Annotated in this window: 45 protein-coding genes and 1 riboswitch (2 of these 46 only partly in view); of the genes, 24 read left to right on the top strand and 21 right to left on the bottom strand. The window is 72.3% G+C overall.

Features of this window, described 5'->3' with window-relative positions; all coding sequences use genetic code 11:
* Both FGW37_RS22820 and FGW37_RS22815 read right to left on the bottom strand, forming a co-directional pair.
* Positions 1–483 carry the 5' portion of an enhanced serine sensitivity protein SseB C-terminal domain-containing protein gene (locus FGW37_RS22820; protein ID WP_179084861.1) on the bottom strand. Its footprint begins 285 nt before the window's first position, so only the first 483 of its 768 coding nucleotides appear in the window; the start codon lies at positions 481–483; its stop codon lies off the left edge, out of view.
* A gap of 148 nt (positions 484–631) precedes the next feature.
* Positions 632–1429: an enhanced serine sensitivity protein SseB gene (locus FGW37_RS22815; RefSeq protein ID WP_179082755.1), complete on the bottom strand. Its 798-nt coding sequence runs from the start codon at positions 1427–1429 to the stop codon at positions 632–634.
* A 289-nt stretch (positions 1430–1718) separates the two neighbouring features.
* Here FGW37_RS22815 and FGW37_RS22810 point away from each other — a divergent pair, with 289 nt between their 5' ends.
* Positions 1719–2267 (top strand): hypothetical protein, encoded by a 549-nt coding sequence (locus tag FGW37_RS22810; protein ID WP_179082754.1) that lies wholly within the window; start codon positions 1719–1721, stop codon positions 2265–2267.
* Between the two features lie 68 nt (positions 2268–2335).
* Here the strand turns inward: FGW37_RS22810 and FGW37_RS22805 are convergent, their stop codons facing one another.
* The gene (locus FGW37_RS22805) at positions 2336–3031 is read right to left on the bottom strand and encodes an AAA family ATPase (protein WP_179082753.1); all 696 of its coding nucleotides are present in this window, start codon (positions 3029–3031) and stop codon (positions 2336–2338) included.
* A 165-nt stretch (positions 3032–3196) separates the two neighbouring features.
* A riboswitch (glycine riboswitch) is annotated at positions 3197–3304 on the top strand.
* Between the two features lie 149 nt (positions 3305–3453).
* On the opposite strand from FGW37_RS22805, the gene gcvT reads away from it, so the two are divergent.
* From gcvT to FGW37_RS22785, 4 genes are all read left to right on the top strand, one after another.
* On the top strand, positions 3454–4569 hold the full coding sequence (gene gcvT, locus FGW37_RS22800) for a glycine cleavage system aminomethyltransferase GcvT (RefSeq protein ID WP_179082752.1): 1116 nt from the start codon (positions 3454–3456) through the stop codon (positions 4567–4569).
* Between the two features lie 100 nt (positions 4570–4669).
* The gene (gene gcvH, locus FGW37_RS22795) at positions 4670–5050 is read left to right on the top strand and encodes a glycine cleavage system protein GcvH (RefSeq protein WP_179082751.1); all 381 of its coding nucleotides are present in this window, start codon (positions 4670–4672) and stop codon (positions 5048–5050) included.
* 46 nt (positions 5051–5096) lie between these two features.
* On the top strand, positions 5097–6359 hold the full coding sequence (gene glyA, locus FGW37_RS22790; protein ID WP_179082750.1) for a serine hydroxymethyltransferase: 1263 nt from the start codon (positions 5097–5099) through the stop codon (positions 6357–6359).
* Between the two features lie 154 nt (positions 6360–6513).
* Entirely contained in the window at positions 6514–7896 is a 1383-nt protein-coding gene (locus tag FGW37_RS22785) for an L-serine ammonia-lyase (RefSeq protein ID WP_179082749.1), read from the top strand.
* 81 nt (positions 7897–7977) lie between these two features.
* Here the strand turns inward: FGW37_RS22785 and FGW37_RS22780 are convergent, their stop codons facing one another.
* A complete protein-coding gene (locus FGW37_RS22780; protein WP_179082748.1) occupies positions 7978–8835 on the bottom strand; it encodes an SCO4651 family lipoprotein in 858 nt (285 codons plus the stop codon).
* 173 nt (positions 8836–9008) lie between these two features.
* Here FGW37_RS22780 and FGW37_RS22775 point away from each other — a divergent pair, with 173 nt between their 5' ends.
* A complete protein-coding gene (locus FGW37_RS22775; protein ID WP_179082747.1) occupies positions 9009–9566 on the top strand; it encodes an RICIN domain-containing protein in 558 nt (185 codons plus the stop codon).
* On the opposite strand, the gene cutA is transcribed toward FGW37_RS22775, so the two are convergent.
* A complete protein-coding gene (cutA, locus tag FGW37_RS22770) occupies positions 9553–9888 on the bottom strand; it encodes a divalent-cation tolerance protein CutA (RefSeq protein WP_179082746.1) in 336 nt (111 codons plus the stop codon). The two genes, FGW37_RS22775 and cutA, sit on opposite strands and share 14 nt — an antisense overlap.
* 78 nt (positions 9889–9966) lie before the next feature.
* Here cutA and FGW37_RS22765 point away from each other — a divergent pair, with 78 nt between their 5' ends.
* A complete protein-coding gene (locus FGW37_RS22765; RefSeq protein WP_179082745.1) occupies positions 9967–10278 on the top strand; it encodes a hypothetical protein in 312 nt (103 codons plus the stop codon).
* A 61-nt stretch (positions 10279–10339) separates the two neighbouring features.
* On the opposite strand, the gene FGW37_RS22760 is transcribed toward FGW37_RS22765, so the two are convergent.
* The 4 genes from FGW37_RS22760 to FGW37_RS22745 all read right to left on the bottom strand — a co-directional run bounded on the left by FGW37_RS22760 (position 10340) and on the right by FGW37_RS22745 (position 13837).
* Positions 10340–10555, bottom strand: coding sequence for an EF-hand domain-containing protein (locus FGW37_RS22760; protein ID WP_179082744.1), 216 nt, complete (start codon positions 10553–10555; stop codon positions 10340–10342).
* Positions 10556–10961: 406 nt separating this feature from the next.
* Entirely contained in the window at positions 10962–11591 is a 630-nt protein-coding gene (locus tag FGW37_RS22755; protein ID WP_425506579.1) for an ATP-binding protein, read from the bottom strand.
* 188 nt (positions 11592–11779) lie between these two features.
* Positions 11780–12547, bottom strand: a complete 768-nt coding sequence (locus FGW37_RS22750; RefSeq protein WP_179082742.1) for an enoyl-CoA hydratase/isomerase family protein — start codon at positions 12545–12547, stop codon at positions 11780–11782.
* A 117-nt stretch (positions 12548–12664) separates the two neighbouring features.
* Positions 12665–13837, bottom strand: a complete 1173-nt coding sequence (locus FGW37_RS22745; protein WP_179084860.1) for a L,D-transpeptidase — start codon at positions 13835–13837, stop codon at positions 12665–12667.
* 474 nt (positions 13838–14311) lie between these two features.
* On the opposite strand from FGW37_RS22745, the gene glgX reads away from it, so the two are divergent.
* The 4 genes from glgX (at position 14312) to FGW37_RS22725 (ending at position 23210) form a co-directional block, all read left to right on the top strand.
* Positions 14312–16717: a glycogen debranching protein GlgX gene (gene glgX, locus FGW37_RS22740; protein WP_425506578.1), complete on the top strand. Its 2406-nt coding sequence runs from the start codon at positions 14312–14314 to the stop codon at positions 16715–16717.
* 34 nt (positions 16718–16751) lie between these two features.
* Complete coding sequence (locus tag FGW37_RS22735) at positions 16752–18629, top strand: ABC transporter ATP-binding protein (RefSeq protein ID WP_179082741.1); 1878 nt, start codon at positions 16752–16754, stop codon at positions 18627–18629.
* Entirely contained in the window at positions 18626–20491 is a 1866-nt protein-coding gene (locus FGW37_RS22730; protein ID WP_179082740.1) for an ABC transporter ATP-binding protein, read from the top strand. Before FGW37_RS22735 ends, FGW37_RS22730 begins: the two co-directional genes overlap by 4 nt.
* 424 nt (positions 20492–20915) lie before the next feature.
* Positions 20916–23210 carry a M4 family metallopeptidase gene (locus FGW37_RS22725; RefSeq protein ID WP_179082739.1) on the top strand — a complete coding sequence of 765 codons (2295 nt, stop codon included), beginning with the start codon at positions 20916–20918 and terminating at the stop codon, positions 23208–23210.
* Positions 23211–23361: 151 nt separating this feature from the next.
* Here the strand turns inward: FGW37_RS22725 and glgP are convergent, their stop codons facing one another.
* Positions 23362–25989 carry an alpha-glucan family phosphorylase gene (gene glgP, locus FGW37_RS22720; protein WP_179082738.1) on the bottom strand — a complete coding sequence of 876 codons (2628 nt, stop codon included), beginning with the start codon at positions 25987–25989 and terminating at the stop codon, positions 23362–23364.
* Between the two features lie 717 nt (positions 25990–26706).
* Here glgP and FGW37_RS22715 point away from each other — a divergent pair.
* The 4 genes from FGW37_RS22715 to glgB all read left to right on the top strand — a co-directional run bounded on the left by FGW37_RS22715 (position 26707) and on the right by glgB (position 35270).
* The gene (locus FGW37_RS22715; RefSeq protein WP_179082737.1) at positions 26707–28704 is read left to right on the top strand and encodes an alpha-1,4-glucan--maltose-1-phosphate maltosyltransferase; all 1998 of its coding nucleotides are present in this window, start codon (positions 26707–26709) and stop codon (positions 28702–28704) included.
* Positions 28701–30434 (top strand): maltose alpha-D-glucosyltransferase, encoded by a 1734-nt coding sequence (treS, locus tag FGW37_RS22710; RefSeq protein ID WP_179082736.1) that lies wholly within the window; start codon positions 28701–28703, stop codon positions 30432–30434. The genes FGW37_RS22715 and treS overlap by 4 nt, the downstream gene beginning before the upstream one ends.
* A gap of 323 nt (positions 30435–30757) precedes the next feature.
* On the top strand, positions 30758–32395 hold the full coding sequence (locus FGW37_RS22705) for a maltokinase N-terminal cap-like domain-containing protein (protein WP_179082735.1): 1638 nt from the start codon (positions 30758–30760) through the stop codon (positions 32393–32395).
* A gap of 682 nt (positions 32396–33077) precedes the next feature.
* On the top strand, positions 33078–35270 hold the full coding sequence (gene glgB, locus FGW37_RS22700; protein WP_246430841.1) for a 1,4-alpha-glucan branching enzyme: 2193 nt from the start codon (positions 33078–33080) through the stop codon (positions 35268–35270).
* Positions 35271–35440: 170 nt separating this feature from the next.
* Here glgB and FGW37_RS22695 read toward each other — a convergent pair whose 3' ends face one another.
* Positions 35441–37126, bottom strand: a complete 1686-nt coding sequence (locus FGW37_RS22695; protein ID WP_179084858.1) for an MFS transporter — start codon at positions 37124–37126, stop codon at positions 35441–35443.
* A 168-nt stretch (positions 37127–37294) separates the two neighbouring features.
* Here FGW37_RS22695 and FGW37_RS22690 point away from each other — a divergent pair, with 168 nt between their 5' ends.
* On the top strand, positions 37295–37894 hold the full coding sequence (locus FGW37_RS22690) for a TetR/AcrR family transcriptional regulator (protein WP_179082733.1): 600 nt from the start codon (positions 37295–37297) through the stop codon (positions 37892–37894).
* 62 nt (positions 37895–37956) lie between these two features.
* On the opposite strand, the gene FGW37_RS22685 is transcribed toward FGW37_RS22690, so the two are convergent.
* The 3 genes from FGW37_RS22685 to FGW37_RS22680 form a co-directional block, all read right to left on the bottom strand.
* Positions 37957–39966: a P-loop NTPase family protein gene (locus FGW37_RS22685; RefSeq protein ID WP_179082732.1), complete on the bottom strand. Its 2010-nt coding sequence runs from the start codon at positions 39964–39966 to the stop codon at positions 37957–37959.
* A 1278-nt stretch (positions 39967–41244) separates the two neighbouring features.
* Complete coding sequence (locus FGW37_RS34190; protein WP_425506660.1) at positions 41245–41430, bottom strand: DUF6255 family natural product biosynthesis protein; 186 nt, start codon at positions 41428–41430, stop codon at positions 41245–41247.
* 44 nt (positions 41431–41474) lie between these two features.
* Entirely contained in the window at positions 41475–41672 is a 198-nt protein-coding gene (locus FGW37_RS22680) for a hypothetical protein (RefSeq protein ID WP_179082731.1), read from the bottom strand.
* 132 nt (positions 41673–41804) lie between these two features.
* Between FGW37_RS22680 and FGW37_RS22675 the strand changes: the two genes are divergently transcribed.
* Positions 41805–42632, top strand: coding sequence for a helix-turn-helix domain-containing protein (locus tag FGW37_RS22675; protein WP_179082730.1), 828 nt, complete (start codon positions 41805–41807; stop codon positions 42630–42632).
* Positions 42629–42850 carry a DUF397 domain-containing protein gene (locus FGW37_RS22670; RefSeq protein WP_179082729.1) on the top strand — a complete coding sequence of 74 codons (222 nt, stop codon included), beginning with the start codon at positions 42629–42631 and terminating at the stop codon, positions 42848–42850. Before FGW37_RS22675 ends, FGW37_RS22670 begins: the two co-directional genes overlap by 4 nt.
* 19 nt (positions 42851–42869) lie before the next feature.
* Here FGW37_RS22670 and FGW37_RS22665 read toward each other — a convergent pair whose 3' ends face one another.
* Together FGW37_RS22665 and FGW37_RS22660 are read right to left on the bottom strand one after the other, a co-directional pair.
* Positions 42870–43343 (bottom strand): VOC family protein, encoded by a 474-nt coding sequence (locus tag FGW37_RS22665; protein WP_179082728.1) that lies wholly within the window; start codon positions 43341–43343, stop codon positions 42870–42872.
* Between the two features lie 30 nt (positions 43344–43373).
* Positions 43374–44765 (bottom strand): cation:dicarboxylate symporter family transporter, encoded by a 1392-nt coding sequence (locus FGW37_RS22660; RefSeq protein WP_179082727.1) that lies wholly within the window; start codon positions 44763–44765, stop codon positions 43374–43376.
* A 215-nt stretch (positions 44766–44980) separates the two neighbouring features.
* Here FGW37_RS22660 and FGW37_RS22655 point away from each other — a divergent pair, with 215 nt between their 5' ends.
* From FGW37_RS22655 to FGW37_RS22640, 4 genes are all read left to right on the top strand, one after another.
* Positions 44981–46705, top strand: a complete 1725-nt coding sequence (locus tag FGW37_RS22655) for a sensor histidine kinase (RefSeq protein WP_179082726.1) — start codon at positions 44981–44983, stop codon at positions 46703–46705.
* On the top strand, positions 46702–47400 hold the full coding sequence (locus FGW37_RS22650; RefSeq protein WP_179082725.1) for a response regulator: 699 nt from the start codon (positions 46702–46704) through the stop codon (positions 47398–47400). The genes FGW37_RS22655 and FGW37_RS22650 overlap by 4 nt, the downstream gene beginning before the upstream one ends.
* A gap of 156 nt (positions 47401–47556) precedes the next feature.
* On the top strand, positions 47557–48927 hold the full coding sequence (locus FGW37_RS22645; protein ID WP_179082724.1) for an extracellular solute-binding protein: 1371 nt from the start codon (positions 47557–47559) through the stop codon (positions 48925–48927).
* Entirely contained in the window at positions 48924–49859 is a 936-nt protein-coding gene (locus FGW37_RS22640) for a carbohydrate ABC transporter permease (protein ID WP_179082723.1), read from the top strand. Before FGW37_RS22645 ends, FGW37_RS22640 begins: the two co-directional genes overlap by 4 nt.
* Before the next feature lie 69 nt (positions 49860–49928).
* Here the strand turns inward: FGW37_RS22640 and FGW37_RS22635 are convergent, their stop codons facing one another.
* Positions 49929–50705, bottom strand: coding sequence for a hypothetical protein (locus tag FGW37_RS22635; RefSeq protein WP_179082722.1), 777 nt, complete (start codon positions 50703–50705; stop codon positions 49929–49931).
* Between the two features lie 143 nt (positions 50706–50848).
* On the opposite strand from FGW37_RS22635, the gene FGW37_RS22630 reads away from it, so the two are divergent.
* Entirely contained in the window at positions 50849–51295 is a 447-nt protein-coding gene (locus FGW37_RS22630; RefSeq protein WP_179082721.1) for an RICIN domain-containing protein, read from the top strand.
* 66 nt (positions 51296–51361) lie between these two features.
* Positions 51362–52198 (top strand): carbohydrate ABC transporter permease, encoded by an 837-nt coding sequence (locus FGW37_RS22625; RefSeq protein ID WP_179082720.1) that lies wholly within the window; start codon positions 51362–51364, stop codon positions 52196–52198.
* A 93-nt stretch (positions 52199–52291) separates the two neighbouring features.
* Here FGW37_RS22625 and FGW37_RS22620 read toward each other — a convergent pair whose 3' ends face one another.
* The 4 genes from FGW37_RS22620 to FGW37_RS22605 form a co-directional block, all read right to left on the bottom strand.
* Positions 52292–54823 (bottom strand): ABC transporter permease, encoded by a 2532-nt coding sequence (locus FGW37_RS22620; RefSeq protein WP_179082719.1) that lies wholly within the window; start codon positions 54821–54823, stop codon positions 52292–52294.
* Between the two features lie 119 nt (positions 54824–54942).
* Entirely contained in the window at positions 54943–55731 is a 789-nt protein-coding gene (locus FGW37_RS22615) for an ABC transporter ATP-binding protein (RefSeq protein ID WP_179082718.1), read from the bottom strand.
* 273 nt (positions 55732–56004) lie between these two features.
* Positions 56005–57003: an AraC family transcriptional regulator gene (locus tag FGW37_RS22610; protein ID WP_246430508.1), complete on the bottom strand. Its 999-nt coding sequence runs from the start codon at positions 57001–57003 to the stop codon at positions 56005–56007.
* 542 nt (positions 57004–57545) lie between these two features.
* Positions 57546–57671, bottom strand: partial view of a tyrosinase family protein gene (locus tag FGW37_RS22605; RefSeq protein WP_179082717.1) — the 3' portion only. The gene runs 735 nt beyond the window's last position; only the last 126 of its 861 coding nucleotides appear in the window; the start codon falls outside the window, past its right edge; it ends in the stop codon at positions 57546–57548.

Raw genomic sequence — 57671 nt, 5'->3', positions numbered from 1 at the left:
GCCGAGCGCGGGCTGCACCCAGGCGCGGCGCAGCGAGCGCACCGCGGGGGTGCGGTGGGCGTTCTGCCCGAGAAGGGCGTAGAACTGCGGGATCTCCACGCCGGGCTCGCTCACCCGCAGCGGGCCGGCCGGCAGCCGGTCCAGGCCGCCGGCGATGCGGCGCAGGTCGAGCCAGGGGATGCCCACGCCGCCGCCGGGCGCGTGCGGATTGAGCCACAGGCCCCAGCGGCCGGGGTAGAGGGCCTCGGCCACCTCCCGGCCGGAGATCACCTCGTGGGCCCGGTTCCAGCCGCTGGCGGCGAGCTCCTGCGCGGAGGTCACACACGGTGCGTAGCCGAGCCCGTCGACCTCCATGTTGCCGTACTGGGCGTCGGGCGAGCCCGCCCGGCCGTGCCAGAGCAGCATCCAGACCCGGCCCTCGGCCAGCGAACGCAGCAGCTCCTCGTACGCGTCGTACCGGCCGGGCGCCACCTGGCGCAGCATCTGCTCCACGCCGCTCTCCGCGCCCGCGCTCACCTGGGTCCGCCTCTTCTCTCGGCCTTGACTGCTGCGACTGCGACCCGGGAGCGCCGTCGCGCGCCCGTGGTCGTCCGACCAGCTTACGAGCCCGCCGGGGCGGACAGGGGAGGAGTCACAGGTCGCGGTCGTAGAACGGACGGATCCGGTCCCGCATCCAGTCGCCGACCGGGTCCCGCGCCACGTCCAGGAAGACCAGTTGGACGGGCCAGGGGACGGGCACGGAGCCGAGGGCCCGGCCGACGGCGGACAGCGCCGCGGAGCGGCTGCCGGGGTCCGGCAGGTCGAGCTCGACGCCGATGAACAGCGCGGGATCGGCCCCCTCGACGCTCGCGAGGGCGCGCCGCGCCGTCCGGACGACCCCGGCGGCGGCGAACTCCGGCCCGGCGGCCGCCAGGAAGGCCGTGGGCTCGTCCTGCCAGTCGGGCTCGAAGAGGCGGACGCGGCCGCCGGTGGCGTCGCCGTCCAGGGCGGTGCGGCCGGCCCGGCACAGCTCGGCGACGGCGGGCGGCGGCAGCGGCGCGCCCACGGAGCCCTCGGGGTTGATGACGATGCCGACCTGCGGGGGCAGGCCGCGGGCGAACTCGACGGCCGGGGCGACGGCGTACGGCATCCGCTCGCCGGCGACCCTCCGGAACTCGCCCTCGGAGCTGAAGACGGGCACGAAGGCCTGGCCGCCGAGCTCCAGCGCGGGCAGGTCGAGGCCGGCGCTGTCCGGACCGCCGCCGGACGGAAGCGGAACCCATACGTGGCTGCGGCCGAGCGCCTCCATGATGCGGGGGCCCGCGCCGGGCACGCCCACGGAGGCGGCGAGCACTTCTTCGAGTTCATTGGCGGGCGGGGCGGGCGGGGCGGCCGCGGGCGCGCCGCCGCCGGGGGCCGGACTCCAGCCGTACTGCCCGGGGATGCTCATCTCGTCCAACTCGTCCGATACCGCCCAACCACTCTCGACGTAGCCGCACATGCACCCTAACGGCTGTACCCCCGCCGGCTCCTGCCGGCTGCCGAAATCGCCGGTGACGTCCCAGGTCAGGGCGGGCCGCAGGGGCCTTCGTCCCCTCCCGTCACGGCACCGGCCGTAGCGACCGGGTTGCACAGGGACACCGCAGGTCACACGGTGATCGGGCAGCTGCCCTGCAGCGCCACCGGTTCCGCCGGCCCCGCCGGCCCGCCGGGTCCTCGCACCGAAGGGAACCTCCAGCATGCGTGTCAACAAGTTCGCCGCCTCGGCGATAGCCGTCGCCGCCTGCGGCTCCGTGGCCGTCGGCGTCGCGGGCCCCTCCCTGGCCGCCGTGAACGCACCGGACCCCGACATGTCCGTCGTGCTCCCGGCCACCGAGCCGAAGTCCGCGGCCGCCGTCCACCAGCAGCTCGACGCGGTGGGACAGCTGGGGGAGGCACTCACGCTGGTCTCCCGGATCGGCAAGGAGGCGCAGTCCAGGACGCCGGACACCGACGCGCTCAAGGAGATGCAGCAGCGGCTGCGGTCGTCGGCCGACCGGCTCACGGACTCCCTGCGGCAGTCCCCGGCCGCCTCGGGGCGCCCGGCTGCGGCCCCGCCGGACGACGTCCACGATCTACTGAAGAAGCTGCAGAAGGCGATCGGGCAGCTGATCGACGCGGCGACGAGGAAGGACTCGGCAGGCGTCCAGTCGGCGATCACGGAGGCCCTCGCCGTCGTGAAGGACCTCCTGGCGAAACTCCCGCTGGCGGGAGACGGCTCGACGCTGCCGGCACCGCTGCCGCTGTAGGCGGCGCACACACTCGCTGCCGCACATCGGCCCCGAGGAGCCGGGCGCACCTACTCGAAGGTGCTCCTCTACTCGAAAGTGATCCTCCGCAGGGCGTCCGCCGCCCCGCGGTCCAGCAGGATCACCGAGGCCACCCCCGCCGGCAGTCTCCCGGCGCCCTGCGCGGCCGGCGGGCCCGAGGCCGTAGCGAGCAGCCGGGCCATCGCCCTGCGGTGCCGGCGGAAGGCGTACGGCGAGACGCCGCGGCCCCGCGCCGCCTGCCCGGCCAGCGCAGTGCTCGGCGGCACGTCGAGGAGGAGCAGGTGGGCCGCGCCGCCCCGGCGCCGTGCGTCACGCGCGACCCAGCGGCGGACCCAGCCGCGCTGCCCGCAGTCGTGCACGACGGCGCTCGCGGTGGAGCGCAGGGCGCGCCGCAGCGCCGCGTAGTGCGCGAGCCGGGCGAAGGGCCGGTAGGCGGCGTACGGCAGCCAGCGGGGTGCGTGCCGCTCCAGGCGCTCCCGGGCGTCCTGGGAGTCGATGCACCAGACGATGCCGTCCTGCGCGTCCAGCACGGACACGGCCCGCCGGATGAGCGTGGACTTCCCGCTCCCGGGCAGCCCGGAGACGATCAGCACGTCCCCCGCGGGGAAGCGGAGCTCCCCCCGGCCCGCCCCGGAGCGCAGGTCGGACACCCCCGCCCGGGGCCGCGCCGCGCCGCTCTCCCCCGCGGGCGCGCCGTGCACCCTTGCGGGCCCGGCCTTCCCTGCCGTCGGTGCTGTTGCCATCCGTTCCGCCCCTCCCCCGGCCCCGGTCACTGCCCGTCACTGCCCCCTACCCACAGAACGTAAAGGAAAGGTAATCGAATTCGGGGGCCGCCGGGCAGTCCGTAACGCGCCCGTACGTGCAATGATGTGCGCGCCAACTGCGTATCCAACTGCATACCGGCCGCTCGAATCCGCGCGGGAGAGTCCCAGGCTGCACGCTACGCCGTGTGCGCTGGGCGCCGAAGGAGCAAGTTCCTCCCTTGAATCTCTCAGGCCCCGTACCGCGCGGACGAGGCAGATCTGAAAAGCGGGCCGCATCGTGCGCGGCTCCACCCAAGGTGCAAGCCGGGCCCCCGCGTGTCGCGGTGGCTTCCGGTGAACCTCTCAGGTTCCGATGACAGATGGGGAGGACGTCCTCACTGCCATGTCCGGGAGCCCACACCATGACCGACAGCCCTCGCCGCACAGCCCTCGACGCCCTGCACCGCGAGCTCGGCGCGACCATGACCGACTTCGCGGGCTGGGACATGCCGCTGCGCTACGGCAGCGAGCGCGACGAGCACGTCGCGGTCCGCACCCGCGCCGGTCTGTTCGACCTCTCGCACATGGGTGAGATCACCGTGACCGGCCCGCAGGCCGCCGCCCTGCTGGACTTCGCCCTCGTGGGCAACATAGGGAGCGTCGCCGTCGGCCGCGCCCGCTACACGATGATCTGCCGGGAGGACGGCGGCATCCTGGACGACCTGATCGTCTACCGCCTCGCCGGCACCGAGTACATGGTCGTCGCCAACGCCTCCAACGCGCAGACGGTGCTGGACGCGCTGACCGAGCGCGCCGCCGGCTTCGACGCGGCCGTCCGCGACGACCGCGACGCCTACGCCCTCCTCGCCGTCCAGGGACCGGCCTCGCCCGCCATCCTGAAGTCCCTGACGGACGCCGACCTGGACGGCCTGAAGTACTACGCGGGCCTGCCGGGCACCGTCGCGGGCGTCCCGGCCCTGATCGCCCGCACCGGCTACACCGGCGAGGACGGCTTCGAGCTGTTCGTCGCGCCGGGCGACGCCGTCAAGCTGTGGCAGGCCCTCACCGAGGCGGGCGCGGACGCCGGCCTCGTGCCGTGCGGGCTCTCCTGCCGCGACACGCTGCGCCTGGAGGCGGGCATGCCGCTGTACGGGCACGAGCTGACGACCGCGACCACCCCCTTCGACGCGGGCCTGGGCAGGGTCGTGAAGTTCGAGAAGGAGGGCGACTTCGTGGGCCGCGCCGCGCTGGAGGCGGCCGCGGAGCGCGCCGAGGCGCAGCCGCCGCGCAAGCTGGTCGGCCTGATCGCCGAGGGCCGCCGCGTGCCGCGCGCCGGCTTCGCGGTGGTGGCCGGCGGCGAGGTCGTCGGCGAGGTCACCTCCGGCGCCCCCTCCCCCACGCTCGGCAAGCCGATCGCCATCGCCTACGTGGACGCGGCGCACGCCGCTCCCGGCACGCAGGGCGTGGGCGTGGACATCCGCGGCAGCCACGAGCCGTACGAGGTCGTGGCCCTGCCCTTCTACAAGCGGCAGCGTTGATCTTCCCCGTGGCTCGCCCGGGGGCTCCCCTGCCCTCTCTCATCTCCCTCTGTCAAGACCCGTTGCACAAGCACTCACGCGCATCCAGGAGAATCTAGCCATGAGCAACCCCCAGCAGCTGCGCTACAGCAAGGAGCACGAGTGGCTGTCGGCCGTCGACGCGGACGGCGTGGCCACGGTCGGCATCACCGAGTTCGCCGCGAATTCGCTCGGTGACGTCGTCTTCGCCCAGCTCCCGGCCGTCGGTGACACCGTCACCGCGGGCGAGACCTGCGGCGAGCTGGAGTCGACCAAGTCGGTCAGCGACCTGTACTCCCCGGTGACCGGCGAGGTCACCGAGGCCAACCAGGACGTCGTGGACGACCCCGCGCTGGTGAACTCCGCCCCCTTCACGGGCGGCTGGCTGTTCAAGGTGAAGATCACGGACGAGCCGGCGGACCTCCTGTCCGCCGCCGAGTACGACGGCTTCACCGCAGGCTGACCCCTCCCCTCGCCCTCCCCTCGCCCAGGAAGTCCAGGAAGAACTCATGTCTCTGCTGAACAGCTCCCTCCATGAGCTCGACCCCGACGTCGCCGCCGCTGTCGACGCCGAACTCCACCGCCAGCAGTCCACCCTCGAGATGATCGCCTCGGAGAACTTCGCTCCGGTCGCGGTCATGGAGGCCCAGGGCTCGGTCCTCACCAACAAGTACGCCGAGGGCTACCCCGGCCGCCGTTACTACGGTGGCTGCGAGCACGTCGATGTCGTCGAGCAGATCGCCATCGACCGGATCAAGGCGCTCTTCGGTGCCGAGCACGCGAACGTCCAGCCGCACTCCGGTGCGCAGGCCAACGCCGCCGCGATGTTCGCGCTGCTCAAGCCGGGCGACACCATCCTGGGTCTGAACCTCGCCCACGGCGGGCACCTGACCCACGGCATGAAGATCAACTTCTCCGGCAAGCTCTACAACGTGGTCGCCTACCACGTCGACGAGCAGACCAACCTGGTCGACATGGAGGAGGTCGAGCGCCTCGCCAAGGAGCACCGCCCGAAGCTGATCGTCGCCGGCTGGTCCGCGTACCCGCGCCAGCTGGACTTCGCCGCCTTCCGCCGGATCGCGGACGAGGTCGGCGCGTACCTGATGGTCGACATGGCCCACTTCGCGGGCCTCGTCGCCGCCGGGCTGCACCCCTCGCCGGTGCCGCACGCGCACGTCGTGACGACCACCACGCACAAGACCCTCGGCGGTCCCCGCGGCGGTGTGATCCTCTGCACTGCCGAGCTGGCCAAGAAGATCAACTCTGCTGTCTTCCCCGGTCAGCAGGGTGGCCCGCTGGAGCACGTGATCGCCGCGAAGGCCGTCTCCTTCAAGGTCGCGGCCAGCGAGGAGTTCAAGGAGCGCCAGCAGCGTACGCTGGAGGGCGCGAAGATCCTGGCCGAGCGCCTGGTGCAGCCGGACGTCGCCGAGGCGGGCGTGTCCGTCCTCTCCGGCGGTACGGACGTGCACCTGGTGCTGGTGGACCTGCGCAACTCCGAGCTGGACGGCCAGCAGGCCGAGGACCGCCTCCACGAGGTCGGGATCACGGTCAACCGGAACGCCATCCCGAACGACCCGCGGCCGCCGATGGTCACCTCGGGTCTGCGGATCGGCACCCCGGCGCTGGCCACCCGCGGCTTCCAGGCGGAGGACTTCCGTGAGGTCGCCGACATCATCGCCGAGGCGCTGAAGCCGGTCTACGACGCGGAGGCCCTGCGCGGCCGCGTCACGGCCCTGGCGGACAAGCACCCGCTGTACCCCGGCCTGAAGTAACACATCGGCATCCGATTTACGCGTCGGTACGGGGCACCGGGCACACTGAAGAGTGAGCGCCCGGTGCCCCGCACCACGCGCGCCCCCGTACCACCGTGGGCACCCCCGTTCAGCACGACCCGTACCACCTCCAAGCAGACAGGGAGCAGCCACCGTGGCCATCTCCGTTTTCGATCTCTTCTCGATCGGCATAGGCCCGTCCAGCTCCCACACGGTGGGCCCCATGCGGGCCGCGCTGATGTTCACGCGACGGCTGAAGAACGAGGGCCTGCTGGCCCACACCACCTCCGTCCGGGCCGAGCTCTTCGGCTCGCTCGGCGCCACCGGCCACGGCCACGGCACCCCCAAGGCCGTCCTGCTCGGCCTGGAGGGCTACTCCCCGCGCACCGTCGACGTCGAGCTCGCGGACGCCGAGGTCGAGCGCATCCGCGAGTCGAAGCGGCTGCGGCTGCTCGGCGCGGAGATCGGCAGCACCCACGAGATCGACTTCGACGCGTCGACGCAGCTGATCCTGCACCGCCGCCGCTCCCTGCCGTACCACGCCAACGGCATGACCCTCTTCGCCTACGACGAGGCCGGCGCCCCCCTGCTGGAGAAGACCTACTACTCCGTCGGCGGCGGTTTCGTCGTGGACGAGGACGCGGTCGGCGAGGACCGCATCAAGCTGGACGACACCGTCCTGAAGTACCCCTTCCGCACCGGCGACGAGCTGCTGCGGATGTCCCGCGAGTCGGGCCTGTCGATCTCCGCGATGATGATGGAGAACGAGAAGGCCTGGCGCACCGAGCAGGAGATCCGCGAGGGCCTGCTGGAGATCTGGGGCGTGATGCAGGCGTGCGTCGCGCGCGGCATGTCCCGCGAGGGCATCCTGCCGGGCGGCCTGAAGGTCCGCCGCCGCGCCGCGAACACCGCCCGCCAGCTGCGCGCCGAGGGCGACCCGCAGGCCCGCGCCATGGAGTGGATCACGATCTACGCCATGGCCGTCAACGAGGAGAACGCCGCGGGCGGCCGCGTCGTGACCGCGCCGACCAACGGCGCCGCCGGCATCATCCCGGCCGTCCTGCACTACTACATGAACTTCGTGCCCGGCGCGGACGAGGACGGCATCGTCCGCTTCCTGCTCGCCGCGGGCGCCATCGGCCTGCTGTTCAAGGAGAACGCCTCGATCTCCGGCGCCGAGGTCGGCTGCCAGGGCGAGGTCGGCTCCGCCTGCTCCATGGCCTCCGGCGGCCTCGCCGAGGTGCTGGGCGGCTCCGCCGAGCAGGTGGAGAACGCCGCCGAGATCGGCATGGAGCACAACCTCGGCCTGACCTGCGACCCGGTCGGCGGCCTCGTCCAGATCCCGTGCATCGAGCGCAACGGCATGGCCGCCGCCAAGGCGGTCACCGCGGCCCGCATGGCCCTGCGCGGCGACGGCCGGCACCACGTCTCCCTCGACAAGGTCATCAAGACCATGAAGGAGACGGGCGCGGACATGAGCGTGAAGTACAAGGAGACGGCGCGCGGCGGCCTCGCCGTGAACATCATCGAGTGCTGACGCACCGCTGAGCGCACCGCTCCACGAAAGGCGCCCCCGCCCGGCTGATGCCGGGCGGGGGCGCACCTCGTGTGCGGGAAGCTACTTCTGCTGCTTCTTCATCTCGGTCTCCAGGACCTCCTTCTCGGTCGCCGTCTCGGCGGCCGGAGGGGGCTTGATACCGAGGTCCGCGCCCCAGTCGAAGTACTCGTCGGTCCGGCGGAACTCGCCCTTCGAGCCCTTGCCCGACTCTTCGGTCTTCGCGACCACGCCGTCGCCGTCCACCCAGACGACGAGGTCGACCTGCTGCACGCCGTCGTTCTTGTAGCCGTTCACGACGAAGCTGCGGTCCTTGTCCGTGATCGCGTCGCCCTTGTAGGCGGCGAGTTCGGACACCACGACCGTGCCCTGGAAGCGGGCCGCGCGGCGGCCGCCGACCGTCTCGACGCCCGTGTTCTTCACGTTCTTGGACGTGGCGAGGGCCGACGTCATCCGGACGAAGAGCTCCGACGACGGGTCCTTGCTCTTGTCGGCGCCCTCGACGCTGAACGTCCACCACTTCTTGCCGGGGACCTTCTCCCCGTTGAAGTACATCTTGTCGTTCACGGTGATGACGTGGTTGAGGCCGTCCGGGGTCTCGGCCGTCTTCGGGCCCACGTCCTTCATCACGGACGCGTGGGGCTTCGCCTGGAAGGCGCCCTCGGTGACGTACTCGCCGTCCGTGTCCTTGCGCTTGCCCTTGGTGCGGTAGGTGTTCTCCCGCGCCCCCTTGGCCGCTGCCGCCTTGAGCGTGCCGGCCGGCTCCGCCGCCTTGAGCGCCTTGTCGGCGCCGCTGTCGCTCTTTCCGCTGCCGGAGCCCGCGGGCTCGTCCTTGCCGCCGCTGCCGCCGCCGCACGCCGCCAGGCTCAGAGCGAGAGCGACCCCCGTGGCGGCCACGACGCTCTTACGTATCGCCTTCAAGTGCCTTACTGTCCTTTGTCCGTACTTCATGAAGTTTCGGTGAGGATATCCCGTCTGATCACGGACTACGAGTGGAAATGACCATGACCGGAAACAGCGTGTCAGCGCGCCGGGGCCGTCAGTAATGTCGGCGCCCTCGTTCCCTTCCACCCCTTGATCGAGGAGCCCTCGCCATGCGCCATTTCCTCCGCGCCACCGCAGCGATCCTCGGCGCCGTCGCCGCCCTCGGCGTGACGGCTCCCCTGGCCGGCGCCGACGCCGGGACCACGCCTGATGCGCCCGCCGGCCCCGTGCGCATCCACAACGGCGTGCACGGCGGCTGCCTGACCGCCGAAGGATCGGGCTACCGCGACCCGCGCGGCACGCTGCGCCCCTGGCTGGTGGCGCTGCAGCCGTGCCGGGAGTCCGGGCGGGCCGCCCAGACCTGGGTCTACAGCTCCGCCACGCACCAGTTCTCGTCGCAGGCGCAGCCCTATCGCTGCATCGGCAGACAGGGCTCGCTGCTCGTGACCGTGCCGTGCGATGCGGACGCGGCGGGGCAGCGCTTCCGTACCGAGCCGGCCGGCTCGGGCGGGCGGCAGAAGGTCGTCGCGGAGGCGGACGGCCGTATCTGGGAGCAGGCCACGCACCGCACCGGCTCGTCGCGCGACGCGACGGGCGAGGGGGTGCGGACGGTCCGCGACACGGGCTCGGCGGGCGCCGAGCGGAGCTGGATCCTCAGCCGCGGCTGACGCGCGTCTGCGTACCGAGCCAGGCGAGGTACGCGTCGCTGCCCGCGGTGACGGGGGTGGCGACGATCTCCGGGGTCTCGTAGGTGTGCGCGCCCTTGATGTGGGCCTCCAGCTCGCCGTAGCGGTCCGCGGCGGTCTTGTAGAGGACGCGCCACTCGGTGTCGCTGTGCACCTCGTCCTGCCACCGGTAGACGCTGGTGACGGGGCCGTCGATCTGGGCGCAGGCGGCGAGGCGCGCCTCGACGGCGGTGGCGGCGAGGTGCCTGGCGCGCTCCTCGCTGTCGGTCGTCGTCATCACGGCGATGTACTGAGCCTCCGGCATGGCGCGACCGTACCGCAGGGGCCGTGCGCGGCGGGCGGCGGGACGGGGTTGTCAGTGGCGACCGTTACGCTCACGGACATGAGTTACGCAGACCTGCGCGAACTCCAGAGCGCGCTCACCACCGCCTCGGACATCGCCTTCTCCCTCGACGCCGCCGCACCCGCGCCCCATGAGGCCGAGGCGCTGGTGGACGCCCTGCGCAGGGCGCTGACCGCGGCGGGCGCCCTGGGCGGCGGCCTTGCCGCCACGGGCTGCTCCGAGCACCCGAAGGGCCCCGTGGACCCGCTGTACGGGGACAAGACCGATCCCCTGCCGCAGGGCTGGGGCCGGTGCCTGCTGTGCAACGACCGGCGGCGCCGGGCCGGGGCGCAGCGGCGCGGCTGGCGCTGACCCGGGCCGCGACGGCGCGGCCCGGGCCGGCCTTCCGCGAGGGTCGGCCGTTCCGTGCGGGTCAGCCCTTGTCGACGGAGTTCCAGAACTCCTCGAAGGACAGCAGGCGGTCGCCGTTGCCGTCCTTGGAGTCGATGATCGACTGGGCGACGGTCTCGGTGACGAAGTGGTCGCCGAGCTGCGCCATGGCCTTCTTGTACTCGGCGGCCGTGATGAAGCCGTCCCCGTCGATGTCGAACTTGGCGAACGTCTCGCGTGCGCTCTCCATGTCAGCCATGTGAGCCTCCCCTTGGTGTGCTGGTATGACCGGCACAGATTAGCCGCCCTTTCGATCAGGTTGATCACGGCCAGAGCTCACTCTATGTAATTCCGCATAAAAATAAGTGCTTCCGCTGATCCATTCGAAGAATTCAAGGCACGTGGCCCACCTCACCTTTGATTACAGAGAGAAATGGGCAGCCTTGCCCGAATTGAACAAATAGCCGTTTTGGCTGGAACGCGCCCCGTCTGCCATAGTCGGAAGCCACGACCCTCATTGACCCGAGCCAGGTCGTCATCCGCCGCGGAACACACCCCATCTCCGCGGCGCCCGAAGAGGCCCCCGCCCCGTCGCATGCCGACGGATGGGGGCCTCTTCGTTTCGGGCGTACGGGCGGGGGCCGCCCGGATGCCGCCCGGGAGCCTCAGCGGTCGGCGACCCGCATCTCGAACCAGGTGGTCTTGCCGCGCGCCAGCAGGTCCACCCCCCAGCGGTCCGAGAGCTTGTCGACGAGGAAGAGCCCCCGGCCCGTGACATCGAGCTCGTGCACGGGCATCAGGCAGGGCAGCCCCCGGGAGGGGTCGCGGACCTCTATGCGGAGCCAGCCGCGCCGGCGCAGCATCCGCAGGCCGAAGTAGCGCGCGCCGGTGTGACGGACGGCGTTGCCGACGAGCTCGGAGACCAGCAGGACGGCGTGCTCGGTGAGTTGGCCCGAGAGGCCCCACTGGCGCAGGACCACGGACTGGGTCAGCCGGCGGGCCGCGACGGCCGACTCGGGGCGGGAGGGCAGGCGCACCTCGCCCTGTGTGGGGTTGCCGAACAGATCGAGCGCTTTGAGCGCCAGCTCATCCTCCACGGTCGGCGACCAGCGCACAGCGGCCGTGCCGGCCCGCTGCCGTGGCTGCTCCGTTTCCTCCAGGCCCGCCATGCCCCCATCATGGCCGCCGCAAGCACGCCCGGGGCTGGAACGAAGGGATTCACCTGACCGGAATGACTCCCTCCAAGCCCGTGCGACGACATATGCCAAGGGCAGGGAATCGGCCCGGAAACCCATACTGACCTGCGGCGACCACAGGGGCCGCAAAGATCGCCCGAAACGGCCGGAGCGGCGGTTCCGCGCGGTCGCGTACTGCGCGTAATTCCCCCACAAGAGGCACCCGGGGGTGGACACCGGCACGACCGCGCGTCAACGCCGGGGGGCGGCGGCGGCCCGCTCCGCAGCCGCCGCCAACCGGCCGCACATCAGACGAACTTGGCCTTGCCCGGCCCGTCCTCGACGAAGCTGCGCATACCGATCTCCCGGTCCTCGGTCGCGAACAGGCCCGCAAACCAGTTCCGTTCGATGGCGAGGCCCGTGTCGATGTCGGTCTCCAGGCCGGCGTCCACGGACTCCTTCGCGGCGCGCAGCGCGAGCGCGGGGCCGGCGGCGAGCCGGGCGGCCCACGCGTGCGCCTGCTCGTACACCTCGGCGGCGGGCACGACGCGGTCGACCAGGCCGAGCGCGAGCGCCTCGTCGGCCTTGACCTGACGGCCGGTGAAGATGAGGTCCTTGGCCTTGGACGGGCCGATCAGCCGCGCCAGGCGCTGGGTGCCGCCCGCGCCGGGGATCAGGCCGAGCAGGATCTCGGGCTGGCCGAGCTTGGCGTTGTCGGCGGCGATCCGGAAGTCGGCGCAGAGCGCCAGCTCGCAGCCGCCGCCGAGGGCGTAGCCGGTGACGGCGGCGACGACGGGCTTGGGGATACGGGCGACGGCGGTGAAGGAGTCCTGCAGGCCGCGGGAGCGCGCCACCATCGCGGCGTGGTCCATCTTCTGCATCTCCTTGATGTCCGCCCCGGCGGCGAACACCTTCTCCCCGCCCCACAGCACGACGGCCCGCACGTCCTCGCGGCGGGTCGCCTCCTCGGCGAGCTCGCGGATCCGGTCCTGGGCGGCGATGTCGAGCGCGTTCATCGGCGGACGGTCCAGGCGGATGGTTCCGACGCCCTCGGCAACCTCAAGATGCACAGTCATGGCACCAGGTTAGTGACACGGGGGTTCGACGGCTCCCCCCGATCGGGCCCGGAACGCCGAGCGGCCCGGACACTCGGTCACGAGTGTTCCGGGCCGCAGGCCGTGTGCGAAGGGCCGTCAGCCGGCCTGGGGGCTGCTCTTGCCCCACTCGGACCACGGCATGTTCCAGCCGTTGAGGCCGTTGTCCGGCTTGATCGTCTTGTCGTCGGAGTTCTTGACGACCACGACGTCACCGATGAGGGAGTTCTTGTAGAACCAGGCCGCCGGCGTGTTCGGGTCGCCGCCGCCGCGCTGGTCCTCCAGGCCCACGCAGCCGTGGCTCGCGTTCTCCGAGCCGAAGGTGGAGGAGCCGGACCAGTAGTTGCCGTGCAGGAAGGTGCCGGAGGTGGACAGGCGCATCGCGTGCGGCACGTCCGGGATGTCGTACTCGCCCTTGCCGTCGTTCTTGGTGAAGCCCACGGTGGCGCCGTTCATGCGCGTCACCTCGTGCTTCTCGCTGATGACCATCTGACCGTTGTACGTGGGGTTGGCGGGGGCGCCGGCGGATATCGGGATGGTCTTGACGACCTTGCCGTCCCGCTCGACCGTCATCTGGTGGGACTTGGCGTCGACCGTGCTGACCTGGCTGCGGCCGACGGTGAACTTCACGGTCTTCGACTGCGAGCCGTACACGCCCTTGCGGCCCTGGACGCCGTCGAGGTTCAGGTCGACCGTCACCTTGGTGCCGGCCTTCCAGTACTGCTCGGGCCGGAAGTCGATGCGGTCGTTGCCGAACCAGTGGCCCTTGACCTCGACGGCCGGCTCGGTCTTCACCTTGATGGCGCGCTCGACGGCCTTGGGGTCGGTGATGCCGCGGCTGAAAGTGACCGATACGGGCATGCCCACGCCGACCGTGCTGCCGTCCTCCGGCGTGAAGTAGCCGACGAAGGTGTTCTGCGGGGTGAGCGTCGTGAACGACGCGTGCTTGGCCGACGGGCGGCCGTCGTCGTCCTCGGCCAGGGCGTCGACCGTGTACTTGCTCGACGCACCGAGGTGGGCGGTGGGCTCCCAGGCCGCGCCGTCGCCGGTGATCCTGCCCTCGACCGTGCGGCCCTTGGCGTCGGCGACCTTGACGGAGGTCAGCTTGCCCTTCCGGGCGGTGACCTTGAGGGCGCCGGACGTCGCGACGTCCTTCGTGCCGTCCTCCGGCGCGATGGACACGACGGCCTCCGACGGGCCGTCCGGAACCTTCTTGGCGCCCTTCTTCTTCCCGTCGTCGTCACCGCCGCCACAGGCCGTGACCAGCAGCATCAGTGCGCCGAGAAACAGCGCCAACAGACCCCTGCGCCGGGCTGCGCGCCCTCTCGGTATCAGCTGCACGTTCACAATCGGTTGTCTCCCCTCGCACGGCCCGCGGCCACGCGGCGCCCCCGAAAGCGCGGCTCACGCGCTGGCGATAGATAACCACAGGGCTCCTGCGCCGCCGTCCCGTGGAATGTCACCGTTCGGTCCCAAATGGGAACGGTGGTACGAGACATGCGGTGAAGGTGATCCCCGTGGCTGAAGGTGAGCATCATAATCCGGCCACCTGCGTGCTCCGGCCCGGGGGCGGCCCGCTGCCCGCAGGCGGGCAGAGGGCCTGTGCCGCCCGGCCCGGCGCCCGATCACCCGTGTGAGCGCACGCGTGGTTCTGGGCAGAACTGGGGGCAAGGACGGAACCGCCGCCGCCCGGCACGGGACGCCGGGCGCCCGGCGCGCTGCCCGCGAGCCGCCGGAGGCGAAGACGTGTCGAGCGCACCCGAGCAAGAGGCGGAGCGGGGGGACGAGTTCGGCGGCCGCCGGACCCGGCACCCCGAGGACGACCGCACGGCCGGACGGCCCGCGGGGGCCCCGGGCGCCGCCGTCAACGGACGCCGCCGACCGGAGCCGGCCCTGCGGCCGCTGCCCGGCGCCACGGTGTGGCCCGGCAGCCCCGAGCCGCTCGGCGCCCGCTTCAGGACCGCCCCCGACGGCACGGCGGGGACGAACTTCGCCCTGTGGGCCGGCGGGGCGGAGGCCGTCGAGCTGTGCCTGTTCGACGGCGGAGGGGAGGGCGGCCCGGACGGACCGCCGCAGGGCGAGACACGGCTGCCCCTGACCGAGCTGACGCACGAGATATGGCACGGCTTCGTGCCCGGGGTGCTGCCCGGCCGCCGCTACGGCTACCGCGTCCACGGCCGCTGGGACCCCTGGACGGGCGCCCGCTGGAACCCCGCCAAGCTCCTGCTGGACCCCTACGCCCGCGCCGTGGACGGCGACTTCTCCCTGCCCCCCGAGGTGTACGGGCACGTGCGGGACTGGCCCCAGCAGCACGTCGCCGACACCGTCCGCGACGAGCGCGACTCGGCCCCGTACGTTCCCAAGGGCGTGGTCGTCGCGGACGGCGACGACTGGGCGGACGACCACCGGCCCAAGACGCCCTGGCCCGACTCCGTCATCTACGAGCTGCACGTGCGCGGCTTCACCAAGCGCCACCCGGGCGTCCCCGAGGAGCTGCGCGGCACCTACGCCGGGCTCGCGCACCCCGCGGCCGTCGAGCACCTGGTGCGGCTCGGGGTGACGGCCGTGGAGCTCCTCCCGGTGCACCAGTTCGCGCACGAGGACCACCTGCTGCGGCGGGGGCTGCGCAACTACTGGGGCTACAACTCCATCGGCTACTTCGCCCCGCACGCCGCCTACGCGGCGTCCGGGACCGACGGCCGGCAGGTGGGCGAGTTCAAGCGCATGGTGCGCGCCCTGCACGCGGCGGGCCTGGAGGTCATCCTCGACGTGGTCTACAACCACACCGCCGAGGGCGGCGAGCTGGGCCCCACGCTGTCCCTGAAGGGCATCGACAACCGTCGCTACTACCGGCTCCAGGGCGACCAGCGCCGCTACGCCGACTACACCGGCTGCGGCAACACCCTGCACGTCGTCCAGCCGAACGTCCTGCGGCTGATCACCGACTCCCTGCGCTACTGGGTGACGGAGATGGGCGTCGACGGCTTCCGCTTCGACCTGGCGGCGGCGCTCGCCCGCTCCATGCACGACGTCGACATGCTCTCGCCGTTCCTGGCCGTCATCGCCCAGGACCCCGTGCTGCGCCGCGTCAAGCTCATAGCCGAGCCGTGGGACGTGGGCGCGGGCGGCTACCAGGTCGGCTCCTTCCCGCCGCTGTGGACGGAGTGGAACGACCGCTACCGCGACGCCGTCCGGGACTTCTGGCGCGGCGCCCTGCCCGACGTGCGCGACCTCGGCTACCGGCTCTCGGGCTCCAGCGACCTCTACGCCTGGGGCGGCCGCCGCCCCTACGCCTCCGTCAACTTCGTCACGGCCCACGACGGCTTCACCCTGCGCGACCTGGTCAGCTACGAGCACAAGCACAACGAGGCCAACGGCGAGGGCAACCGCGACGGCACCGACGGCAACCGGTCGTGGAACTGCGGCGCGGAGGGCCCCACGGACGACCCCGCGGTGCGCGCCCTGCGACGGCGCCAGCTGCGCAACCTGCTGACCACCCTGCTGCTGTCGACGGGCGTGCCGATGCTCGTCGCGGGCGACGAGATGGGCCGCACCCAGGGCGGCAACAACAACGCCTACTGCCAGGACAACGAGACCAGCTGGACCGACTGGTCGCTGCTGGAGGAGCCGGGCTGGCGCGCCCTCGCGGACCTGTGCTGCCGGCTCCTCGCGCTGCGCCGCGCCCACCCCGTCCTGCGCAGCCGCTCCTTCTTCTCGGGCCACCCGCAGAGCGCGGACGGGCTGCGGGACCTGGCCTGGTTCACGGCCGGGGGCACGGAGATGACGCAGGCGGACTGGTACGCGCCGGCGGCCACGCTCGGCATGTACCTCTCGGGCCGGGACATCCCCCGGCGCGGGCAGCAGGGCGAGCCGGTCACGGACGACAGCTTCCTGGCCGTGCTGCACGCGGGCCCGGCCGACGCGGGGTTCACCCTGCCGGGGCCGCCGTGGGCGGAGGGCTACGAACTGCTCGTGGACACCGCGCGGGAGGAGCAGGGGGCGGCACCGGGCGAGCGCCGGGCGGCGGGTGCGCGCATCACGGTGGGGGCGCGCTCGGTGCTCCTGTGGCGGGTGACGAGGGAGCGGGCGGAAGCAGGACCGGAGGCTCCAATTCCGAAGCCCCGTAAGGCCCTAGGCACAAAAACCGAGTGAGCGGTGTCAGTGGTGAACCGTAGTCTCGGTCGTGATGACCGATACCCCTGAAGCCCACCGCCCGCCCGAGAGACGGTCCGCCGTCCGTTCGCTGCTGCGCCTGTGGCCCTACGTGCGGCCGGTGCGCAACACGATGATCACCGGCGCCGCGGTGACCGTCGTGGCGTCCTGCGCCAGTCTCGTCATTCCGCTCGCGCTCAAGTGGATCGTGGACGGCCCGGTCGCCGGCAAGGACCCCTCGGGGGTGTGGCTGGGCGGCGCGCTGGTGCTCGTGCTCGGCGTGCTGGAGGCGTCGCTCTTCGCGCTGCGCCGCTTCCTCGTGGCGCGTCCGCTGGCGAAGGTCGAGGCGGACATGCGGGCGGACCTCTACGGGCACCTGCAGCGGCTGCCGGTCTCCTTCCACGACCGCTGGCCCTCCGGGCAGCTGCTCTCGCGGGGCACGACGGACCTGATGCTGCTGCGCATCTTCCTGGCCTTCCCGCTGACGTTCATGCTGGTCAACGGCGTGACGATCCTGGTGGGCTTTATCGTCCTGCTGGTGCAGCAGTGGACGCTGGGGCTGGTGCTGCTCGCCCCGGTGGTGCCGCTGGTGATCCTCTGCACGTATTTCGAGGAGCGCTACTCCCGGGCCGCGCGCACCGCGCAGGACCAGTCCGGCGACCTCGCGACGGTCGTCGAGGAGAGCGTCCTCGGCATCCGCATCATCAAGGGCTTCGGCCGACACCGCGGCCAGGAGCGGGCCTTCGATGCCCTCTCAGGCCGGCTGCGCGGCACCGAGCTGGGCAAGGCGCACCTGCTGGGGATGCTCTGGGCGGTCATCATGAGCCTGCCGGAGCTGGCGATCGGGGCGGCGCTCGTCCTCGGCGTGCTGCAGGTCGCCGACGGCGGGCTCTCGGCCGGCACGCTGGTGGCGTTCCTGTCGACGGCGCTGGCGCTGCGCTGGCCGGTGGAGTCCTTCGGCTTCCTGATCGCGATCGCCAACGAGTCGGCCACGGCCGCCGACCGCTACTTCGAGGTCATGGACGTCCCCGCCCCCGCCGAGCCGGCCTCCGGGAAGGCCGGCGCCGCCGCGTCCTCCCCGCGCGCGGAGGGAGCCCCGCCGGACGGGCGGGCACCGCGGAAGGAGCCCGGCGGGCTGCGCCTGGAGGGCGTCGGCTTCCGCTACGCCGACGCCCCCGCGGACGCCCGGCCCGTCCTGCACGGCGTCGACCTACACATCCGGCCGGGCGAGACGATGGCCCTCGTCGGCACCACGGGCAGCGGCAAGACCACCCTGACCGCCCTGATCCCCCGTCTCCACGAGGCGACGTCCGGCCGGATCACCCTGGACGGCGAGGACATCGCCGCCATGCCGCGCGAGCGCCTGCGCGAGCTGGTCTCCGTGGCCTTCGAGGACCCGACGCTGTTCTCCGCGAGCGTCGGGGAGAACGTCCTGATGGGCGCCGGCGCCGGCCGGGAGGCCGATCTGGCCCGCGCCCTGGAGGTCGCCCAGGCCGGCTTCGTGCACTCCCTCCCCGAGGGCACCCGCACCCAGGTCGGCGAGCAAGGCCTGAGCCTGTCCGGCGGGCAGCGCCAGCGGCTCGCGCTGGCGCGCGCCGTCGTCGGCGACCCGCGCTTCCTCATCCTGGACGACCCGCTCTCCGCGCTCGACGTGCACACCGAGGCCCTGGTCGAGGCAGCCCTGCGCGAGGTGCTGGCCACCACGACCGCCCTCGTCGTCGCCCACCGCCCCTCCACGGTCCTGCTGGCCGACCGCGTGGCCCTGCTCTCCGGAGGACGCATCACCGCCGTCGGCACCCACCACGAACTGCTGCGCACCAGCCGGGAGTACGCCTCGCTCATGGCGGGCGACGAGGACCGGGGTGCCGCGGCGGACCGGACGCACGCACGGCACGAGGGAGGCCTGCGATGACCACCACCGCACCCGACCGCACCACAGCCGACGACGAGCGGACCGACCCCGCGGCGGGCGCCGCGGAGGAGGGCGACCCGTTCGACAAGGACGTCCTGCCCGCCCCCAAGGGCGCCTCGCGCGCCCTGCTGCGCTCGCTGCTCGCCCCGGCGCGGGGCCGCGTCCGGCTCACCGTCCTCGTCATGCTGCTCCAGCAGGCGGCCGTCCAGTCGGGGCCGCTCCTCGTGGCGTTCGCCATCGACCGGGCCGTGCCGGCCGCCCGCCGCGGCGACTACGGCCCGCTGATCGCCGTCGGCACCGCGTATGCGGTGAGCGCCCTGGCCGCAGGCCTGCTGCAGTACGTCTTCGTGCGGCTGTCCGCGCGCATCGGCCAGAACGTGCTCCTCGACCTGCGCGGCCGGATCTTCCGCCACGCCCAGTCGCTCAGCGTCGACTTCCACGAGCGCTACACCTCCGGGCGCCTCATCTCCCGTGCGACCACCGACGTCGAGTCGATCCGCGAGCTGATCAACGACGGGCTGCAGGAGCTCATCGGGGTCTGCCTGGCGGTCGTGTACATCTCGGCCACCCTGCTCTACCTGGACTGGGGCATCGGCGCCGTCGCCGTCCTCTCCTTCGTCCCCCTGCAGCTGCTGATGCGCTCCTACCGGCGGCGCGCACACGCCGTCTACCGCGAGCGCTCCACGGCCATCGCCTCGGTGATCGTGAAGTTCACCGAGACCATGAACGGCATCCGCCCGGTCCAGGCCTTCCGCCGGGAGCGCGCCAACGCCGCGCACTTCGCGGAGCTCAACGACCGGCACCGGCACACGAACACCCGGGCGCTGCTGGAGATGGCCCGCTACGTCTTCCTCTCCCGCCTCGTGGCCAACGTGGTGCTGGCCGCCGTCGTCCTCTGGGGCGCCTACCGGGTGGCGGGCGACGGGCTGGAGCTGGGCGTGCTCGCCGCGGCGGTGCTCTACCTGCGGCGGCTGTACGACCCGATCGACCAGCTGGCGATGTTCCTCAACTCCTACCAGTCGGCCGCGGCCTCGCTGGAGAAGATCGCGGGACTCCTCGCCCAGCGGCCCGGCGTGCCCGAGCCCGCCGAGCCGCGCGCGCTGCCGGAGCGGCGGACCGGGCTGCCCGGCCGCGAGGTCGTCTTCGAGGGGGTGCGCTTCGCCTACCGCACGGGCGGCGAGGTGCTGCCCCGCTTCGACCTGACGCTGCGCGCCGGGCGGACGGTCGCGGTGGTCGGCTCGACGGGGGCCGGCAAGTCCACCCTCGCCAAGCTCCTGGCCCGCTTCTACGACCCCACCGAGGGCCGGGTGCTCCTCGACGGGGTGCCGCTGGACGCGCTCGCCGTGCCGGAGCTGCGGCGCGGGGTGGTCATGGTGACGCAGGAGGCCTTCCTGTTCTCCGGCACCGTCGCGGAGAACATCGCCATCGGCCGCCCCGGGGCCGGCCGGGAGGAGATCGAGCGGGCGGCGAAGGCGATCGGCGCCCACGACTTCATCACCGCCCTGCCGGACGGCTACGACACCGACGTGCGCAAGCGCGGCGGCCGGATCTCCGCCGGGCAGCGCCAGCTGGTCGCCTTCGCGCGGGCCCTGCTCGCCGACCCGGCGGTGCTCATCCTCGACGAAGCCACGTCCTCGTTGGACATCCCGGGCGAGCGGGCGGTGCAGCGTGCGATGGCCACGGTGCTGCACGGCCGTACGGCGGTGGTCATCGCGCACCGGCTGTCGACGGTCGAGATCGCGGACCGCGTCCTGGTGATGGCCGACGGCCGCGTCGTGGAGGACGGCTCCCCGGCCGAACTGATAGCGGGCACGGGCCGCTTCGCGGACCTGCACCGGGCCTGGCGCGACAGCCTGGCCTGAGGGTCCGGGCCGGGCGCGTGGCGGCTGCGGCAGGCACCGCCCGCACCGCTATGCGGACCTCGTTCTTTCGTCAACGGACGGATTCCGGCCAACTTGCCTCCGGAGTCCTGACACGTACATGCCTGCGATGGCACTCTTCCCTCCACCGACGCGCGGCTCCCCCACGGCACGGCCGCCGGGCGTCGGCCTCGCTCCACCGGCACGTTGCATCGCCTGCTGTCCCCCGAGGCCCCACGCCTCCCACCCCCGCCCCGCGGCACCGACCGGCAGCACCCGGCGGCCACCGCACACGGGGAAGCGCAGCGCTCCACAACGTTTCACCGCACCCGCCGGATTCATCGGACCGGAGCATCGGACGGGATCCATCGGCCCCCAGCTCCACCTGTTCTGTTCTGCCTGATCTGCCCTCGCAGAAGGAGTCAGCGTGAGACCCACCCCCCAGAAGAGAGCCGTCGCCGCCGGCGCACTGGTCGCCGTCTCGGCGATGCTCGCCGTCGGCACCCAGACCGGGACCGCGGCCGCCCGTACCGACGACGGAGCGGGCAGTGCACCGCGCAAGGTCGTCGCCAAGGCGGACCCGGGCGCGATGCCCGCCAAGCTCACCCCCTCGCAGCGCGCCGAGCTGATCCGCCAGGCCGACGCGGCCAAGGCGGAGACCGCGCGGACCCTGGGCCTCGGCGCCAAGGAGAAGCTGGTCGTCAAGGACGTCGTCAAGGACGTCAACGGCACGACCCACACCCGCTACGAGCGGACGTACGAGGGCCTGCCGGTGCTCGGCGGCGACCTCGTCGTCGACGCCACCAGAGGCGGCAGCGTCAAGAGCGTCGCCAAGGCGACCAAGGCGCGGATGACGATCGCGACGACCACTGCGTCCTTCTCGGCGGCCGCCGCCGAGAAGGAGGCCGTGAAGGCCGCGGGCGCGCAGGGCTCGAAGGCCGGCAAGGCCGACCGGGCGCCCCGCAAGGTGATCTGGGCCGCGAGCGGCAAGCCGGTCCTCGCCTACGAGACCGTCGTCGGCGGCCTCCAGGAGGACGGCACGCCCAACGAGCTGCACGTCATCACCGACGCGCGGACGGGCAAGAAGCTTTTCGAGTTCCAGGGCGTCAAGCAGGGCACCGGCAACAGCAAGTACAGCGGCCAGGTGAATATCGGCACCTCGCAGTCGGGCGGCTCCTACCAGCTCAACGACCCCTCGCGCGGCGGCCACAAGACCTACAACCTCAACCGCGGCTCCTCCGGCACCGGCACCCTCTTCACCGACGCGGACGACGTCTGGGGCAACGGCACCACGAGCGACGCGGCCACCGCCGGCGTGGACGCGCACTACGGCGCCCAGCTGACGTGGGACTACTACAAGAACGTGCACGGGCGCAGCGGCATCCGCGGTGACGGCGTGGGCGCGTACAGCCGGGTGCACTACGGCAACAACTACGTCAACGCCTTCTGGTCGGACGACTGCTTCTGCATGACGTACGGCGACGGCTCCGGCAATGCCAAGCCGCTGACCTCGATCGACGTGGCCGCGCACGAGATGACGCACGGTGTCACCTCGGCCACCGCCAACCTCAACTACGCGGGCGAGTCCGGCGGGCTCAACGAGGCCACCTCCGACATCTTCGCCGCCGCCGTGGAGTTCTGGGCGAACAACCCCAACGACGTGGGCGACTACCTCGTCGGCGAGAAGATCGACATCAACGGCAACGGCACCCCGCTGCGCTACATGGACAAGCCCAGCAAGGACAGCCGCTCCAAGGACGCCTGGTACTCGGGCATCGGCGGCATCGACGTGCACTACTCGTCGGGCCCCGCCAACCACTGGTTCTACCTCGCCTCCGAGGGCAGCGGCGCGAAGGTGATCAACGGCGTCTCCTACGACTCGCCGACCTCCGACGGCCTGCCCGTGACCGCCATCGGCCGCGACAACGCCGCGAAGATCTGGTTCAAGGCGCTGACCGGGCGCATGCAGTCCACCACCAACTACGCCGGTGCGCGCGACGCGACGCTGTGGGCCGCCGGCGAGCTCTTCGGCGTGGGCAGCGAGACGTACAACAACGTGGCCAACGCCTGGGCGGCCATCAACGTCGGCAGCCGGGCGACCCCCGGGACCGGGGTCAGCATCACCGCGCCCGGTGACCAGACGAGCATCGTGAACACCGCCGTCTCCCTGCAGATCAAGGCCACCAGCAGCAACTCCGGTGCCCTGAGCTACTCGGCCACCGGCCTGCCCGCGGGCCTGTCGATCAACGCCTCCACCGGTCTGGTCTCCGGCACGCCGACCGCCACCGGCACCAGCAACGTCACCGTCACGGTCAAGGACTCCGCCGGCAAGTCCTCGAGCGCGTCCTTCAAGTGGACCGTGAACACCACGGGCGGCGGCAGCGTCTTCGAGAACACGACCCCCGTCGCGATCCCGGACGCGGGCGGCGCCGTGACCTCGCCGGTCGTCGTGACCCGCAGCGGCAACGGCTCCTCCGCCCTCAAGGTGGACGTGAACATCACCCACACCTACCGCGGTGACCTGCGGATCGACCTGGTCGCGCCGGACGGCAAGACGTGGCGGCTGAAGGACTCGGACGCCTGGGACTCCGCGGCGGACGTGAAGGCGAGCTACACGGTCGACGCGTCGGGCGTCTCCGCCACCGGCACGTGGAAGTTGCAGGTGCAGGACGTGTACTCCGCGGACAGCGGCACGGTCAACAGCTGGAAGCTGAGCTTCTGAGTTCTCCGTGCGCCCCGTAAGGGGCGCGGGGAACTGCGCGACCAGCCACGCACGAACCGCAAGACAGCAGCGGACTCCCCTTGAACCGGGCGCCGTCCGGGGTGAGCTCGACTCCCCCGGACGGCGCCCTACGCACGCAGCCCGCACGGGCTCAGCGCAACAGCACCCCCGCCGCCTCGCCCGTCGCCTCCGACGGCAGCGTCACCAGGCCCATCTCCGCGCCGCTGGACAGCAGCCGGTGCGAGGGCAGGATGCGGACGGTGTAGCCGAAGGGGCCCGTGCGGTCGAGGGTGAGCGGCCCCTCGTACAGCCTGCGGCCGTCCAGGGCGGGGCCGCCGGCCGGCTTGAGGGGGAACGTAGCCGTCCGGCTCAGCCGGTCGGTGGGGTCGACCCGCCCGGCCACGGCCTGCACCTCCACGTCCGCCGGGTCCAGCGAGCCGAGCGTGACGCTCACCCGCAGGGAGACCGTGGAGCCCAGGGTCGCGGTGCCGTTGAGGGCGGTGTCGGCGACGGCCTCCACGTGGTCGACGGCCACGCCCGGCCACCCGGCCCGCACCCGGGCCTTCCAGGCGGCCAGCTCGCTCGCCGCGGCGGGGGTGAGGGCCCGCTGGGCCTCGGCGGCGGGGGCGTAGAGCCGCTCCACGTACTCGCGCACCATGCGCCCGGCGAGGACCTTCGGGCCGAGCGTGGTCAGCGTGCGGCGCACCATCTCGATCCAGCGGCCGGGGAGCCCGCCCTGGGTCCGGTCGTAGAAGCGCGGGGCCACCCGCCGCTCCAGCAGGTCGTAGAGGGCGGCCGCCTCCAGGTCGTCGCGGCGGTTGTCGTCCATGGCCGCGCCGTCGGCGGTGGGGATCGCCCAGCCGAAGTCGGGCTCGTACCACTCGTCCCACCAGCCGTCGAGCACCGAGAGGTTGAGACAGCCGTTGAGGGCGGCCTTCATCCCCGAGGTGCCGCAGGCCTCCAGCGGGCGCAGCGGGTTGTTGAGCCAGACGTCGCAGCCGGGGTAGAGCCGCTGGGCCATGGCCATGCCGTAGTCGGGCAGGAAGACCAGGCGCCGGCGGACGCGCGGGTCGTCGGCGAAGCGCACGAGCTCCTGTACGAGGCGCTTGCCGCTGTCGTCTGCGGGGTGGGCCTTGCCGGCGACGACGATCTGCACGGGCCGCTCGGGGTGCAGGAGGAGCTCCATGAGGCGGTCGCGGTCGCGGAGCATGAGGGTGAGGCGCTTGTAGGAGGGCACGCGGCGGGCGAAGCCGATGGTGAGGACGCCGGGGTCGAGGACGCCGTCGATCCAGCCGAGCTCGGCGGTGCCGGCGCCGCGCTCGCGCCAGGCGGCGCGCAGCCGCTCGCGCACCTCCTCGACGAGCTGTTCGCGCAGGGTGCGGCGCAGCTCCCAGATGTCGGCGTCGGGGATGCCGGCGACGGCGTCCCAGCGCTGGGAGCCGCCGACGGCCAGGGCGTCCTCGGCGCGGCCGGCGCCGACCCGGCGGGCGCCCAGGCGCATCACCTCGGGGGCGACCCAGGTGGGGGCGTGGACGCCGTTGGTGACGGAGTCGATGGGCACCTCCTCGGCGTCGAAGCCCGGCCACAGGCCGGCGAACATCTGCCGGCTGACCTGCCCGTGGAGGGTGGAGACGCCGTTGGCGCGCTGTGCGAGCCGCAGGCCCATGACGGCCATGTTGAAGAGGTTGGGCTCGCCGCCGGGGTAGGTCTCCAGGCCCAGTTCGAGGACGCGTTCGACGTCGATGCCGGGCAGTTCGCCGGCGGCGCCGAAGTGGCGGGCGACCAGCTCGCGGTCGAAGCGGTCGATGCCGGCGGGCACGGGGGTGTGGGTGGTGAAGACGGCTCCGGCGCGGGCGCACTCCAGGGCGGCGTCGAAGTCCAGTCCGCCGTGCACCAGTTCGCGGATGCGCTCCAGGCCCAGGAAGCCGGCGTGGCCCTCGTTGGTGTGGAAGACCTCGGGTTCGGGGTGGCCGGTCAGGCGGCAGTAGGTGCGCACGGCGCGGACGCCGCCGATGCCCAGGAGCATCTCCTGCAGCAGCCGGTGCTCGCCGCCCCCGCCGTAGAGCCGGTCGGTGACCTCGCGCTCGCCGGGGCCGTTCTCCTCGACGTCGGAGTCCAGGAGCAGCAGCGGCACCCGGCCGACCCGGGCCTGCCAGATGTAGGCGCGCAGGGAGCGGCCGCCGGGGAGGGCGAGGGAGATGCGGCTGGGGTTGCCGTCGGGCTCGCGCAGCATGGTGAGCGGGAGCTCGTTGGGGTCGAGCAGGGGGTAGTGCTCCTGCTGCCAGCCCTCGCGGGAGAGGGACTGGCGGAAGTAGCCGTGCCGGTAGAGCAGTCCGACGCCGATGAGGGGGACGCCGAGGTCGCTGGCGGACTTCAGGTGGTCGCCGGCGAGGATGCCGAGCCCGCCGCTGTACTGCGGGAGGGCCGCGGTGATGCCGAATTCGGGCGAGAAGTAGGCGATGGCGGCGGGCAGCCCCTCGGGCTGCTCCTGGTACCAGCGCCGGCCGGTGAGGTAGTCCTGCAGGTCGTCGGCTGCGGCGGCGAGCCGGCGGCGGAAGCGGCGGTCGTCCGCGAGGGCCGCGAGCCGCGCCGCGGGGACCGAGCCCAGCAGCCGCATCGGGTCGCCGGCGGCGGCCCGCCAGCCCTCGGGGTCGACGGCCTGGAAGAGCTCACGGGTCTCGGGGTGCCAGGACCAGCGCAGATTGCGCGCCAGCTCACTGAGCGGTCGTAGGGGCTCCGGCAGAACGGGGCGCACACTGAATCGACGAATGGCCTTCACCCCCACGACGGTAGCGGGGACGCCCGGGGGCTTCGTGGCGCTTCGCGGCAACTGCCTGCTCCTGGCAGGTGCAGGCGGGAAGTGCGCCCCCTGGGGCGGTCGTCGGAGCCCCGGCTGCCGCCCGGTGCGCCCGGTACACCCGGCGGACGGGTGCATGGCCGGGAACAGCGTCCGTATGGTGGACGGTGGGGAGAAGCGGACCGCACGCGTCGGCCCCGCGGCTGATGCACCCGTACGAGGCGTAAATACGCCGCGCGTACAGCAGGAACGGCGGCGGCCGGTTACCGCTACGGCCTTCGACGGCCGGAACGCAGCGCCATTCCCCCGTCTGGCCGCCGGTTACCCGGTTTTCGCGCATTGCACACGATCGGCCCAACGGGGAGACTTCGTACGGGTGACGGCGTGCCGACCATCCTCCCCACCGGGTGCCACGGGAACTACGCACCGGTAGGTCCCACGGTGCGGGCATGCCCGGCCGGGACCGGTGGGAAAGCTCAAGCGGTATGCAGGGAGTCGCAGTCCGCCGCCGCCTCGTGTACGCGTCCCACGCCCTTCCGCACGTCTTCCGCACCCACCCGAGTGAACGCGGTCAGGAGCAGTCATGCCCGCACCCGGCCGACCGCCGGCGGAGCAGATAGAAAGAGCAGAACTCGCCGGACCCACCGCTTCGCCCCACCCGTACCGCCCTCCGATTCCGTCGAACTTCCAGGTGATCCCATGATCGGTCGTATCCCCGTCCTGGACCTCGGGCCGCTCGTGGACTGCGGCCGCCGGCCGGTCAAGGCGGTCGCCGGCGAGACCTTCCAGGTCACCGCCACCGTCTTCCGCGAGGGCCACGACGCGCTCGGCGCCAACGTGGTGCTGCGTGACCCGGCGGGCCGCAGCGGCCCCTGGACCCCCATGCGCGAACTCGCGCCCGGCACCGACCGCTGGGGCGCGGAGGTCACCCCCGGATCGGAGGGGCGCTGGACGTACGCGGTGGAGGCCTGGAGCGATCCGGTGGCGACCTGGCGGCACCGGGCCTCGGTGAAGGTCCCGGCCGGGATGGACGTCCAACTCGTCCTGGAGGAAGGGGCATTGCTCTACGAGCGCGCCGCCGCCGGGGTGCCGAAGAAGGAGGGCCGCGAGGCGGTGCTGGCCGCGGTGGACGCGCTGCGCGACCCGGGCCGCCCGCCCACCGCGCGGCTCGCCGCCGCCCTCGCGCCGCCCGTCACGGCGGCGCTGGCCGAGCACCCGCTGCGCGAGCTGGTCTCCGCGAGCCGCCCGGTGCCGGTGCTGGTGGAGCGCGAACGGGCCCTGTTCGGCTCCTGGTACGAGATGTTCCCGCGCTCGGAGGGGGCGACGCCCGCGGAGGGGCGCCGGCCCGCCCGCAGCGGTACGCTCCGCACCGCGGCCAGACGGCTGCCGGCCGTCGCCGCGATGGGCTTCGACGTCGTCTACCTGCCGCCGGTGCACCCCATCGGCACCGCCTACCGCAAGGGCCCCAACAACGCGCTCACCGCGGGCCCGTACGACGTCGGCAGCCCCTGGGCGATCGGCTCGGCCGACGGCGGTCACGACGCCCTCCACCCCGACCTCGGCACCTTCGAGGACTTCGGCCACTTCGTCGCGCGCGCCCGCGAGCTGCGCATGGAGGTCGCCCTCGACTTCGCCCTGCAGTGCTCCCCGGACCACCCCTGGGTCGCCAAGCACCCCGAGTGGTTCCACCACCGCGCCGACGGCACCATCGCCTACGCCGAGAACCCGCCCAAGAAGTACCAGGACATCTATCCCCTGGCCTTCGACGAGGACTTCGACGGGCTGGTCCGCGAGAGCCTGCGGGTGCTGCGGTTCTGGATGGAGCACGGCGTACGGATCTTCCGCGTCGACAATCCGCACACCAAGCCCGTGGCGTTCTGGGAGAAGGTGATCGCCGAGATCGGCCGCACCGACCCGGACGTCGTCTTCCTCGCCGAGGCATTCACCCGGCCCGCGATGATGCGCACGCTCGGCGCGATCGGCTTCCAGCAGTCCTACACCTATTTCACCTGGCGCAACACCAAGCAGGAGCTCACGGACTACCTCACCGAGCTCTCCGGGGAGGCGTCCGCTTTCATGCGGCCCAACCTCTTCGTGAACACCCCCGACATCCTGCACGCCTATCTGCAGAACGGCGGGCGGGCCGCCTTCGAGGTGCGCGCCGTGCTCGCCGCGACGCTCTCGCCGGCCTGGGGCATGTACGCCGGATACGAGCTGTGCGAGAACGCTCCGGCGCACCCCGGGAGCGAGGAATACCTGGACTCGGAGAAATACCAGCTGCGCCCGCGCGACTGGGACGCGGCCGAACGCGAGGGCCGCAGCCTGGCCCCGCTGATCACCTTGCTGAACCGGCTGCGCCGGCGCCATCCCGCCCTGCAGCGACTGCGCAACTTGCGTTTCCATTACGCCGACAACGACGCCGTCATCGCCTATTCCAAGCGGGCGGGCAGCTCGTGCGTACTCACGGTCGTCAACCTCGACCCCCACCACACCCAGGAGGCCACGGTCTCGTTGGACATGCCGGAACTCGGCCTCGCGTGGCACGAGTCCGTCCCGGTGCGCGACGAGCTCACCGGAGAGACCTATCACTGGGGCAGGGACAACTATGTGCGCCTCGAGCCGGGCCGTTCCATCGCGCCCGCGCACGTGTTCTCGCTGCGACCGTCCTCACCGATCGGAGGGTCACCCACACCATGATCGTCAATGAGCCCGTCCCCGATACCTTCGAGGACACTCCCGCCAAGGACCTGGATCCCGACTGGTTCAAGCGCGCCGTCTTCTACGAGGTGCTCGTCCGGTCCTTCCAGGACAGCGACGGCGACGGCATCGGCGACCTCAAGGGTCTGACCGCCAAGCTGGACTACCTGCAGTGGCTGGGCGTCGACTGCCTGTGGCTTCCGCCGTTCTTCCAGTCGCCGCTGCGCGACGGCGGCTACGACGTCTCCGACTACACCTCGGTGCTCCCGGAGTTCGGCGACCTGGCCGACTTCGTGGAGTTCGTGGACGCGGCGCACCAGCGCGGCATGCGCGTCATCATCGATTTTGTCATGAACCATACGAGCGATCAGCACGAGTGGTTCCAGCAGTCGCGCAACGACCCCGAAGGCCCCTACGGCGATTACTACGTCTGGGCCGACGACGACAAGAGGTATCCGGACGCGCGCATCATCTTCGTCGATACGGAGACCTCGAACTGGACCTTCGACCCGGTCCGCAAGCAGTACTACTGGCACCGCTTCTTCTCCCACCAGCCGGACCTCAACTACGAGAACCCGGCCGTGCAGGAGGAGATCCTGGCCGCGCTGCGGTTCTGGCTGGACCTCGGTATCGACGGCTTCCGGCTGGACGCCGTGCCGTACCTCTTCGCGGAGGAGGGCACCAACTGCGAGAACCTTCCGCAGTCGCACGCCTTCCTCAAGCGCGTCCGGGCCGAGATCGACGCCCATTACCCGGACACCGTGCTGCTGGCCGAGGCCAATCAGTGGCCCGAGGACGTCGTCGACTACTTCGGGGACTACGAGACCGGCGGCAACGAATGCCACATGGCCTTCCACTTCCCCGTGATGCCGCGCATCTTCATGGCCGTGCGGCGGGAATCGCGCTACCCGGTCTCGGAAGTCCTGGCCAAGACCCCGGCCATCCCGTCGCGCTGCCAGTGGGGCATCTTCCTGCGCAACCACGACGAGCTGACGCTGGAGATGGTCACCGACGAAGAGCGCGACTACATGTACGCGGAGTACGCCAAGGATCCGCGGATGCGCGCCAACATCGGCATCCGCCGCCGGCTGGCCCCGCTGCTCGACAACGACCGCAATCAGATCGAGCTGTTCACCGCACTGCTGCTCTCCCTGCCCGGCTCGCCGATCCTCTACTACGGCGACGAGATCGGCATGGGCGACAACATCTGGCTCGGCGACCGCGACGGCGTGCGCACCCCGATGCAGTGGACGCCCGACCGCAACGCCGGCTTCTCCTCGTGCGATCCGGGCCGGCTGTACCTGCCGACCATCATGGACCCGGTCTACGGCTATCAGGTCACCAACGTCGAGGCCGCGATGAGCAGCCCCTCGTCGCTGCTGCACTGGACCCGCCGGATGATCGAGATCCGCAAGCAGAACCCGGCCTTCGGGCTCGGCTCGTACACCGAGCTCACCTCCAGCAACCCCGCCGTGCTCGCGTTCCTGCGCGAAGTGCGGCTGCCGGGGCAGCGGGAGGACGACCTCGTGCTGTGCGTGAACAACTTCTCCCGCTTCGCACAGCCGACCGAGCTCGATCTCCGGGCGTTCAGCGGCCGGCATCCCGTCGAGCTGATCGGTGGGGTGCGCTTCCCCGCCATCGGCGAGCTGCCCTATCTGCTGACCCTGGCCGGTCACGGCTTCTACTGGTTCCGGCTCCGCCGTGCCGCGCCGCCGCAGGCCGGCCACTGAGGGCTCTCCCGTGCGCGCCGGCGCCCGCCGGCCCGTCGCGCACGGGCGGTTTTCCCCCGCGAACCCTGGGCACCCTCACTACTACGCACGGGCCGGGCCGAACGGATCGCTTCCGCTTCGGGACCGCCGCGGGGCCGCTGCCCGGCCGCCGCACGCCCGCACCAGGGGCCGCAGGCGCCGACCGAACGGACGATCCTCGCCCGACACCCCCCCGCCTCCGGCGGGGGACCCCAGCACCGCGCACCGGTCAATGCCGCAATCCGGGACCGCGATCCGGGACACTTTGCCCCATATGCCGTGCCCCGGGGAAAGGACGCGACGCCATGTCGGACGCTGCACCGTCCCGCCGGAGCACCGGACGCCGGGACACCGGACGGAAGGGGGGCGCCCCCGGTCCGCTGCTGTCCTCGGTCCGCGCCGCTCCCGCGGCCCACGCACCGGGCCAGGAGGCCGCCGATGCGGGGCTGCTGGGCTCGCTGGTGCCGCTGCTGTCCGAGTGGCTGCCCCGTCAGCGGTGGTTCGCGGGCAAGGGCCGCCCCATCACCGGCTTCACGCTCGTCGCCGCCACCGAGCTGCTGCCCCACCACACCGGCGCCACCGTCCCCGGCGTGCTCCACCTGCTCGTCCGCGCCCAGCAGCCCGGCGCCCCCGCCGCCGGCCGGCCCGCGGACGCCCCGGGATCCGCCGCCCCCGTCGTCCACGCCGGCACCGACGACTGCTACCAGCTCCTGCTCGGCGTCCACGACGTCCTGCCGCCACACCTGGCTCCCGCGCTCATCGGCCGCCCCGTCGGCGGCCCGCTGCACGGCCGCGCCGTCTACGAGGGCCTGACCGACCCCCGGCTGGCCAGCCTGCTGCTGGAGCGGCTGCGGCTGCCCGGCCGGCTCGGGCCGCTGCGCTTCAGCCGCGAGGAGGGCGTCGTGATCGGCGCCGGGCTCGCCCCCCGCCTCATCGGCGCCGAACAGTCCAACTCCTCGGTCGTCTACGGCGAAACGTATATCCTCAAGCTCTTCCGCCGCGTCTGCCCCGGCACCAACCCCGACCTCGAACTCCCCCGCGCCCTCGCCGGCACCGGCTGCGCCCGGGTGCCCGCCCCCGCCGCCTGGTTCGAAGCCGTCGTGCCCGGCGCGGGCAACGAACCCATGACGCTCGGCGTGCTCCAGCCCTACCTGCCCGGCTCCGCCGACGGCTGGCAGCTGGCCCTCAGCGCCCTCGCCGTCCGCGCCGACTTCACCGCCTCCGCCCGCGCGCTCGGCCACGCCACCGCCGAAGTACACGGCGCGCTCGCCGAGGCGCTGCCCACGGTGGTGCTGCGCCGCCCCCAGCTCGAACACCTCGCCGCCGCCATGACCCGCCGTCTGGACGCCGCCGCCGACGCCGTCCCGGCGCTGCGCCCGTTCCGGGCCGCGCTGCGGGGCGCCTACGACGACCTGGCCGCGCTCGGCCGCGCCGGGCGCACGTGGCGCGCCCAGCGCATCCACGGCGACCTCCACCTCGGGCAGGCGCTGCGCACCGCCGAGGACGGGCGCTGGGCCCTGATCGACTTCGAGGGCGAGCCGGCCCGGCCGCTGGCCGAACGCTCCCGGCCGCAGCCGACCGCCCGCGACGTCGCCGGCATGCTGCGCTCCTTCGACTACGCGGCGGCGGTCGGCCGGGCGAGCGGCACCAGCTGGTCGGAGCGCGCCCGCGCCGCGTTCTGCGAGGGCTACGGCTCGGTGCACGGCGATCCGCGCGAGGATCCGCAGCTGCTGCGCGCCCACGAGACGGACAAGGCCGTCTACGAAGTCCTCTACGAGGCCCGGCACCGCCCTGACTGGCTCCCGGTCCCGATGGCGGCCATCCGCAGGCTGGCGGAGCCGGCGGGGGGCGCGGGCGGCCCCGCCGCCGCGGGCCCGCCGGGCCGGCGCACGGCGCCACCGGCGGAACGCACGGCCCCGGCGGAAAGGGGGCGGACCCCGTGACGCCCCGGCTCGGCGGGCGCCCGCCCCCGCACTCCCGCCGCGACGGCGCGCGACCAGGGCGGTGGAGCCCGGCGGTGCCCGGCCGGCATCAGGCGGTCCTGCACCGCCGGGACGCACCGCAGTGGCTGATCACCGCTGCGGCGGAGGGACCTGGCCGGCGCCGAGGAAGCCGGCCCGTGCGCACGGCGCCGCGCCGCCGCGCCCCTGTGACCACCCGTTCCCGTAGCACGGAAGCCGCTCCCGGCGGTGCCGGTCGGGAGACTTCGAGGAGGACCGAACCGTGACCGCTCGACCGCCGTCCCGCCGACCGTCCCACGAGCCGGCACACGATCTCCCGGGCACCACGCCGGGTGTCCCGGCCACGTTCCTGCCGGGGCGGGGGGCGAAGGCGGGGCGGGAGCCGGTCCCGGGCCCGGGACCGGCTCCCGGATCAGGGCCCGGGCCGGGATCGGCTCCCGGATCAGGAACCGGCCCGGGGGACGGAGCGAGGCCCGGACCGGCGGACGCATCCCGGGAGCCCGGACCGGTGCCGGGCCCGGGGGCCGAACCGGCGGGCGCACCGCGGGAATCCGGGACGGTGCGTGGGCCGGTGCGTGGGTCGGCGCCTGGGCCGGAGGCCGTATCCGCGACGCCTCGCCCCAAGGCGGCGCAGGGCGTACCGCGCCCGCCCGCGCGGCGCGGGGTGCGGCCCGCCGAGCCGCTCGATGCGGAGGTCCGCGAGCGGCTGCTGCACGGCGCGCACCACGACCCGCACGGCCTGCTGGGAGCGCACCCGGTGCCCGGCGGTGTGGCCTTCCGCACCCTGCGCCCCTTCGCACGCTCCGTGGCGGTCAGCGCGAAGGGCCTGCGGGTGGAGCTGTACGACGAGGGGGACGGTCTCTTCGCGGCGGTGCTGCCCCTCAGCGAGCTCCCCGACTACCGCCTGCTGGTGAGCTACGAGGACACGGAGCTGGAGGTCCGCGATCCGTACCGCTTCCTGCCCGCGCTCGGCGATCTCGACCTGCACCTGATCCACGAGGGCCGGCACGAGCAGCTGTGGCAGGCACTGGGCGCCATGCCGATGGTGCACGAGGGGGTGGCGGGCACCCGGTTCACGGTGTGGGCGCCGAACGCCCTGGGCGTACGGGTCGTCGGCGACTTCAACTACTGGGACGGCACAGGCCACCCCATGCGGTCGCTGGGCGCGTCCGGGGTGTGGGAGCTGTTCCTCCCGGACATCGGCGAGGGGGCGCTGTACAAGTTCGAGATCACGCGCCCGGACGGCTCGCACACGATGCGCGCGGACCCCATGGCGCGCCGCACGGAGGCCCCGCCGGCGAACGCCTCGGTCGTGCACGCCTCGCACCACTCCTGGCAGGACGCGGAGTGGATGGCGGCCCGCACGGGGAAGCCCGTCCACGAGCACCCCTTCTCGGTCTACGAGGTGCACCTGCCTTCCTGGCGCCCCGGCCTGACGTACCGGCAGCTGGCCGGGCAGCTGCCCGCCTACGTCAAGGAGCTCGGCTTCACGCACGTGGAGCTGATGCCGATCGCCGAGCACCCCTTCGGCGGCTCGTGGGGCTACCAGATCACCGGCTTCTACGCCCCCACCGCCCGCCTGGGCACCCCGGACGACTTCAAGTACCTGGTGGACGCGCTGCACGCGGCCGGCATCGGGGTGCTCATGGACTGGGTGCCCGCGCACTTCCCGCGCGACGACTGGGCGCTGGCCGAGTTCGACGGGCGGCCGCTGTACGAGCCCGCGGACCCGCTGCGCGCAGCGCACCCCGACTGGGGCACGCTGGAGTTCGACTACGGCCGCACCGAGGTGCGCAACTTCCTCGTGGCCAACGCGGTCTACTGGTGCGAGGAGTTCCACATCGACGGGCTGCGGGTGGACGCCGTCGCCTCCATGCTCTACCTCGACTACTCCCGCGAACCGGGGCAGTGGACGCCGAACGCCCACGGCGGCCGGGAGAACCTGGACGCGGTGGCGTTCCTGCAGGAGATGAACGCGACCGTCTACCGCCGCTGCCCCGGCGTCGTCACCGTCGCCGAGGAGTCCACGGCCTGGGACGGCGTCACCCGCGCCACGCACCACATCGGGGCGGGCGGCTTCGGCGGGCTCGGCTTCGGCCTGAAGTGGAACATGGGCTGGATGCACGACTCCCTCGTCTACGTCTCGAAGGAGCCGGTGCACCGCAAGTACCACCACGGCGAGATGACGTTCTCGATGATCTACGCGTACAGCGAGAACTACGTGCTGCCGATCTCGCACGACGAGGTCGTCCACGGCAAGCGCGCCCTGGTGTCGAAGATGCCGGGCGACTGGTGGCAGCAGCGCGCGAACCACCGGGCCTACCTCGGCTTCATGTGGGCGCACCCGGGCAAGCAGCTGCTCTTCATGGGTCAGGAGTTCGCGCAGGGGGCCGAGTGGTCCGAGGCCCACGGCCCCGACTGGTGGCTGCTCGACCCGTCCTACTCCGCCGAGGCGGACCACCGGGGCGTACGGGACCTGGTCCGCGACCTGAACGCCGCCTACCTGGCCACACCCGCCCTGTGGCAGCGGGACACCGTCCCCGAGGGTTTCGAGTGGGTGGTGGGCGACGCGGCGGAGGACAACGTCTTCGCCTTCCTGCGCTTCGACGCCCAGGGCGCGCCCCTGCTGGCCGTCAGCAACTTCTCCCCCGTGGTGCGGCACGGCTACGCGCTGGGCGTGCCCGGCCGGTTCACGGCGTGGCAGGAGATCCTCAACACGGACGGCGCCCGCTACGGCGGCAGCGGCGTCACCACCCCCGACCCGGTCAAGACGGAGGCCACCCGCCACCACGGGCGCCCGGCGAGCATCACGGTGACGCTGCCGCCGCTGGCGACGGTGTGGTGGCGGGCGGTGTGAGGCGGCGGCCTGCGGCGCCATGACGAAGCCCCGGACCCGCGGGGGTCCGGGGCAGAGCCCCGGTTACGGGAAGGGGCGGGCTGGGGGAAACTCCCCCGCCCGACGGCGATCGGCCCCCACGGCGGAACCCGGCGGTGCCGTACCGGCCTCAGGTGTACCGACGACCCGGCTCAGGCAGCCGCAGGCTCCTTCTCGGCCTCCGAGGAGGACACCGCAGCAACACCCTCCGGCTTGTTCTTGTCGCGCCCCGGCAGCAGGAACGCCACCAGCACCGTACCGACGCCGAGAATCACCGCACCCACCACACTGGTGTGGGCGACGGCGTCCGCGAACGACTTGTGCACGGCCTCGGCCACGGCCTGCGCCTGCTGCGCCCCGAGGGCGGCGGCCTTCTCCGGGCCCACCTTCGGCGCCGCGCCGGCCGCGACCTGCTTGCCGACCTCCTTGGCCACGGCCAGGCCCGCGCCGACCGAGTCCTGCGCGACGGTGAGCGCCTTCTCCGGCAGCTTCGGGCCGCCGGCCTCGGCCGCCTTCGCGGCGGCGTCACCGAGGTTGGAGGAGTAGGTCTTGGCGAGCACGGTGCCGAGGATGGCGATGCCCAGGGAGCCGCCCATCTCGATCGAGGTGCTGTTGACGGCGCCGCCGACGCCCAGCTGGTCCTCCGGGAAGGAGCCCATGATGGCGTTGGTGCACGGCGACAGGGACAGGCCGATGGCCAGGCCCAGGATGATCAGCGGCAGGACGAAGTCGTCGTACGTGGAGGACTCGTCGACGCGGGCGAGCAGCGCGATGGCGACCGTACCGACGGTCATGCCGCACGCCACGGTGACCTTCATGCCCACCTTGGGGGTGAGGATCGCGGTCAGCGCACCGCCCACGAACACCGCACCGGCCAGCGGCAGCATCCGCACACCGGTGTCCAGCGGCGAGTAACCGAGGACGAACTGCAGGTGCTGGGTGAGGTAGTAGAAGGCGCCGAAGACGGCGAGGAAGAACAACGCGACGGCCATGGTCGAGCCGGCGAACGCGCGCTTGGTGAAGCGGCGGACGTCCAGGACCGGGTGCGGGTGGCGCAGCTCCCAGAGGACGAAGAGGACCAGGCCGACGCCCGCGATGACCGCGGCGGCGATCGCCTTGGCGCCCCAGCCGAAGTGCGGGCCCTCGATGATCATGTAGATGAGCGAGCCGACCCACACGACGGACAGCAGGCCGCCGATGTAGTCGATCTTGGCTGCTTCCTTGCCGGGACCCGTCGCCCTGGACGGCGGGACGAGCGCCAGCGCGCCGATGATGCCGAGGAAGGCGATCGGCACGTTGATGAGGAAGGTGGAGGCCCAGCCGTGGTCCTCCAGCAGCGCACCGGCCACGAGCGGGCCGACGGCGATGGCGAGACCGGCGGTGGCCGTCCAGATGGTGATGGCCTTGGCGCGCTCCTCGCGCGGGAAGGTCGCGGCGAGCAGCGACAGCGTGGCCGGCATGATCATGGCCGCGCCGACGCCCATGACGGCGCGCGACGCGATGACGCCGGCCGAGCTGTCGACCATCGAACCGGCGACGGAGGCCGCGCCGAAGACGAGAAGGCCGAGAACGAGCGCTCCGCGGCGGCTGTACTTGTCGCCGACGGCACCGAGGATCAGCATCAGCGCGGCGTACGGGACGGTGTAGCCGTCGATGACCCACTGCAGGTCGGAGCTGCCCAGGCCGAGGTCCTGGACCATGTCGGGGGCGGCGACCGTCAGGGACGTGTTGGCCATGACGATGATCAGCAGGCTGATGCAGAGCACGCCCAGCGCGGCCCAGCGCCTCTTGTACGGACCGTCCATCTCGTCGACCGGTGTCGACATCGCGAGGCCCATCGGGCCACCCCTTCCCATCTTGCCTATCTTGGCTTGCCTATCTTGCACACGCTTGTGCAATTACACAGCAGTGTGCAAATTACGGGACGGCGTCGCCCCGTGCAAAATGAGGTGCAGGATGTCGGCCACGGAGGCTGCGCCCGAAGACGGACAGAAGAGAAGAGACCAATGGCCGGCAGAGCGGACGCCAATCGCCGCCGCATCATGGACATCGCGCTCGCGGAGCTGCTGCGCGACCCGGACGCGAGCATGGACCAGATCGCACGGGCGGCAGGTGTCGTCCGGCGCACGGTCTACGGCCACTTCCCCAGCCGCGAGGCGCTGATGAGCGCCCTCGTCGACGACGCCGCGAACTCGGTCGAGATCGCCCAGGCGGAGGCCCTGCGCGACGTCGACGACCCCGCCCAGGCCCTGGCCCGCTCCATGCTCGCCGCCTGGGAGATCGCCGACGGCTACCGCCTGCTGATCTCCATGGCCCAGCGCAGCGTCACCGTCGAAGGCATCCACCGCCGCCTGGAGCCGGTGCGCCGCGAGTGCGCGGCGATGCTCCAACGCGGCCTGGACGAGGGCCGCTTCGCCTCACCGCTGCCGGCCATCGCCCTGGCCTACGTCCGCGAGCAGATCCTCTTCGGCCTGCTCCAGGCGGTCAACGACGGCGTCCTGGGCCCGGCGGAAGCGGGCCGCTCGGCCGCGGTGACGGCGCTCACGGCAGCGGGGGTGCCGGCGCAGGAGGCGACCGAGCTGGTGGCGGGGCTGGTGCCGGCTTAGAGGCGGGGGCGGGTTGGAGGCGGGGGCGGGTTAGAGGCGGGGCGGGTTAGAGGCGGGGCGGGTTACGACGGCTCGCCGTCGTCATGACTAGGGCTGGGGCTGGGGCTGGGGCTCTTGCTGCCAAGGCTGGGGGAAAGGCTCGGACTCGGCGTCGTACGGCTCGGGCTGTGGCTGGGGCTCGGGCTGGGAGAACGGCTCGAACGGGTCGGGCTGGGACTGGGGGACGGACTCCTCGTCGTACGGCTGGGGCTGGGGCTCGGGGAGGGGCTCGCGGTCGTACGGCTGGGGGAAGGGCTGGTACGAGTCGGACCGGGGCTGGACGGGGAGCCGGTCGTACGGCTCGGGCTGGGGCTGGGGCTCGGACTCGAGCTCGGGCTGGGGCTGGTGCCGCCGCTCGCGCTGCTCGCCTCGCCGGTCGGGCCGGGGTCCGTCGAGCCGGGGCCTGTCGGCCCGTCGGTGGCCGGGCCGCTGCTGACGCCGGAGGCCGAGGGGCCCGGGGCCGGACCCGGAGCGTCCTTGCTGACCGCTGCCCGCACTGCAGCGATCGCCACGATGACGACCAGCAGCCCCGCGAGCCACGGCGTCACCCGCCGGACCCGGTCACGCACGCGCCGGGCCCCACCACGGCCACGGCCACGGCCGTCGTCAGGGAGGGTGCCGGACGGCGCCACGTACTCCAGGTTCGCCCGGGTCAGCTCCGCGCCTGCGGTATCGCCCAGTTCCTCCCGCAGACGCAGCGCGTGACGCAACCGGACCTGGGCGTCCGCGATCCGGTCCTCGACGTAGGCCACGGTGCCCAGTTGGTGGGAGAACAGTGCCTCCGACGCCCGGTCGCCGACCCTCCTGGCCGCCTCCGCGCCCTTCTCCAGGACCTCCTTCCACTGCTGCCATCGGAGGCCGGCGAACAGCGCGGCTTCGGCGATCTTCGCCAGCCGGATCACGCCCCGCCACTCCCCCTGCTCGGCCGCGACGCCGAGCAGCCCGACGATGCCCTCCACGCCTTGGAGCGCATCCGTGAGGCTGTGCATGTCGCCCCGCACCGCGCCGTCCAGCCAGTCGGCGAGGCCGTTGACGCCCGTGCTCAACGAGATCGCACCGAGCGACAGCCCCCGCAGGCTCTCCTTCAGGCACACCGGCAGCCCGAACCGGTCCTCCTCCGGCCGCTCGACGAGCCCGCGCTCGTGCAGGGAGACGAGGCACTGCACCGCGTACGTGATGTCGCCGACGGCCGACACCCAGTTCCCCGGCACCAGGGTTCCGGCCACGAGCGCCAAGGCCACCAGGGCCGTCCGCTCGGGCCCGGACAGCGATCCCGCACTCAGCCGGTCCAGCTCCCGCGGATCCCGGGCGGCCGCCCGGGTCAGCGTCTCGACCGGGTGCCCGGCCCGCACCAGCGCCGCGGCCTGCCGGATGTGCAGCGGCCGGAACCGTACGGTCTCCAGCAGCTGCCGGACGGCGGGCAGTTCCGCGCCCTGTACGGGGTGGCCCAGCGAGCGGGCGAACAGGTCGAGCGCCGCGTCCGGCGGCAGGCCCGCCAGAAGCCGGGACGTCTCCGGCCCGCCCGGCACGGGGAGCTCCGCCCCCACCACCAGCACGCAGTCGGGCAGGGCGGCCGACAGCAGGCGCGGGATCCGCGAACCGGGCGGCACCTCGTCCAGCACGATCAGCGGCCGGAGATGATTGACGAGCCGCTCGCAGACCGGCCGGGGGTACTTCACCGGTTCCCGCTCCACGGAGCGGTACAAGGCGTCCATGAGGAGCTGGAGTACGTCCTCCAGCGGATTCCCGGCCACGCGCACGAACGCGCTGCGCCTCCCGCCGCCTCCGGCAATGCTCCGAAGGAGGCTGGTCTTCCCGAACCCGCAAGGACCGTAGAACTCCACCGCCCGCCCGGCCGCGGCTTCCGCCCGGGCGACGGCCAGCTCCTCCTCCCGCCCGAGGAGAAGGGGTTCGGCAGCGGACCGCTGGCGGCGTAGACCGGGGTCGCGCAGAAGCAACTCCGAACGCTCGAGCCGGGTACCGCTGCCGGAGGTGAGAGTGATACGGGAACTGCCGTAGAGAACGCTGTACACATATCCCCCTGGCACACGAGAGCCGCGCATGCGAACCGCAGCGTCCGCCGCAGACGCCCCCACGTCCAGCGCAGGGCACGCCCTACGCACCCGCACGCCCCCCTGAATGCTCTGAGCGCCGTTTGGAGAGGAGAGGGGGACGGGTGGGAGCGCGGTTTGTGGCCGGGTTCCGTGGGTCGGGTGCGGGTTAGAACAGGCTGGCAGCGGGGGGAGGGGTGGGGGCGGGGGTTCGGTTGGTTGGCTGTGCGGCCGGTGGGGGGGTGGGCCGCCGTACTCCTGCCGTCGCGGATGCGGGTGCGTGAGGAGACCGGTCTGTCCGGTTGTGGCTGAGGGGGAGCGGGCTGCTGCCGCGATGTGGTTCCTGCCGTCGTGGGCGCTTCGCTCGGCGCGCCGCCGTTGTGGCTGGGCGGGCGGCTGCCGCTGGGTGGGGGTAGGGGTCAAGACAGGCTGGCAGCAGGGGGAGAGGTGGGGGGCTCGGGTCCGGTGGTTTGACTGTGCGGCCGGTGGGAGGCTGGCCGCCGTACTCGCGCCGTCACGGATGCACGCGCGTAAGGAGACCGGTCCCTCCGGCCGTGGCTGAGGGGGAGCGGGCAGCTGCCGCGATGTGGTGCAGCCCGTCGTGGGCGCTTCGCTCAGCGCGCCACCATCGTGGCCGGGCGTCCGACTGTCCCTGGGTAGGGGCTGGTGAGGAGAGGGAGAGCTCGTGAGACTCCAGAGACGGCCAGCTGCCATCCCAGGACACTTATCCGCCGAGCGACGGCCCAGGCCGGTGGCGCATGAGACAAGCGGGCCCTGACGGGCTACTGAGACGCGCGGTCACCATCCCGGACCACTTATCCACCACCCCACAACCCAGGCCGGTGGAATATGAGGCCACCCTGCGGCCAGAGAGCCCTACTGGGGCCACTGAGGCACCCAGCCGCCGTCCCAGGCCACCTATCCACCCGCTGCTCCAGGCCGAGCCGGTGGATATCCGTCCACAAACAGCCGCCACCCCCACCAATCTGCAGCCGGACGAGCAACCACCACGTACGCAAGCTGAGCGAAGCGCCCCCACCGGCCCCAGACACATCGCGGCAGCTGCCAGCTCCCCCTCAGCCAAGGCCTATGCGCAAGGTCTCCTCACGCGCCAGCATCCGCGACGGCACGAGTACGGCGGCCAACAACCCACCGGCCGCACAGCCAAACCACCGAACCCCCGCCCCCCACCCCTCCCCCCGCTGCCAGCCTGTCTTGACGCAGGCCCCCCGCAGGCGACAGTCGGCCACCGGGCAGCACTCAGGAAGACGGGCCCCGCACCCCCGGCATGCCAAGCCGCGGACAACCCCACGCCACAACCGGAGCACTGTCCGGCACCGGCATCCGCAGTCCCGCATAAGCCGTATGACGCTCGGCACCACAGGCCCTGCACCGCTCGGCCCCGTACGACCGGAACCAGCCCGCCAGGTGAGCACACCGGCGCATCACAAGGCGCCCGGGCGTGTTCCGGGTGGCCGCGGCCTCAGCGATCACGAGTGCACCACCTGCTGGTGCCGGACGAACTCGGCGTTGAGCTCATGGGCCTCGGCGGGGCGGCCGAGACATGCGGCGCCATGGAAGCGCACCCGCAGTTCGGCACACCGCAGGCACCACTTCGAAATGTCATTGGGCCACCCAACGGCCTCTTCCTGCGCGAAACCGTGCTCTAGCTGCTGTTGTCCGCTCACGCGACTTGCCTCCGTCACATTCACCCCTTGGTGGGGGTGCCCGTCGTCTGCGGGTCCAGCGTCGCGGGCCGTACGTACGCTCGGCTAGGGATTCAATTCCCAACCGCACGCTTGAGAAAAGGAGTTGCCGGGATGGCACGCCCCGCACGGAAGCTGACACCCGACCGATCCGCCCGGCACCTTTTCGGCGCGGACCTCAGACACCACCGGGAGGCGGCGGGCATGACGCTGGAGAAGCTCGCCGAGGTCGTCCGGTACAGCCGCAGCCACCTGGCCCGCATCGAGACGGCCGAACACGTACCGCCACCGGACCTGCCCGCGAGACTGGACGAGGTCTTCGGCACGGGCGAGCACTTCGTCCGGCTCTACGGGATCGCTCGGCACGAGATCCACCCGGACAAGTACCGCAGACTCATGGAGCTCGAAGCACGGGCGCTGGTGATCGACGAGTACGCCGGTCATCTCGTACCTGGGCTGGTGCAGACTGAGGACTATGCGCGGGCGTTGTTCCGGGTGAGCAACCCGAAGGCTTCGCCGGACGAGATCGAGGAGAAGGTGTCGGCCCGACTCAGCCGCCAGGCGCTGCTGAGGGCTGAGACGCCGCCGGATCTGTCGATGGTGCTGGACGAGGCGGTGATTCGGCGGCCCATCGGAGGCCCCACAGTCATGCGGACCCAACTGGCCAACTTGATCGAGCTCGTGGACACCGCGACGACCATTGTCCAGGTTCTGCCGTTCGAACACGGGGAACATGCCCTGTTGGGCGGCACGTTGAAGCTGATGACTCTGGACGACGACTCGACCGTTGCCTACGTGGAGAGCATCGCCACCGGGGAGCTGATCGAAGATCCGCGGACTGTCAGCATCCGCCGCCGGTCCTACGATCTGCTGAGGGCCTATGCCCTGTCGCCAAGTAAGTCGGCGGACTTCATTCGATCCCTAATGGAGGCATTCTCATGAGCGCTACCCATGCCCTCTCCCGAGCGGAGTGGGTGAAGTCCAGCTACAGCAACGGCGACGGCGGCACCTGCGTCGAATGGGCCCCCGCCCTAGCCACCGCCCACGGCATCGTGCCCGTGCGCGACTCGAAGATACCCGGCGGCCCCGTGCTCGCGTTCGGGGCGGAAGGGTGGGCTTCGTTCGTCGCCGCGGTGCGCGGCAGCCGGATACCCGGCTGACCCCCAAACCCACGCACCGTCACGCCACGCAGAACTCGTTGCCCTCCGGGTCCTGCAGGACGACCCCGTAGTAGTCCATGCCCGGCTCGTCCATCACCCGGATCACCGTCGCCCCTGCCGCTGTCAGCCGCTCCACCGTCTCCGTGACGCGTCCGGTGCGGACCGGCAGGGGGACGGCGCGGCCGCCGCCCACCTTCAGGTCGAGGTGGAGCCGGTTCTTGACCGTCTTCGGCTCGGGGACCTGCTGGAACCACACGCGTGGCCCGCGGCCCGCCGGGTCGACGATCTGCTCCGGGGTCTCCCCGGCGCCGTCGGAGAGCTCCTCCGCGGGCACGCCCATGTCCAACCAGTAGTCCCGCCAGCTGGCGTGGCCTTCCGGCGGGGGCTCGGGGACGTAGCCCAGAGCCTGCGTCCAGAAGGCCACCATCCGTTTCGGGTCGGCGCAGTCGATCGTCAGCTGCAGTTGGGGCAGTTGCGGCGTCGTTTTTTCCATGCCCCGCAGCCTGGCAGAGGGGTCTGACAGTCAGGCCCCCACGCCCGCCGGCTTCTTCTGCTCCGGCTGCGTTCCGTCGTCCTGCGCGGGGCCGTGCCCGTGCTCGTCGCCCGACAGCGTCGTCTCGTCGAACGGCATCCGCCCGGCGAGCACTTCGCCCACCCGCTCCTTGTCGATCTCCTTGGTCCACGTGCCGACGAGGACCGTGGCCACCGCGTTGCCCGCGAAGTTCGTCAGTGCCCGCGCTTCGCTCATGAAGCGGTCGATGCCGACGATCAGGCCTACTCCGTCGACGAGTTCGGGGCGGTGGGACTGCAGGCCGCCCGCGAGCGTGGCGAGGCCCGCGCCGGTGACGCCGGCCGCGCCCTTGGACGCGACGATCATGAACAGGAGCAGCGAGATCTGCTGGCCGAGTGCCAGTGGTTCGCCCATCGCCTCCGCAATGAACAGCGACGACATCGTGAGGTAGATGGCCGTGCCGTCGAGGTTGAAGGAGTAGCCGGTGGGCACGGTGATGCCGACGACGGGCTTGCTCACGCCCAGGTGTTCCATCTTGGCGATCAGGCGGGGCAGGGCGGACTCCGACGACGACGTCGAAAGGATCAGCAGGAACTCGCGGCCCAGGTACTTCAGCAGCGTGAAGATGTTCACCCCGGCCACCAGGCGCAGGAGCGTGCCCAGCACCACGATCACGAACAGCACGCAGGTGACGTAGAAGCCGATCATGATGACGGCGAGGGACTTCAGGGCGTCCACGCCCGTCGCGCCGACGACCGCCGCGATGGCACCGAAGGCGCCGACCGGGGCCGCCCACATGATCATGGCGAGGATGCGGAAGACCAGCTTCTGGATGTGTCCGATGCCGCGCAGGACGGGCTCGCCCGCCGTGCCCATCGCCTGCAGGGCGAAGCCGGCGAGGAGCGCGACGAGCAGGGTCTGCAGCACCTGGCCGCCGGTGAAGGCGGAGACCATGGTGGTCGGGATGATGCCGAGCAGGAACTGCGTCGTGGACTCGCTCCCGCCCTTGGCCTGTGCCTCGCCCGCGTGGCGCACCGCGTCCGTCAGGTGCAGCCCGCTGCCGGGCTCCAGGATGTTGCCCACCACGAGGCCGATGGCCAGCGCGACGGTGGACATGACCATGAAGTAGCCGAGGGCGAGGCCGCCGACCGCGCCGACCTTGGCGGCCTTGCGCACGGAGCCGATGCCCAGCACGATCGTGCAGAAGATGACCGGCGAGATCATCATCTTGATCAGGTTCACGAAGCCGGTGCCGAGCGGCTTGAGCTCGACCGCGACGCCCGGCGCCGCGAAGCCGACGGCGATGCCGGCGAGCACGGCCGCGATCACGGCCAGGTAGAGGTAGTGGGTCCGGTCCGGCCGCCGGGGCGGCTGGACGGCCGGTGGTGCTGCCTGTGCCGTCACGGGGTCTCCTCGTAGTCGCGGCTCTGGGCGCACTGCATCGGTCCCGGCACGCGAGCGGATGCGGATGCGTGCGGGCGGGTGGATGCAGAGCAACAGTCTGGGGGCGCCCCGCTCTCCCGACGAGTGGGGCTCCGGTGACTATGCACGGCTCTGTGACCGTGGTCACCCTTATGTGCATTACGTTCACAGGCGCGGGGCGGTGCACACTGTCCGCCATGCGCAGACCCCGCATCCGCCGCCCCCGCAGCCTGGCCGGCCAGCTCTTCGCGATGCAGATCGTGCTGGTCACCTTCGTGGTGGCCGGCTGCGCGGCCTTCGCGTACGTCGCGGACCGCGGCCAGGCCGAGGAGGCGGCGCGCCGCGAGGTGACGGCGGCGGCGGTCGCCGTGGCCGCCTCCGCGTCGGTGCGGGACGCGGTGCGTTCGGCCGACCCGCCCCTGGTCCTCCAGGCGTACGCCGAGCGCGTGCGCACCGATACCGGGGTCGACTTCGTGACGATCATGAGCCCGGACGGCATCCGCTGGACCCACCCGGACCCGGAGCGCATCGGCGAGGGCTTCCTGGGGCACACCGGGCCCGCCCTGCAGGGCCGGACGTTCTCGGAGACGTACACGGGCACGCTCGGGCCGTCGGTCCGCGTGGTGGTGCCGGTCATGGACGGCGACCGGGTCACCGGGCTCGTGAGCGCGGGCATCACCGTCGACGCGATCAGCGCCGAGATACGCCGCCAGCTGCTGGCTCTGCTCGGCGTGGCCCTGGGCGCGCTGGGCCTGGGCGGGGCGGGGACGTACCTGCTCAACGCCCGGCTGCGCCGTCACACCCACGGCATGAACGCCGGCGAGCTGAGCCGGATGCACGACTACCACGAGGCCACGCTCCACGCGGTGCGCGAGGGGCTGCTGATGCTCGACGGGCAGCACCGCATCGCGCTCATCAACGACGGCGGGCGTGAACTCCTCGGCCTCACCGGGGAGGTGATCGGCCACCGGGTCGACGCCCTCGGCCTGCCGCCCGCGCTCACGGACGCCCTGCTGGCCGCCGGGCCGCGCGTCGACGAGGTCCACGCGACGTCCGACCGCATCGTCGTCCTCAACACCTCGCCGGTCTCCGGGGGCGAGCGCCACGGCACCGTCGTGACCCTGCGCGACCACACCGAACTCCAGGCGCTCTCCGGCGAGCTGGACTCCGTGCGGGGCTTCGCGGAGGCCCTGCGCTCCCAGGCGCACGAGGCGGCGAACCGGCTGCACGCGGTGGTCTCGCTGATCGAGCTGGGGCGCGCGGACGAGGCCGTCGAGTTCGTCACCGCCGAGCTGGAGCTCGCCCAGGCCCTGACCGACGAGGTGGTCGGCGCGGTCGCGGAGCCCGTCCTCGCGGCCCTGCTGCTCGGCAAGGCCGCTCAGGCCAACGAGCGCGGCGTGGAGCTCGTCCTCGCCCCCGACACGCACGTCGACGACGGCCTGCTGCCGGACCACCTGCCGGCCCGAGACCTCGTCACCGTCCTGGGCAACCTGGTCGACAACGCGGTGGACGCCGCCGCCGAGGAGGCCAACCGCAGCGCGACGGAGGTCCGGCACGCGCAGGTCACCGTCACCCTGCGCGCCGACGCCGGCGAACTGCTGCTGCGCGTCGGGGACACCGGGGCGGGTGTGGCGCCCGAGGCGATGGAGGAGGTGTTCCGGCGCGGCTGGTCGACCAAGTCGCCCGGCGGCGCGCCGCACGGCCGCGGCCTCGGCCTCGCGCTCGTCCGGCAGGCCGTGCGCCGCAACGGGGGTACGGTCTGCGTCACCGGCGCACCGGGCGGCGGCGCGGAGTTCACCGTCCGGCTCCCCCTGCACGCCGCCCGCCCCGCGGACGCGCCTGCGGCGCCCGCCGCACCCTCGTCGTCCCCGACGCCCACAGTGCCCGCAACGCCCGCCGCACGGACCGGAGTGCCCTCATGAGCAGACCCGCCGCCCCCCGGCCCATCCGCGTCCTCGTCGTCGAGGACGACCCGGTGGCCGCCGACGCCCACGCCCTCTACGTGGGCCGCGTGCCCGGCTTCACGGTGGCCGGGATCGCGCACTCCCTGGGCGACGCCTCGCACTTCCTCAAGCGGACGCCCGTCGACCTGCTGCTGCTCGACCTCTTCCTCCCCGACGGGCACGGCCTGCAGCTGCTGCGTTCGCTGCGCACCGCCGGGCATACCGCCGACGTCATCGCCGTCACGTCGGCGCGCGATCTGACGGTCGTCCGCGAAGGGGTCTCCCTCGGCGTCGTGCAGTACGTCCTGAAGCCGTTCACCTTCGCGACCCTCCGGGACCGGCTCGCGCGCTACGCCGAGTTCCGCTCGGTCGCGGGCGAGGCCAGCGGGCAGGAGGAGGTGGACCGGGCGTTCGCCGCTCTGCGCGCCCCCCAGCCCGCCGCGCTGCCCAAGGGGCTGAGCCCCGCCACCCTCCGGTCGATCACCGACGCGCTGCGGTCCGCGGGGGACGAGGGCCTGTCCTCGGGCACGGCGGCGGCGACCGTGGGCATCTCCCGGATCACCGCACGCCGCTACCTCGAACACCTCGTGGCGGCGGGCCGGGCAGCCCGTACGCCCCGCTACGGCCAGATCGGCCGCCCCGAACTGCGCTACCACTGGCAGAGCAGGCCCTGACCCGGCCGGGGCGGCTCCCGGGGCGGCCGGGGCGGCACGAGCAGACCCCCCGACGACGCGTGCAGGCCGCATGGAGCGGGAACGTACGACCTCAGGAAGGCGCAGCCCGCCGAGGCCCCGTCCCGGGCGCCGAGGCCTGCCCCCAGGAGGTCGCCCGTGCGCCCCACCGCTCCCGTGCTGCTCTGCGCCGCGGCCCTCGCCGCGGCCTCCCTCACCGCGTGCGGCGGGGGATCCGGCGGCGATCCGGACACCGTGAAGATCGCCTACCAGCGCACCACCGACAACAAGACCCGGATCATGGACGACTACCTGGCCGGGATCAAGAGACAGTTCGAGCGCACGCATGAGGGCAAGAAGCTCCAGCTGGTGCCCGTACAGGCCTCTCAGGCCGACTACTACGCCAAGCTGCAGCAGATGATGCGGTCGCCGAAGACCGCGCCGGACGTCGTCCGCGAGGACACCTTCCTCATCAACTCCGACATCAAGGCGGGCTATCTGCGCCCGCTGGACGACAAGCTGGCCGGCTGGAAGGAGTGGAGCCGGTTCGCCCCGGCCGCGAAGGCGGCGGCGAAGGGCGAGGACGGGAAGACGTACGGGGTGCCGGACGGCACCGAGACCCGCGGCCTGTGGTTCAACAAGGAGATCTTCGCGCGGGCGGGGCTGCCCGCCGACTGGCACCCGCGCACGTGGAAGGACGTGCTGGACGCGGCCCGCACGGTCAAGGAGAAGGTCCCCGGGGTCACTCCGCTCAACGTGTACACGGGCAAGGCGCCGGGCGAGGCCGCCACCATGCAGGGCTTCGAGATGCTCCTGTACGGGACGGGCAAGGACCCGCTGTACGACCCGGCGGTGCGCAAGTGGGTCTCCGGGAGCCGCGGATTCCGTGATGCGCTGGAGTTCGTGCGGACCGTCTTCGCCGACAAGCTCGGCCCGGACCCCGCCGACGCGCTCGACCCCGCCGTCGACAACCGTGTCGCCACCGACTGGCTGCCCTCCGGCAAGCTCGCGATCGCCCTCGACGGCTCCTGGCTCGGCAAGTACTGGCAGCCCGGCGGCTCCAGGCCCTGGCCCGAGTGGACCTCGGTGATGGGCCGGGCGCCCTTCCCCACGCAGAACGGGGCGGCGCCCGGGGCGGTCAGTCTGTCCGGCGGCTGGACGTGGTCGGTCAGCGCCGGGTCCGGCAAGGCGGATCTGGCCTGGCAGGTGATCGAGACCCTGCAGACGGCGGACAACGCGACCGAGTGGACGGTGCGCGACGCGCAGATCGCCGTACGGGACGACGTGGCGGCCTCCCGCAAGTACTTGACGTCGATGCCCGGCGTCGACTTCTTCACGGCACTGGTGAAGTTCACCCACTACAGGCCGGCGCTGCCGGTCTATCCGCAGGTCTCCAGCGCCATCCGGGACGCGATGGAGGCGGTGACGACGGGAGACGCCTCCGTGCAACGGGCCGCCGGGCGCTACGACGAGGAGCTGAAGTCGATCGCCGGCGAGGCGGGAGTGACGGCGCGGGAACGGGCGCGGTGAGCGGGACGGCTGCGGCGGGCGGTGCGGCCAAGGCACCCGCCGCGCGGGGCCGGGGCGGGGGCGGGGGAAGGCCTCGGGCACGGCGGGCGCTGCGCTGGCTTCCGATCGCCCCCGCCAGCGCGCTCCTGCTGCTCTTCCTCGCCGGGCCCGTCGCCTACTGCGTGGCCGTCGCCTTCACCGACACGCAGCTGACCGGTCAGGCCTCGGCCTCGTTCGTCGGCTTCGCCAACTTCCGCCGGGCCTTCGCCGACGAGGGCTTCCGCCACGCGGTGGTGCTGACGCTCGTCTTCACCGTGCTGTCCTCGATCGTCGGCCAGAACAGCCTGGGCCTCGCCCTCGCGGGCCTCATGCGGCGCGCCTCCCGGCCCGTACGGACGCTCACGGGCGCGGTCGTGATCGCCGCGTGGGTGCTGCCGGAGATCGTGGCCGGCTTCCTGCTCTACACGTTCTTCAACCGGCGGGGCACGCTCAACGCCGTCCTGGAGTGGCTCCATCTCCCGCCGCAGAACTGGCTGTTCACGCTGCCGATCCTGGCCGTCTCCTTCGCCAACGTGTGGCGCGGCACGGCCTTCTCCATGCTGGTCTACTCCGCCGCGCTCGCGGAGATCCCGCAGGAGATCACCGAGGCGGCGGAGGTGGACGGCGCGAGCGGCGCGCGGCGGCTGTGGCACGTCACGCTGCCGATGATCCGCCGCTCGATCGCCACCAATCTGATGCTGAACACCCTGCAGACGCTGTCGGTGTTCGGGCTGATCTGGGCGATGACGCGCGGCGGCCCGGGCAACAGGAGTCAGACGCTCCCGGTCTTCATGTACGACCAGGCGTTCCTGAAGTCGCTGATCGGCTACGGGACGGCGGTGGCGCTGCTTCTGCTGCTGGTGGGGGCGCTGTTCTCGGTGGTGTACCTACGGCTGATGCGGGAGGAGATCTGAGGACCGAAGGGCTCCGTGTGCCCTGCAGTCCATCCGTCCCCTCCCGCATCTCCCTCATCGGGACCCGGCTCAGCCGAGCTTCTTCACCTGGGCCTCGACGACCGCCTTCGGCTGCTCGGCCTGGCCGGCGAGGCTCAGGGCGTAGAAGGTGGCGACCGTGCTGCCCTTGCGGACCGCGACCAGGTGGGTCGTACCGGTCGTGCCCTCCGCGTCCAGGTTGAGCGTGAAGGAGACGGCCTCGTCACCACCCGCGGCGAAGTCGGCGGGTGCGACCTTCGTGAACTTCGTCTTGTCGGCACCGGCGACGAGGTTGAAGCCGCCGGCGCAGTCCGCACCGGACTTCTTCAGCGCCGCGATGACCTCGCCGGCCGCCTTGGCGTCGCCGTACGAGCCCAGGGTGTCGGACGTGATCGTGCCGCTCAGGGCGCCGAGGCCGGCCTTCACCTTCTCCTCGGGGGCGGCGTCCGGGGCGGGCGACTTCGGCATCGCCATGACCTTGCGGATGACGATCGCGCCAGGCGCACCGCCGGACCGCAGGCTCATCGCGTCCACCAGCGGCTTGCACTCGGCCTTGTCGCTGGTGACGCCCTTGGCCGTGGCGAGGTCGGCCGCGGTGGCCTCGGTGACCTTGTGGCCCGGGACGTCAGCCTCGGCCAGGACGAGCTTCTCCAGCTCGGCCTGCGAGGCGGCCTTCCCGGCGGAGGCGGTCGGGGCGCCGGCGGACGCCTGGCCCTTGGGCTCGTCCTTCTTCCCCTCGGACTTGTCCGAACCGCAGGCGCTCACGAGCAGGGCCAGCGACATGGCGGAGGCGGCGAGAGCGGTACGGCGGACGGTGGAGCGGCGCATGAATGGGTTTCCTCTGAACTGGATCGGCAGCGACCTCACATATAGTCATGCGCAGGTAAAAAGTTCAATATCTTTCCCGCCGGCGGGCACCCGGCGCGCATTACGATCAGATCTCGAACGCTTGATCGACTACGGCTGGGGTCATGGAAGGCACGTTCCGCGTACGCAACGCCGGCAGTGGTCTGCTGCTGGAGGTCGAGGGCGGCCGCAAGGGCAGCGGCGCCAACGTCCGGCAGGGCGAGGAGGACGGCAGCGCCGCGCAGCTGTGGCACGTGAGCCCCGTCCACGAGGGCAGCGGCCTGCACCACTTCGTGAACGCCGCCGGCGGCAAGCGGCTCGACGTCGCCAACGCCAGCACGGAGCCCGGCGCCAACGTCCAGCAGTGGAAGGCCAACAACTACGGCGCCCAGGAATGGCTCATCGAGCAACACCTCGACGCGCCCGGCACCGTCACCCTCGTCGCCCACATCAGCGGCCTGCTCCTGGAGGTCGCCGACGCCTCCAAGGAGCACGGCGCCAACGTTCAGCAGGGCGAGGACACGGACAGCCCGGGCCAGTGGTGGCGGCTGGAGCCGGCACCGGGCGCCTAGACGGCGGGGCCGCAGGGAAATCAGGACCTGACAGGCCCGCACTCCCCCGCCCCGCCCGGAGGTGCCATGCGCCCGCTCCCCGCCCGCCGCACCCGTCAGCGCCTGGCCGCCGACGCGGCGCTGCTCGCCGTCGCCGCCGGGTTCTGCGTACCCCTGGTCTGGCTGCTGCTCGCCTCCGCCGACGCCGAGGCCGGACTGACCGTGCGGGCCCCGGACCGTCCGACGACGGAGAACTTCTCCGCCGTCCTCACGGACGAGATCACCTTCACGCCCGTGCTCAACAGCCTGCTGCTCTGCGGGGGCGCGACCGCCGTCACGATCGTGTGCGCGACGCTCGCGGCGTACCCCCTCTCCCGCTTCCGCTCCCGCCTGACCCGCCCGTACCTGCTGGGCGTGCTCTTCACGACCTGCCTGCCCATCACGGCGATCATGGTGCCGGTCTACGGCCTCTTCGTACGGGTCGACCTGATCGACACGCTCACCGGCACGGCCCTCTTCATGGCCACCGCTCAACTCCCCTTCGCCATCTGGCTGATGAAGAACTTCATGGACGGCGTACCGTCCGCCCTGGAAGAGGCGGCCTGGACGGACGGGGCGAGCCGGCTGCAGGCGCTGGTGCGGGTGGTCCTGCCGCTGATGGGCCCGGGCGTGGGCGTCGTGACGATCTACAGCTTCATCATGATGTGGGGCAACTTCTTCGTCCCGTTCATGCTGCTGCTCTCCCCCGACCGACTCCCGGCGTCCGTCAGCATCTTCACGTTCTTCGGCAACTTCGGGCAGGTCGCCTACGGGCAGCTGGCCGCGTTCTCGATCCTGTATTCGACGCCGGTGATCCTGCTGTACGCCCTGATCTCACGCCGCCTCGGCGGCGGCTTCGCCCTCGGCGGCGCCGTCAAGGGCTGAGCCACACCCGACGAAGGCACGTGTGAACCCCCGCCGGCTGTCGGAAGCCGGCGGGGGTTCGGTGAAGCGGAGGGCTCGGCCTGCTGCCGCGTCCTACTGCGCCCCGATCGACTCCAGCACGTTCAGCTTCGCCGCCCTGCGGGCCGGCCAGACCGCGGCCAGTACGCCCACGGCGAGCGCGATGAGCAGGAACACCGCGATCCGCGCCCACGGCACGACCATCTCGTACTGCGGGAAGGACGAGCGGACCAGGTGGCCGCCGGACCAGGCGAGGAAGATGCCGACCCCGACGCCCAGCACCGCGCCGAACATCGCGATCATCACGGACTCCAGCCGGACCATCCGCTTGACCTCGCGCCGGGCGAGGCCGATCGCGCGCAGCATCCCGATCTCCCGGGTCCGCTCGAAGACCGACATGGCCAGGGTGTTGACGACGCCGACGACCGCGATGACGACCGCCATGCCCAGCAGCCCGTACATCAGGTAGAGGATGTCGTCGATGTTCCCCGCCTCGGCGCGGCGCAGGTCCTCCGGCGACTGCACCTTGATGAGCGGGTTGCCGCCCAGGGTCTCCTTGATCTTGGCCTTGAGCTCGCCGGCCTTGCCGGGCGCCGCCTTCACGAGCACCTCGTCGTCGCGCACCTTCTCCAGGTGCCGGTCCACGAGGGGGAAGGTGGCCAGGACGGCGGAGTAGACGTCGTTCTTCGCGTAGACCGCGGCGACCTTCGGGGCGGCCTTCGTGTCGTCGTAGAAGGTCATCGGCAGGGCCGAGCCGACCTTGAGGCCGCGCTTTGCGGCGTACTCGTCGGACACGGCGACCGTGCCGTCGCGGAGGTCGGACGGCGAGCCGCTGACGAAGCGCACGTCGGACACCTTGCCGATCGCCGACGGGTCCGTGCCCTGGACCAGGGCCGGGTCGCCGTCCGACTGGAAGCCGACCGAGCGCACCGGGACCGCGGCGGCCACGCCGGGCTCCTTGGCGAGGGTCTTGGCGATGTCGGTGGACAGGCCGCCGAAGTTGGCCGAGGTGACCTTGTAGTCGGCCGTCAGGTCCTGCTGCCCCATCTTCGACACGCCCTGGTCGGACGAGACCGCGACCACGGTCAGGCCGGTGATCAGGGAGAGGCCGATCATCAGCGCCGAGGCGGTGGCGGCGGTGCGGCGCGGATTGCGCAGCGCGTTCTCCTTGGCGAGCTTGCCGCTGATGCCGGTGAGCCGGCCCGTGGCCCGGGCGAAGAGGTGCACGATCGGGCGGGAGAGCAGCGGGGCGAGAACGATGACGCCCGCCATGGTCAGGGCCGCGCCCGCCATCGCGGTCGGCAGGCCGTCGCTGTCCTTGAGCGTGGTGACGTACAGCATGATCGCGACGCCCAGGCCGGTGAGCACGGCACCGATGCCGTTGCGAACGACGAGGCTCTTGACGGCCGGCGGCTGTTCCACGGTGGACAGCGCCTCGACGGGGGCGATCTTCGCGGCCTTGCGGGAGGGCAGCCAGGCGGCGAGCACAGTCACCACGACGCCGACGCCGAGGGCGAGCAGCACGGAGGCCGGCTCGATGACCAGTGGCCCGTCCGGCAGGCTCGCGCCGGCCGAGTTCAGCACCGCGCGCAGGCCGGTGGCGACGCCCAGGCCGAGGACGAAGCCCGCGGCGGAGGCGACCAGGCCCAGCAGCCCCGCCTCGATCAGCACCGAGCGCACCACCTGGCGGCGCGAGGCGCCCACCGCGCGCAGCAGCGCGATCTCCCGGCTGCGCTGGGCGATGAGCATGGTGAAGGTGTTGGCGATGATGAAGATGCCGACGAAGAGGGCGATGCCCGCGAACGCCAGGAAGGTGTTGCGGATCGAGCTGGTCTCCTTGTCGATCGCCTTCGACTGGTCGGCGGCCAGCTGCTTCCCGCTCTGCACCCTGAAGGCCTCCGGCAGCACCTTGCGGACGTCGGCGGTCAGCTTCTGCTGGTCGGTGCCGGGCTTCGCGGAGACGACGAGCTCGCTGAACTCGCCGGGCTTGCCGAAGAGTTTCTGCGCGGTCGCGGTGTCGAACAGCGCGAGGCTGCCGCCGGCGCTCACCCGCGGGTCGTCGGTCTCGGCGATGCCGACGAGCTTCTTGGTCATCACCGGGCCGTCGATGGCCAGCCGGACGGTGCCGCCGATCGCGGCGCCCGTCTTCGCGGCGGTCTTCGCGTCGAGGACGATCTCGCCCTCGGCGGCGGGCCCGCGGCCCTTGACGATCGGGTAGCGGCTGTCCTTGCCGTCCTTGCCGGGGACGTAGTTGGCGCCGGAGCTGCCCCACTCGCTGCCGGCGGGGTTGTTCTGCCGGTCGGCGATCATGGCGACGCCGCTGACGGACGGGCGTACGGACGCCACGCCCGGCAGGGCACGGACGGTCGCGACGGCGCGGTCGTCGAGTGTCCGGATGCCCTTCATGGCGATGTTGGAGTGGCCGGTGGTGACGGAGACCGCGACGTCGTCGAGGCTCTTGGCCATCTTGTTGCGGTAGGCGGCACCGACGGAGTCGCTGAATATCAGGGTGCCGGAGACGAAGGCCGTGCCGAGGAGGACCGCGAGGGCGGTCATCATCAGCCTGGCTTTGTGCGCGAGGAGGTTGCGCAGGGCGGTACGGAACATGGTCTGTCCTGGGGGAGGAGCCCGCGGGGAGCGGCGCAGAAGCGTGCAGTGCGGAGGGGCCCGTGCGGGGCCGTCGGGTGCGGGAGGCGGCGGCGCCGTCCCTCAGCTCGTACGGCCCTTCAGCTCGTACGGCCCTTGGCGTCGAAGCGCTTCATGCGGTCGAGGACCGCGTCCGCGGTGGGCTCGCGCATCTCGTCCACGATCCGGCCGTCGGCGAGGAAGACCACGCGGTCGGCGTAGGAGGCGGCCACGGGGTCGTGGGTGACCATGACGATCGTCTGCTGCAGGGCCTGGACGGACTCGCGCAGGAAGCCCAGCAGTTCGGCGCCGGAGCGGGAGTCGAGGTTGCCGGTGGGCTCGTCCGCGAAGATGATCTCCGGCTTGGCGGTGAGCGCGCGGGCCACGGCCACGCGCTGCTGCTGGCCGCCCGAGAGCTGGCTGGGCCGGTGCGAGAGCCGCCCCGACAGGCCGACGGTGCCGACCACCATGTCCAGCCACTCCTGGTCGGGCTTGCGGCCCGCGATGTCCATGGGGAGGGTGATGTTCTCCAGGGCGGTGAGCGTCGGCAGCAGGTTGAACGCCTGGAAGACAAAGCCGATCCGGTCCCGGCGCAGCCGCGTCAGCTGCCGGTCGCCGAGCGAGCCGAGCTCCACGTCGCCGATCTGCGTCGAGCCGGACGAGATCGTGTCGAGGCCCGCCATGCAGTGCATCAGCGTGGACTTGCCGGAGCCCGAGGGTCCCATGATCGCGGTGAACTCGCCGCGGCGGAACTCCACGGAGACGGAGTCCAGCGCCGTCACGCGGGTGTCGCCCTGGCCGTAGACCTTGCTCAGACCGGTGGCTCGGGCGGCGACGGCGGTGCCGGCCGGGCCGACGGGGGTCGTGGGAAAGGCGGCCGCGTGGGACACGGGGTCTCCTCCGGGAGGTAGGGGAAGGGGGTCCGGTCATCGGTCCGCGCCGGGAATTCCCGGGGACACCATGGCCGGAATCAACTCCTCCAATTCTCGGGGCGCGGCGGGCGCCGGGCGTCAGCCGTACGGCCGGAAAGCCGTACGCCCTGAAGGCCCACGGGAGGGTGCCCCGCGTAGTCCCTGAGACGGACACCGTCATCCCCAGGACCCACGGGGCGCCCTACGGGCCCGCCCGGGAGCAAGCCCCGGCACTCACGAAGACTCCGGCACTCACGAACGCAGCGTGCGGGACGGCGGGTGCCCGTAGCGCCGCTGGTAGTACCCCGCGAACCGGCCAAGGTTGTTGAAACCCCAACGGTAGGCCACCTCGGCCACGGTGACGTCGCCGTCGCCGCGCGCCGCCACCAGCTCCTGGTGCGCCCGGCCCAGCCGCACCTCGCGCAGGTACCCCAGCGGCGTGGAGTCCACGTGCCGCCGGAACGCCTCCTGCAGGGCGCGCGGGCTCACCCGCGCCGCCGCCGCGAGATCGGCCAGCGTGAGCGGCTGGTCGGCACGCTCCTCGGCCAGCGCCATCGCCCTGCGCACCGCGGGGTGCGCGACCTCGCCCGGGCGCTGCGCGTCCACGCCCTGGGTGATCAGCTCGTGCGTCTGCATGAGGATCGCGGCCGTCGACTGCGTCAGGTGCCCGGCCACGAGCGGGCTGCTGCGGGCCACGCCCTCGCCGAGCACTTCCCGGTGCACGGCCGCCGAGATCCCGGCCCAGCTCCTGGCGGCCGCCCCGGAGGTGGCCCCGTTGAGCGAGAAGCGGGCCCGTACGGAACCGTCGATGCCGAGCGCGTCGGCCGCCGCCCGCTCCACCATCTCCCGGTCCAGCCGGACGGTCGTCATCCGCGCGCCGGGCGCCCAGTGCACCTGGAAGGAGCGGTACGGGTCGAGCACGTACGTCTGCCCGGGCCCGACGACCCGCTCCTCCCGCCCCGGCGACATCACCCGCACCCGGCCCCGTACCAGCTGGCAGACCAGGAGGTACGAGTCGAGGGGCTGGGGTGCGACGAGCGTCTCGGCGCCGTACTGCAGCCCCGACACCGTGATCCCCGGGAAGCCGCCCTCCGCGTACCACGCGGAGAACTCCTTCGGGTCGCCGAGCACGCTGAGTTGATAAGGACTGTAGGCAGAGCTGATGATCTCCCTGGTCTCGTCGAGGTCGTTGCTGAGGACGAGCGTGCGCATGTTGCCGGGGGCCTCGGGCCCCACGCCTGGTTCAGTCATCAGGGGCTTCCCTCGGGTGTCCGCGTTTCCGGGACAGGTGCCGCGTTCGGCGAGTAGCCGATGGACGGCCCCGTTAGTACCGTTCCCCTTGTCCGCAGTCAAGGCGCGGGCCGGTCCCACGGCTGTTTCGGGACAGGGCCCCGTCGGGGGGAAGCGGGTCACGGCCCTGGGTTCACGGGGGACATCCAGGGCCGGTCCCGCAAGCGGGGGCGCCCCGCCGTCAGCGGACAGACGGCGGGGTCTTCGCTTGTGCGCAGTGCGCCGGGAGAGTTGCTACGTCTTCGGGGCGGTAATCAACCGGCCCGCCTCGTAGGGCAGCGGACAAGTGACCTCGGCTGTCGACCTCGGGACCTCGCCCCGCTCACGCCCCGCGGCAGGGCGGCGCGGGCCGGGGCCTGCTCGTCGTGGCGGCGGGCGTAGCGGTCACGGCCGGGTGCGGGCGGCGGGACGCGGGAATGCGGCGGGGGCGGACCGGATGACCCGGCCCGCCCCCGCTCCCCCCGCTCCCCCGCTTCCCCCCTCCGCCGCTTACGCGCCGCCGCTCACGCCGCGTCGGTGTCGTACGCGTAGAACTTCCTGTGGTCGATCATGTCGGCGGGGGTGACCCGCTGCCCCTTCTCGCTCCACGGCTTCATGGGCTCGTTGAGGGCGACGATGTCCTTGACCGG

Origin of the sequence: Streptomyces rectiverticillatus (genome assembly GCF_013394065.1) — a bacterium.
GTDB lineage: Bacteria > Actinomycetota > Actinomycetes > Streptomycetales > Streptomycetaceae > Streptomyces > Streptomyces rectiverticillatus.
The sequence above is the reverse complement of the archived record's forward strand: the minus strand, read 5'-3'. Positions and strand labels throughout refer to the sequence as shown.

Excerpts from the sequence above, each read along its gene's own strand:
- treS (WP_179082736.1), top strand. The coding sequence starts at position 28,701 with ATGATCGTCAATGAGCCCGTCCCCGATACCTTCGAGGACACTCCCGCC.
- glyA (WP_179082750.1), top strand. The coding sequence starts at position 5,097 with ATGTCTCTGCTGAACAGCTCCCTCCATGAGCTCGACCCCGACGTCGCC.
- FGW37_RS22750 (WP_179082742.1), bottom strand. The coding sequence starts at position 12,547 with ATGACTGTGCATCTTGAGGTTGCCGAGGGCGTCGGAACCATCCGCCTG.
- FGW37_RS22665 (WP_179082728.1), bottom strand. The coding sequence starts at position 43,343 with ATGGAAAAAACGACGCCGCAACTGCCCCAACTGCAGCTGACGATCGAC.
- FGW37_RS34190 (WP_425506660.1), bottom strand. The coding sequence starts at position 41,430 with ATGCGCCGGTGTGCTCACCTGGCGGGCTGGTTCCGGTCGTACGGGGCC.
- FGW37_RS22610 (WP_246430508.1), bottom strand. The coding sequence starts at position 57,003 with ATGACTGAACCAGGCGTGGGGCCCGAGGCCCCCGGCAACATGCGCACG.
- FGW37_RS22805 (WP_179082753.1), bottom strand. The coding sequence starts at position 3,031 with ATGGCAACAGCACCGACGGCAGGGAAGGCCGGGCCCGCAAGGGTGCAC.
- FGW37_RS22755 (WP_425506579.1), bottom strand. The coding sequence starts at position 11,591 with ATGGGTTTCCGGGCCGATTCCCTGCCCTTGGCATATGTCGTCGCACGG.
- FGW37_RS22630 (WP_179082721.1), top strand. The coding sequence starts at position 50,849 with ATGGAAGGCACGTTCCGCGTACGCAACGCCGGCAGTGGTCTGCTGCTG.
- FGW37_RS22635 (WP_179082722.1), bottom strand. The coding sequence starts at position 50,705 with ATGCGCCGCTCCACCGTCCGCCGTACCGCTCTCGCCGCCTCCGCCATG.
- FGW37_RS22810 (WP_179082754.1), top strand. The coding sequence starts at position 1,719 with ATGCGTGTCAACAAGTTCGCCGCCTCGGCGATAGCCGTCGCCGCCTGC.
- FGW37_RS22760 (WP_179082744.1), bottom strand. The coding sequence starts at position 10,555 with ATGGCTGACATGGAGAGCGCACGCGAGACGTTCGCCAAGTTCGACATC.
- gcvH (WP_179082751.1), top strand. The coding sequence starts at position 4,670 with ATGAGCAACCCCCAGCAGCTGCGCTACAGCAAGGAGCACGAGTGGCTG.
- FGW37_RS22620 (WP_179082719.1), bottom strand. The coding sequence starts at position 54,823 with ATGTTCCGTACCGCCCTGCGCAACCTCCTCGCGCACAAAGCCAGGCTG.
- FGW37_RS22675 (WP_179082730.1), top strand. The coding sequence starts at position 41,805 with ATGGCACGCCCCGCACGGAAGCTGACACCCGACCGATCCGCCCGGCAC.
- FGW37_RS22650 (WP_179082725.1), top strand. The coding sequence starts at position 46,702 with ATGAGCAGACCCGCCGCCCCCCGGCCCATCCGCGTCCTCGTCGTCGAG.
- FGW37_RS22765 (WP_179082745.1), top strand. The coding sequence starts at position 9,967 with ATGAGTTACGCAGACCTGCGCGAACTCCAGAGCGCGCTCACCACCGCC.
- FGW37_RS22690 (WP_179082733.1), top strand. The coding sequence starts at position 37,295 with ATGGCCGGCAGAGCGGACGCCAATCGCCGCCGCATCATGGACATCGCG.
- gcvT (WP_179082752.1), top strand. The coding sequence starts at position 3,454 with ATGACCGACAGCCCTCGCCGCACAGCCCTCGACGCCCTGCACCGCGAG.
- FGW37_RS22730 (WP_179082740.1), top strand. The coding sequence starts at position 18,626 with ATGACCACCACCGCACCCGACCGCACCACAGCCGACGACGAGCGGACC.
- FGW37_RS22735 (WP_179082741.1), top strand. The coding sequence starts at position 16,752 with ATGACCGATACCCCTGAAGCCCACCGCCCGCCCGAGAGACGGTCCGCC.
- FGW37_RS22655 (WP_179082726.1), top strand. The coding sequence starts at position 44,981 with ATGCGCAGACCCCGCATCCGCCGCCCCCGCAGCCTGGCCGGCCAGCTC.
- FGW37_RS22705 (WP_179082735.1), top strand. The coding sequence starts at position 30,758 with ATGTCGGACGCTGCACCGTCCCGCCGGAGCACCGGACGCCGGGACACC.
- FGW37_RS22745 (WP_179084860.1), bottom strand. The coding sequence starts at position 13,837 with ATGCTGCTGGTCACGGCCTGTGGCGGCGGTGACGACGACGGGAAGAAG.
- FGW37_RS22715 (WP_179082737.1), top strand. The coding sequence starts at position 26,707 with ATGATCGGTCGTATCCCCGTCCTGGACCTCGGGCCGCTCGTGGACTGC.
- cutA (WP_179082746.1), bottom strand. The coding sequence starts at position 9,888 with ATGCCGGAGGCTCAGTACATCGCCGTGATGACGACGACCGACAGCGAG.
- FGW37_RS22625 (WP_179082720.1), top strand. The coding sequence starts at position 51,362 with ATGCGCCCGCTCCCCGCCCGCCGCACCCGTCAGCGCCTGGCCGCCGAC.
- FGW37_RS22695 (WP_179084858.1), bottom strand. The coding sequence starts at position 37,126 with ATGGGCCTCGCGATGTCGACACCGGTCGACGAGATGGACGGTCCGTAC.
- FGW37_RS22815 (WP_179082755.1), bottom strand. The coding sequence starts at position 1,429 with ATGAGCATCCCCGGGCAGTACGGCTGGAGTCCGGCCCCCGGCGGCGGC.
- FGW37_RS22775 (WP_179082747.1), top strand. The coding sequence starts at position 9,009 with ATGCGCCATTTCCTCCGCGCCACCGCAGCGATCCTCGGCGCCGTCGCC.
- FGW37_RS22670 (WP_179082729.1), top strand. The coding sequence starts at position 42,629 with ATGAGCGCTACCCATGCCCTCTCCCGAGCGGAGTGGGTGAAGTCCAGC.